General features: G+C 46.2%; 48 protein-coding genes (1 of these 48 running past the window's edge). 26 read left to right on the top strand and 22 right to left on the bottom strand.

Going from position 1 to position 57,671, the window contains the following annotated elements; all coding sequences use genetic code 11:
- From ABW391_RS04305 to ABW391_RS04295, 3 genes are all read right to left on the bottom strand, one after another.
- On the bottom strand, positions 1–276 hold the 5' end (the start) of the coding sequence (locus ABW391_RS04305) for a glycoside hydrolase family 20 protein (RefSeq protein WP_353480598.1). The gene continues 1,998 nt to the left of window position 1, outside the view; only the first 276 of its 2,274 coding nucleotides appear in the window; it begins with the start codon at positions 274–276; its stop codon lies beyond the left edge, outside the window.
- 99 nt (positions 277–375) lie between these two features.
- Complete coding sequence (gene nagB / locus ABW391_RS04300) at positions 376–2,295, bottom strand: glucosamine-6-phosphate deaminase (protein WP_353480597.1); 1,920 nt, start codon at positions 2,293–2,295, stop codon at positions 376–378.
- Positions 2,296–2,343: 48 nt separating this feature from the next.
- Complete coding sequence (locus ABW391_RS04295; RefSeq protein WP_353480596.1) at positions 2,344–3,297, bottom strand: ROK family protein; 954 nt, start codon at positions 3,295–3,297, stop codon at positions 2,344–2,346.
- 205 nt (positions 3,298–3,502) lie between these two features.
- On the opposite strand from ABW391_RS04295, the gene ABW391_RS04290 reads away from it, so the two are divergent.
- From ABW391_RS04290 to ABW391_RS04270, 5 genes are all read left to right on the top strand, one after another.
- Positions 3,503–4,573 (top strand): substrate-binding domain-containing protein, encoded by a 1,071-nt coding sequence (locus tag ABW391_RS04290; protein ID WP_353480595.1) that lies wholly within the window; start codon positions 3,503–3,505, stop codon positions 4,571–4,573.
- 358 nt (positions 4,574–4,931) lie between these two features.
- Positions 4,932–6,398, top strand: a complete 1,467-nt coding sequence (dnaA, locus tag ABW391_RS04285) for a chromosomal replication initiator protein DnaA (protein WP_353480594.1) — start codon at positions 4,932–4,934, stop codon at positions 6,396–6,398.
- A 135-nt stretch (positions 6,399–6,533) separates the two neighbouring features.
- Complete coding sequence (locus ABW391_RS04280) at positions 6,534–8,387, top strand: glycoside hydrolase family 13 protein (RefSeq protein WP_353480593.1); 1,854 nt, start codon at positions 6,534–6,536, stop codon at positions 8,385–8,387.
- Between the two features lie 138 nt (positions 8,388–8,525).
- On the top strand, positions 8,526–9,098 hold the full coding sequence (locus ABW391_RS04275; RefSeq protein WP_353480592.1) for an RNA polymerase sigma factor: 573 nt from the start codon (positions 8,526–8,528) through the stop codon (positions 9,096–9,098).
- A gap of 78 nt (positions 9,099–9,176) precedes the next feature.
- On the top strand, positions 9,177–10,874 hold the full coding sequence (locus ABW391_RS04270) for a hypothetical protein (RefSeq protein WP_353480591.1): 1,698 nt from the start codon (positions 9,177–9,179) through the stop codon (positions 10,872–10,874).
- 41 nt (positions 10,875–10,915) lie between these two features.
- On the opposite strand, the gene ABW391_RS04265 is transcribed toward ABW391_RS04270, so the two are convergent.
- Together ABW391_RS04265 and ABW391_RS04260 are read right to left on the bottom strand one after the other, a co-directional pair.
- Complete coding sequence (locus ABW391_RS04265; protein WP_353480590.1) at positions 10,916–11,962, bottom strand: sensor histidine kinase; 1,047 nt, start codon at positions 11,960–11,962, stop codon at positions 10,916–10,918.
- Positions 11,959–12,594 carry a hypothetical protein gene (locus tag ABW391_RS04260; protein WP_353480589.1) on the bottom strand — a complete coding sequence of 212 codons (636 nt, stop codon included), beginning with the start codon at positions 12,592–12,594 and terminating at the stop codon, positions 11,959–11,961. The genes ABW391_RS04265 and ABW391_RS04260 overlap by 4 nt, the downstream gene beginning before the upstream one ends.
- Positions 12,595–12,726: 132 nt before the next feature.
- Here ABW391_RS04260 and ABW391_RS04255 point away from each other — a divergent pair, with 132 nt between their 5' ends.
- Entirely contained in the window at positions 12,727–13,584 is an 858-nt protein-coding gene (locus ABW391_RS04255) for a hypothetical protein (RefSeq protein WP_353480588.1), read from the top strand.
- 242 nt (positions 13,585–13,826) lie between these two features.
- On the top strand, positions 13,827–19,514 hold the full coding sequence (locus tag ABW391_RS04250; RefSeq protein WP_353480587.1) for a BACON domain-containing protein: 5,688 nt from the start codon (positions 13,827–13,829) through the stop codon (positions 19,512–19,514).
- 99 nt (positions 19,515–19,613) lie between these two features.
- On the opposite strand, the gene pfkA is transcribed toward ABW391_RS04250, so the two are convergent.
- A complete protein-coding gene (gene pfkA, locus ABW391_RS04245) occupies positions 19,614–20,600 on the bottom strand; it encodes a 6-phosphofructokinase (RefSeq protein WP_353480586.1) in 987 nt (328 codons plus the stop codon).
- A 70-nt stretch (positions 20,601–20,670) separates the two neighbouring features.
- A complete protein-coding gene (locus ABW391_RS04240; protein ID WP_353480585.1) occupies positions 20,671–21,531 on the bottom strand; it encodes a hypothetical protein in 861 nt (286 codons plus the stop codon).
- A gap of 175 nt (positions 21,532–21,706) precedes the next feature.
- Between ABW391_RS04240 and ABW391_RS04235 the strand changes: the two genes are divergently transcribed.
- The gene (locus tag ABW391_RS04235; RefSeq protein WP_353480584.1) at positions 21,707–22,579 is read left to right on the top strand and encodes a glycoside hydrolase family 73 protein; all 873 of its coding nucleotides are present in this window, start codon (positions 21,707–21,709) and stop codon (positions 22,577–22,579) included.
- Positions 22,580–22,654: 75 nt separating this feature from the next.
- On the opposite strand, the gene ABW391_RS04230 is transcribed toward ABW391_RS04235, so the two are convergent.
- Both ABW391_RS04230 and ribD read right to left on the bottom strand, forming a co-directional pair.
- Positions 22,655–23,287 (bottom strand): thioredoxin family protein, encoded by a 633-nt coding sequence (locus ABW391_RS04230; protein WP_353480583.1) that lies wholly within the window; start codon positions 23,285–23,287, stop codon positions 22,655–22,657.
- A gap of 155 nt (positions 23,288–23,442) precedes the next feature.
- Positions 23,443–24,492, bottom strand: coding sequence for a bifunctional diaminohydroxyphosphoribosylaminopyrimidine deaminase/5-amino-6-(5-phosphoribosylamino)uracil reductase RibD (gene ribD, locus ABW391_RS04225; protein WP_353480582.1), 1,050 nt, complete (start codon positions 24,490–24,492; stop codon positions 23,443–23,445).
- A 304-nt stretch (positions 24,493–24,796) separates the two neighbouring features.
- Here ribD and ABW391_RS04220 point away from each other — a divergent pair, with 304 nt between their 5' ends.
- Positions 24,797–25,438 carry an AP2/ERF family transcription factor gene (locus tag ABW391_RS04220; protein WP_353480581.1) on the top strand — a complete coding sequence of 214 codons (642 nt, stop codon included), beginning with the start codon at positions 24,797–24,799 and terminating at the stop codon, positions 25,436–25,438.
- A gap of 81 nt (positions 25,439–25,519) precedes the next feature.
- Here the strand turns inward: ABW391_RS04220 and mnmC2 are convergent, their stop codons facing one another.
- Positions 25,520–26,209 carry a tRNA (5-methylaminomethyl-2-thiouridine)(34)-methyltransferase MnmC2 gene (mnmC2, locus tag ABW391_RS04215; protein ID WP_353480580.1) on the bottom strand — a complete coding sequence of 230 codons (690 nt, stop codon included), beginning with the start codon at positions 26,207–26,209 and terminating at the stop codon, positions 25,520–25,522.
- 23 nt (positions 26,210–26,232) lie between these two features.
- Positions 26,233–26,391, bottom strand: coding sequence for a hypothetical protein (locus ABW391_RS04210; protein ID WP_353480579.1), 159 nt, complete (start codon positions 26,389–26,391; stop codon positions 26,233–26,235).
- Between the two features lie 158 nt (positions 26,392–26,549).
- Here ABW391_RS04210 and ABW391_RS04205 point away from each other — a divergent pair, with 158 nt between their 5' ends.
- Positions 26,550–27,536: a pyruvate dehydrogenase complex E1 component subunit beta gene (locus ABW391_RS04205; protein WP_353480578.1), complete on the top strand. Its 987-nt coding sequence runs from the start codon at positions 26,550–26,552 to the stop codon at positions 27,534–27,536.
- A 131-nt stretch (positions 27,537–27,667) separates the two neighbouring features.
- Here the strand turns inward: ABW391_RS04205 and ABW391_RS04200 are convergent, their stop codons facing one another.
- Positions 27,668–28,774 (bottom strand): site-2 protease family protein, encoded by a 1,107-nt coding sequence (locus ABW391_RS04200; RefSeq protein ID WP_353480577.1) that lies wholly within the window; start codon positions 28,772–28,774, stop codon positions 27,668–27,670.
- A 62-nt stretch (positions 28,775–28,836) separates the two neighbouring features.
- Positions 28,837–30,108 (bottom strand): hypothetical protein, encoded by a 1,272-nt coding sequence (locus tag ABW391_RS04195; RefSeq protein WP_353480576.1) that lies wholly within the window; start codon positions 30,106–30,108, stop codon positions 28,837–28,839.
- A gap of 220 nt (positions 30,109–30,328) precedes the next feature.
- Between ABW391_RS04195 and ABW391_RS04190 the strand changes: the two genes are divergently transcribed.
- Positions 30,329–32,755, top strand: coding sequence for a bifunctional YncE family protein/alkaline phosphatase family protein (locus tag ABW391_RS04190; RefSeq protein WP_353480575.1), 2,427 nt, complete (start codon positions 30,329–30,331; stop codon positions 32,753–32,755).
- A 177-nt stretch (positions 32,756–32,932) separates the two neighbouring features.
- A complete protein-coding gene (locus tag ABW391_RS04185; protein ID WP_353480574.1) occupies positions 32,933–34,402 on the top strand; it encodes a M48 family metalloprotease in 1,470 nt (489 codons plus the stop codon).
- 124 nt (positions 34,403–34,526) lie between these two features.
- Here the strand turns inward: ABW391_RS04185 and ABW391_RS04180 are convergent, their stop codons facing one another.
- A complete protein-coding gene (locus ABW391_RS04180; RefSeq protein WP_353480573.1) occupies positions 34,527–34,868 on the bottom strand; it encodes a hypothetical protein in 342 nt (113 codons plus the stop codon).
- Positions 34,869–34,990: 122 nt separating this feature from the next.
- On the opposite strand from ABW391_RS04180, the gene ABW391_RS04175 reads away from it, so the two are divergent.
- Positions 34,991–36,499 (top strand): NAD(P)H-hydrate dehydratase, encoded by a 1,509-nt coding sequence (locus ABW391_RS04175; protein ID WP_353480572.1) that lies wholly within the window; start codon positions 34,991–34,993, stop codon positions 36,497–36,499.
- A gap of 10 nt (positions 36,500–36,509) precedes the next feature.
- On the opposite strand, the gene ABW391_RS04170 is transcribed toward ABW391_RS04175, so the two are convergent.
- Positions 36,510–37,742 (bottom strand): S-adenosylmethionine:tRNA ribosyltransferase-isomerase, encoded by a 1,233-nt coding sequence (locus tag ABW391_RS04170; RefSeq protein WP_353480571.1) that lies wholly within the window; start codon positions 37,740–37,742, stop codon positions 36,510–36,512.
- Positions 37,743–37,862: 120 nt separating this feature from the next.
- Positions 37,863–38,453 (bottom strand): hypothetical protein, encoded by a 591-nt coding sequence (locus ABW391_RS04165; RefSeq protein ID WP_353480570.1) that lies wholly within the window; start codon positions 38,451–38,453, stop codon positions 37,863–37,865.
- Between the two features lie 138 nt (positions 38,454–38,591).
- Here ABW391_RS04165 and ABW391_RS04160 point away from each other — a divergent pair, with 138 nt between their 5' ends.
- The 7 genes from ABW391_RS04160 to ABW391_RS04130 all read left to right on the top strand — a co-directional run bounded on the left by ABW391_RS04160 (position 38,592) and on the right by ABW391_RS04130 (position 45,673).
- On the top strand, positions 38,592–40,037 hold the full coding sequence (locus ABW391_RS04160) for a nicotinate phosphoribosyltransferase (protein WP_353480569.1): 1,446 nt from the start codon (positions 38,592–38,594) through the stop codon (positions 40,035–40,037).
- 65 nt (positions 40,038–40,102) lie between these two features.
- The gene (locus ABW391_RS04155; RefSeq protein WP_353480568.1) at positions 40,103–40,828 is read left to right on the top strand and encodes an NUDIX hydrolase; all 726 of its coding nucleotides are present in this window, start codon (positions 40,103–40,105) and stop codon (positions 40,826–40,828) included.
- A gap of 94 nt (positions 40,829–40,922) precedes the next feature.
- A complete protein-coding gene (locus ABW391_RS04150) occupies positions 40,923–41,420 on the top strand; it encodes a SixA phosphatase family protein (RefSeq protein WP_353480567.1) in 498 nt (165 codons plus the stop codon).
- Positions 41,420–41,731 (top strand): DUF4296 domain-containing protein, encoded by a 312-nt coding sequence (locus ABW391_RS04145; RefSeq protein WP_353480566.1) that lies wholly within the window; start codon positions 41,420–41,422, stop codon positions 41,729–41,731. The genes ABW391_RS04150 and ABW391_RS04145 overlap by 1 nt, the downstream gene beginning before the upstream one ends.
- Before the next feature lie 124 nt (positions 41,732–41,855).
- Positions 41,856–42,539, top strand: a complete 684-nt coding sequence (locus ABW391_RS04140; protein ID WP_353480565.1) for a response regulator transcription factor — start codon at positions 41,856–41,858, stop codon at positions 42,537–42,539.
- Positions 42,539–43,588: a sensor histidine kinase gene (locus ABW391_RS04135; protein ID WP_353480564.1), complete on the top strand. Its 1,050-nt coding sequence runs from the start codon at positions 42,539–42,541 to the stop codon at positions 43,586–43,588. Before ABW391_RS04140 ends, ABW391_RS04135 begins: the two co-directional genes overlap by 1 nt.
- A 138-nt stretch (positions 43,589–43,726) precedes the next feature.
- Positions 43,727–45,673, top strand: coding sequence for an ABC-F family ATP-binding cassette domain-containing protein (locus tag ABW391_RS04130; protein WP_353480563.1), 1,947 nt, complete (start codon positions 43,727–43,729; stop codon positions 45,671–45,673).
- 217 nt (positions 45,674–45,890) lie between these two features.
- Here the strand turns inward: ABW391_RS04130 and ABW391_RS04125 are convergent, their stop codons facing one another.
- The 5 genes from ABW391_RS04125 to ABW391_RS04105 all read right to left on the bottom strand — a co-directional run bounded on the left by ABW391_RS04125 (position 45,891) and on the right by ABW391_RS04105 (position 51,730).
- On the bottom strand, positions 45,891–47,087 hold the full coding sequence (locus ABW391_RS04125) for an acyl-CoA dehydrogenase family protein (protein ID WP_353480562.1): 1,197 nt from the start codon (positions 47,085–47,087) through the stop codon (positions 45,891–45,893).
- A 214-nt stretch (positions 47,088–47,301) separates the two neighbouring features.
- Entirely contained in the window at positions 47,302–48,369 is a 1,068-nt protein-coding gene (locus ABW391_RS04120; RefSeq protein ID WP_353480561.1) for a phosphotransferase family protein, read from the bottom strand.
- Positions 48,370–48,421: 52 nt separating this feature from the next.
- The gene (locus ABW391_RS04115) at positions 48,422–48,976 is read right to left on the bottom strand and encodes a Uma2 family endonuclease (protein ID WP_353480560.1); all 555 of its coding nucleotides are present in this window, start codon (positions 48,974–48,976) and stop codon (positions 48,422–48,424) included.
- A gap of 31 nt (positions 48,977–49,007) precedes the next feature.
- The gene (locus ABW391_RS04110; protein ID WP_353480559.1) at positions 49,008–49,739 is read right to left on the bottom strand and encodes an RluA family pseudouridine synthase; all 732 of its coding nucleotides are present in this window, start codon (positions 49,737–49,739) and stop codon (positions 49,008–49,010) included.
- A complete protein-coding gene (locus ABW391_RS04105; protein ID WP_353480558.1) occupies positions 49,736–51,730 on the bottom strand; it encodes a bifunctional riboflavin kinase/FAD synthetase in 1,995 nt (664 codons plus the stop codon). The genes ABW391_RS04110 and ABW391_RS04105 overlap by 4 nt, the downstream gene beginning before the upstream one ends.
- Positions 51,731–51,832: 102 nt before the next feature.
- Between ABW391_RS04105 and ABW391_RS04100 the strand changes: the two genes are divergently transcribed.
- The 6 genes from ABW391_RS04100 (at position 51,833) to galK (ending at position 56,641) form a co-directional block, all read left to right on the top strand.
- Positions 51,833–52,927: an Mrp/NBP35 family ATP-binding protein gene (locus ABW391_RS04100; RefSeq protein ID WP_353480650.1), complete on the top strand. Its 1,095-nt coding sequence runs from the start codon at positions 51,833–51,835 to the stop codon at positions 52,925–52,927.
- 138 nt (positions 52,928–53,065) lie between these two features.
- Positions 53,066–53,317, top strand: coding sequence for a NifU family protein (locus ABW391_RS04095; RefSeq protein WP_353480557.1), 252 nt, complete (start codon positions 53,066–53,068; stop codon positions 53,315–53,317).
- An 11-nt stretch (positions 53,318–53,328) separates the two neighbouring features.
- Positions 53,329–54,135, top strand: a complete 807-nt coding sequence (gene pyrF / locus ABW391_RS04090; protein WP_353480556.1) for an orotidine-5'-phosphate decarboxylase — start codon at positions 53,329–53,331, stop codon at positions 54,133–54,135.
- Between the two features lie 192 nt (positions 54,136–54,327).
- Positions 54,328–54,738, top strand: coding sequence for a QcrA and Rieske domain-containing protein (locus ABW391_RS04085; RefSeq protein ID WP_353480555.1), 411 nt, complete (start codon positions 54,328–54,330; stop codon positions 54,736–54,738).
- 186 nt (positions 54,739–54,924) lie between these two features.
- Positions 54,925–55,368: a QcrA and Rieske domain-containing protein gene (locus tag ABW391_RS04080; RefSeq protein ID WP_353480554.1), complete on the top strand. Its 444-nt coding sequence runs from the start codon at positions 54,925–54,927 to the stop codon at positions 55,366–55,368.
- Positions 55,369–55,468: 100 nt separating this feature from the next.
- Positions 55,469–56,641: a galactokinase gene (gene galK / locus ABW391_RS04075; protein ID WP_353480553.1), complete on the top strand. Its 1,173-nt coding sequence runs from the start codon at positions 55,469–55,471 to the stop codon at positions 56,639–56,641.
- Between the two features lie 76 nt (positions 56,642–56,717).
- Here the strand turns inward: galK and gluP are convergent.
- On the bottom strand, positions 56,718–57,671 hold a 954-nt coding region (gluP, locus tag ABW391_RS04070; protein WP_353480552.1), incomplete at its 5' end, for a glucose/galactose MFS transporter.

Genomic DNA, 57,671 nt, shown 5'->3' with positions numbered 1-57,671 from the left:
CACGTTGGGGCTAAGTTCCAGAATAATGGTATTCTTCTCTGCTTTTCCAAATGCAAGGCTGTATCCCGCGTAACTGTTGAGCCATTGATTGAAATAGCTTGCGGCAAGGCCTACGTTCTCGTTTCCCAAGTCAAAACGAATATTGGTTTGACTACTCACAACAAATTGCCCTGACTTGGCAGTAATTTGTTGTGGGAGGGGGATAATGGGAAGAGATTGGGCAAGAATGTAGCCCCAACTGAACAATATCAGCAACAAGCCAATTAAATATTTCATGCAATCTGGTTTAAAAAAATCGCTCGGGCGTAGTCTAAAATAGGTTAAGTAGAGACGCGATTTATCACGTCCCTACTTATAATGAGATCTATACAGACATTAAAACTTCCAGCGGCGGAATGCTTCAATTGCTTCGTACTCTGCCAAACCCAGTTGGCGGTAAATATGAGCCGTATCCCGGTTGCGGTCTTCGGCGCGTTGCCAAAACTCCCGTTCATCATTGCCAGGGAATGGTGGACGGTCTTTTTGCGACTGGTGCATAAAGATGGCCCGGCGCTTTTTGAGCAACTGCTCTGGACTGATCGGCACCGCCATTTCAATTTCGTGGGTAGACCATTCGTGCCAAGCACCCCGGTACAACCACAACCAGCAATCTTTCATCCATGCTTCTTCTTTCAGCGCTTCGAAAGACATGAAGATCGCATCCAAACAAACCCGGTGGGTACCGTGTGGATCGGCCAGGTCGCCTGCTGCGAACACCTGATGCGGTTTGATTTTGGCCATTAGTTCGTTGATGATCTTTACATCATCTTCGCCAACCGGATTTTTTCTGGTGCGACCTGTTTCATAAAATGGCAAATCGAGGAAATGGATGTGTTCGTCGTCTAGACCACAAGAGCGAGCTCCGGCACGGGCTTCACCTCTACGGATGAGTCCTTTTACAGAGCGCAACTCGGCAATGTCCATTTCGTCCGACTTCTTATTGTGCAAAAACTTCAGGATCTTCTTGTAGTTTTTGGCCAAATCTTCCTTGTGGCCATTGTTGGCCCCAGATTCATTGTATTCCTGCAAAAACTCCACAAAACGCAAGGCATCGTAATCGTGTACCGCAATGTTGCCCGAAGTTTGATAAGCTACGTGTACGTCGTGTCCTTGCTCAACGAGGCGCAAAAAAGTTCCGCCCATCGAAATGACGTCGTCATCTGGGTGTGGACTAAAGATGATCACCCGCTTCTTGGCCGGTTTGGCACGTTCTGGACGGGTAGAGTCATCGGCATTGGGCTTGCCACCTGGCCACCCGGTGATGGTATGCTGCAAACGGTTGAAAATCTTGATATTGATCTCGTATGCTGCGGCATATTCCAGCGTCAAATCACTCAAGCCGTGTTCGTTGTAGTCCTCACTGGTGAGTTTAAGGATCGGCTTGCCTACTTTTTGCGACAGCCAAATGACCGCTTTGCAAATCAGGTCATCGTCCCAGTTGCAAATGCCAATCAACCAGGGGGATTGGTACTTGGTCAATTCTTCCGCTGCACCAGAATCTACATGAAAACGGGTGTTGGGGTGTTTTTGCAAAAAAGAGGAAGGTACCGAAGGGGTAATCTCATCTTCAACTGCTTTTCTAACCACCTCGGCTTTGTGCTGCCCCCAGGCCAACAAGTGAATGGACTTGGCCTTGAGAATAGACCGAATTCCCATGGTCATGGCGCGGTAAGGCACATCTTCCTCATTGGGGAAGTCTTTGAGGGCGTCCCGGCGGGTCAGGGCATCTAGCCGCACCATGCGGGTATCGGAAGTGTCCCACGATCCCGGTTCGTTGAAACCAATGTGTCCGGTGCGGCCAATACCCAGCAATTGAATATCGATGCCTCCCAGCAATTCTATTTGCTTGTCGTACTGGCGGCAATATTCTTCCACCTGATCAATGGGCAGCGTACCGTCAGGGATATGTATGTTCTCTTTCTTGATGTCGATGTGGTCAAAAAGGTATTCGCGCATAAAACGCACATAACTTTGTTGTGCATCCGGCTTCATTGGGTAATACTCATCGAGGTTGAAGGTAATTACGTTCTTGAAACTCAAGCCTTCCTCTTTGTGCAGTCGTACCAATTCCTGGTACACCTGGATAGGGGAGGAGCCAGTAGCGAGGCCCAATACAATGTTTTCACCTTCCTGTTGCCTTTGACGAATGGCCAAAGCAATGGTTTGGGCTACGTGCTTTGAGCCTTCGCGGGCATCTGCCCAAACTTTTGTCGGGATTTTTTCTACCGACTTGAGTTGGTATTTAAGAAAGTCCATATGGAACGGTTTTTCAGGTTTTTTAACGGTTGAATATTGTAAGTACTTTCAGCGTCGATAAATCAAGGATGCTGCTCCCAACAAGGCAGCGTCTTCACTGCCGAGTTCAGAAAGCTTCAGTTCCGATTTGCCTTTAAACATCGCGATGGTATGCTTTTCGAGGCTTTTCTTGGCGGGGTCCAAAATCAGGGATCCGGCCAAGGCTAGGCCACCCGCTAAAAAAACAGCCTGTGGGTCAAACAGTACAATGAGGTCGGCGATTTTGTAGCCCAACATTTCTCCAGTGAGCCGAAAAGCTTCCTGCGCCAAAAAGTCGCCATCCTGAGCGGCCTGAGTGATGTCTCGTGCACTCAACTGATGGAAGCTGTAATTGCGCAAAGGGCTATCGTAGGTCGTTTGGCAAATCAGTTCAAAAACCGTGCGCTTGATTCCGGTGGCGGAGACATAGGTTTCGAGGCAGCCGTTTTGACCACAGCCACATTTGCGACCATCCCGTACCACAAACGTATGCCCAAATTCACTGGCCAGTCCATGGTTGCCAATCACTACTTTGCCATCCACGATCACCCCTGAACCCAAGCCCGTTCCCAAGGTCACCAATGCATAATTGTTCATGCCTTTGGCTCCGCCAAATTGGCCTTCGCCGATGGCTGCAACATTGGCATCGTTGGCCAGCCGAGTGGGCAGTCCACATTGCTCTTCGACCAATTGTCGAACCGGAAGGGTTTCCGTAAAAGGCAGATTTGCCGCACCTGTAATTGTTCCGGAAAGCTCGTCGCAGGCAGGGGCGCCAATGCCAATACCAATGATCGTATGCGTATCGCTCATCCGCTGCTGCAATTCCAAAACTGAATTGGTAATGGCCGCAATAAACTTTTCGCCACCTCTTTGAGCCTGGGTGTTAAAACTGCTGCGCTCCAATATTTGACCAGCCGAATCTATTATGGCCAACTTGGTACCTGTTCCGCCAATATCAATCCCAATTACTGCATTGTTTTTCACTTGAACGTTCAATTTCGTGGTTGTTGAGGCAAAATAGTACGCTTCAGCGCTATTTTCTCATCTTGAGGCAAAGGTAGGTTATTTTTTGATTGTGTGTGCGCACACGCAGTGAAAAATTTTTAAAGTTTGCGCGAACAGACTTTTTTCTATCTTTGCGTGTGCGCACACCCTAAAATTATATTCTGAATTTTTTTCAAATTAGTTGATGAACAAAAGGACAACCATAAAAGACATTGCGGCGCAAGCGGGGGTTTCAACGGGAACGGTTGATCGAGTCATCCATGATCGTGGGCGAGTTTCTGTGGAGGTCAAGGAAAAAGTATTGCAGGTGATGCAAGACCTTAATTTTGAACCCAATTTAATTGCAAGTACCCTGGCATTCAATCGCATCTTGACCATGGGCGTGTTGATGCCAGCATTGCACAGCGATCCATACTGGGATCAGCCGCTGTTGGGAATGCGCAGGGCGCAACGCGCGGTGAAGCATTATGGTGTTGTACTGGGCGAGCAAATGTTCGACTTGTTTAATCCCCAGGATTTCCAGAACAAAGCACTAGAATTAATCGCGCAGAAACCCGATGCCCTGGTTTTCCCCCCCATTTTCCTGAAGGAATCCCTGCTGATTTTGGATCATTGCGCCGAAGCACAAATCCCGACCATCCTCATCAATACCGACGTCGAGCATCCACAAGTCATGTCGTACATTGGACAAGATTCCTACCAAAGTGGCGTTCTTGCAGGTAAATTGTTGCAATTTGCCATGGATGGCCCTGGGGCAATTTTACTGCTGAATTTGGACAAAGAAACCGCCAACGCCAAGCACTTGATGGATAAGGAACGAGGGCTGCGCCACTATTTTAGCCAAAATAAACTCATCAATTTTCCAATTCATCGACAGGATGTAGAAGAATTTGATGCTCCAGAATTCTTGAAAGCGCAGTTGTATAATCTTTTCCAACAGTATAAAAACATCAAAGCAGTTTTTGTGAGCAACTCAAGGGCTTATAAACTGGTAGAGGCGCTGGAAGGCCACCCGTTTGATCAACTGCGGATTCTGGGCTTCGATCTAATACCCAACAATCTGAAGTTTTTACAAATGGGTAAAGTTGATTTTTTGATCAATCAAAACGCTAACTATCAGGGGTATTCGGCCATAAAAAATCTGACCGATTATTTCATTTTTAAGAAACAATTGCCTAGAGTACAACACCTGCCATTGGACATTGTAGTAGCCGAGAATGCTGCCTATTACACGAAAAGAGAATTGGGAAACTAATCCAACAAATACCAAATGAAGCTACGGTCAGCAACAAAAAATTTTGAACAAAAAAATAGCGGGAAGAAAAGAGCGAGATGTGTATAAGCCCAAAAAAAATATTTGCGCCCAGACCCAAAGGTTTACAGGCAGTTCCACTTTTTTGGCCCTCCTAAAAAGAAAAAAGTCGACGAACGGATTTTCCTAAACCGATTCTTTTTTCCATCTTTGTATTCCTCCGATGAAGGGAACGGTTTGAACTAGATGTAATGCTAACGCATTTACTCAAACTATACATTTTTACTAACTTACTGATACGCTCTCTATTACAAATTGAGACTATTTATTGTATAACGCTATTGGCGAAAGATTCTGGAGAATGGTTAAAGATCATGCTACAGTGTGGGAGAGCTGTCTGCAAAACATTCGCAACAATGTTAACATGCAGGCATTCAGGACTTGGTTTGAGCCCATCAAAGCCATTAGGCTTGATGGAAACGCGCTGACCATTCAAGTACCCAACAAGTACTTCTATGAATGGTTGGAAGAGCACTATGTGTCGCTACTCAAAACAAGTATCCGCAGTCAACTGGGTGATAAGGGTCGCCTGGAATACCAAATTTTGGTGAACGACTCGCGTGAAGAGGAGAAACGTAAACACATTGCTATTTCGAATGGAAGCTTTGAAAAAGCCCAAACGAACAGTAGTACATTTTCTATTTCTGAGCAACTTCCTTACTACAATAATGTGGACACCGATTCCATCAAAAATCCCTTTGTAATACCAGGGATTAAAAAGATGCGGGTAGATCCACAACTGAACCCCAACTATCGCTTCGACAATTACATCGAAGGCGATTGCAACCGTCTGGCGCGTTCGGCTGGCTATGCTATTTCGCGCAAACCTGGACAAACGTCCTTCAACCCGCTGGTCATTTTTGGCAACGTTGGCTTGGGCAAAACCCACCTTGCGCAGGCAATCGGCAATGAGATTCTGGAAAAGTTTCCTACCAAAACCGTGCTTTACGTTTCTGCAGAAAAATTTACCAACCAGATCATCGCGGGCATCAAAAACAATGCCATCAATGATGTGGTTACTTTTTACCAGCTCATCGATGTGTTGATTGTGGATGACATCCAGTTTTTGGAAGGAAAGAAAAAGACCCAAGACATCTTTTTCCACATTTTCAACCAGCTGCACCAAAACGGCAAACAAATTATCCTGACAGCCGACCGCCCTCCGAAAGATTTACAGGATATGGAAGAACGCCTGATTTCTCGTTTCAAATGGGGCCTTTCTGCTGATGTTCAAGCTCCCGACCTTGAAACAAGAATCGCCATCCTTGAACACAAGATGATGAAAGAGGGCGTAGAAATCGCGCAGGACGTAACCGAGTTCATTTGCTACAACATCAAAAACAACATCCGCGAACTGGAAGGCGTATTGATCAGCTTGATCGCCCAGTCTTCACTTAATCGCCGCGAGATCGACATCGATTTGGCTAAAGAAGTGGTGCGGAATTTTGTGACCGAAATCAATAAAGAAATCACCGTCGAGTTCATCCAAAAACTCGTAGCGGATCACTTCAAAGTTCCCGTAGAAACCCTTAACGGCAAAACCCGCAAACGATCCATCGTTATTGCGCGCCAACTCAGCATGTACCTGGCCAAAAACATGACCGACCGTTCCTTAAAGGCACTCGGCGAAGTTTTCGGTGGTCGGGACCACAGCACCGTGATTTATTCTTGCCGCACCGTCCAGGATTTGATGGAGACCGATCCGTTTTTCAAAGAGACCGTGAGCGATCTGGAAAAGAAAATCCGCATGAGCTTGAGTGAGAAATAATCTCGTCAGCTTTATTTTTTATGTTAAAAAGCATCAAGGACAAATCGTTCTTGATGCTTTTTCTGTATTTATACTATTTTGCTGCCTGAAACTTACTCCCATGACTCATCCTCATGGGATCTAAACAGATTAGCAATGTCACGATTGAAATGGATGTGCAGTGGGGTATTGTCCCTGTGGGCACTGTGCCTTTTTGCCCAAATTGACCGAATCGAACCCATGAACTGGTGGGTAGGAATGAAAAATCAGGAACTGCAACTGATGATCAGCGGCAAAAACATCGGAGAAACCACCCCAAGCCTCGCTTATCCCGGCGTAAGCATCAAAGCCGTGCACAGTGGGGACAGCAAAAATTACCTCTTTGTAGACCTGGTGATTGCTGCCAGCACCCAGGCGGGTAGTTTCAAGATCAACTTCAAAAAAGCAGGACAGGCTACTCAAACCTATACTTACAACCTGCTGCCGCGCAATAAAGCCGCCCAAAACCAAATGGGCTTTTCCTCCAAAGATGTCATTTATTTGATTACGCCTGATCGCTTTGTCAATGGCGACCCCCTTAACGATTTCAGCGATACACTAAGGGAAAAAACCATCGATCGCAAGTCGGATTATGCCCGCCACGGTGGTGACATTCGAGGCATCATCAATAGCCTGGATTACCTGGCTGATTTGGGCATTACCGCCATTTGGCCAACTCCACTGTTGGAAAACAACATGCCCAAATGGTCGTACCACGGCTACGCGATCACCGATTACTATAAAGTAGATCCCCGCTTTGGCAACCTGGCTGAGTATAAAGAATTGGCGGACAAAGCCCGTCAAAAAGGCATCAAGCTCATCAAAGACGATGTGGTTAACCACTCAGGAGTGCAGTACTGGTGGATGAAGGATTTGCCCTTCAAAAACTGGGTCAATTATGCAGATTCCATTCAGATGACCAATCACCGCCGTACCACCAACGAAGACTTGTATGCCGCAGAAGTTGACAAAAAATTGATGGTCAAAGGCTGGTTTGTACCCGATATGCCCGACCTGAACCAGGACAATCCCTATCTGGCCAAATTCCTGATCCAAAACAGCATCTGGTGGATCGAAACGCTCGGTTTGGGGGGGATCAGACAGGATACTTATCCGTATTCTGCGAAATCTTTTTTGAAAGACTGGTCTTGCTCCATCATGCGCGAGTATCCCAATTTCAGCATCGTCGGGGAGGAGTGGAGTACCAACCCACTGATTGCTTCATACTGGCAACAAGGCAAAAAGAACAGTGATGGCAACGTCTCCTGCCTCGAAAGCCCCATGGATTTTCCGCTTCAACAAGCCTTGATCCAGTCCCTTGTCGAACCGGAATCATGGGACAAAGGCTTGGTGAAACTCTACGAAGCGTTGGCCAATGATTTTGTGTACGCCAATCCGCAAGCCCTGATGGTTTTTGGGGAAAACCACGACATGGATCGCCTTTTCACACAAGTGAAAGAAGACGTCGATTTGCTGCAAATGGCACTGACCTACCTATTGACCATCCGCGGCATTCCTCAGCTCTACTATGGCACCGAAGTTTTACTTCAAAACACCGCCAAACCCGGCGATCACGGCTTGATCCGCAGCGATTTCCCCGGCGGTTGGGCTGGTGATCCCGCCAGCGGATTTACTGGCGAAGGCTTGAATCCCAACCAAGTACGCATCCAGTCTTTTTTGAAAAAAATGCTGAACTGGCGCAAACAAAAAAGTGTGATCCACGATGGCAAAACCTTACATTTTGCCCCTAGCAATGGCATTTACACCTATTGTCGCTACAACGACTCCGAGACGGTTTTGGTGATCCTGAACAAAAACACCGAAGCCAAAACGATTGATCTGAACCACTATGCTGAAGCAATCAAGGGAAGAACCAACGCACTGAATGTGCTAACCGGGGAGACACTGACCCTCGGAAAAAGTTTGCAGGTGAATGGGAGGATGGCGATGGTGCTGGAGTTGAAGAAATGACGAATTTTTCAAAATATTTGTAAATTAAGTGTAACCTTTTTCCTAATCTGCATTATATAGGAAAAAAATAACTCTGAAAAAAAAGTCCAGATGTTCTCAAATTTGCAAATTAGTCGTACCCTTGCAAAAAACGAATGGATGGATCGGTCTACTAAGACTGTTTCGGAGTCTGCAATGCAACAAGAGTGGGAGGAAATTCGCGCAGCCCAGGGCAACCCGGCACTGTTCCGTCCGTTATATGAACGTTACTATGAGTCCGTTTTTCGACAGATTTATCGACGTACTACCGATATGGAACTCTCTGGCGACCTGTCTTCGCAAGTTTTTCTCAAAGCACTCCAAAAGATCAACACCTATACTTTTCAGGGCGTGCCCTTTTCGGCATGGCTGTTTCGCATTGCCGCAAATGAGGTAAGTCAACATTTTCGGCAACAACAGAGCAACCGGGTGGTCAGTGTCAACGACCTGCAACTGCACGATCTGATTGATGAAATTGGATCAGATCCCGAAGAAATGGAAGCGCTGCGCCGCAAAATGTTGGGTGCACTAGACAACCTGAAAGAAGACGACATGCAACTGATTGAAATGCGCTTTTTTGAGCAACGATCGTTCAAGGAAATTGCCGAGATTCAAGGCATCACCGAGAACAATGCGAAGGTTAAAGTACATCGAATTTTGGAACGCCTTAAACGCAAATTATCAGGAGGGTAGCATTCAGTAAGGAAATCATTTTTTTTGCTACAATGACAGCTCTCTGAGTAACTGTGATCCAAAACCAGGTTACTAACTATGGGGAACAATTACAACATCAAACGCAACGTTCCGGAGCCGGACACAGCAGACATCAACAAGTTCAAGGACTTTGATGCCCTACTAGCCGGCTACCAGAACACCGAATCAACTCAGGAGGGTGGGCAGATTCGAGCATTCATTTCGCCACGCGAAGGACAATCCAACAGCCGCATGCGCCGCTGGATTGTCATGGGTTCATCCCTTGCGGCAGCAGCAGCGGTGGCGTTGCTCCTGATTGTACGTTCCCTCGATGACCTGCCTACTCCAGCGCAATCACTCGCTGTAGCCGATGCCTATTTTGCCCAAAAGCCTTTTGTCAACCCTCCTCTGGCAAAAGTCAAGCCTCAAGGCAAGAAAATTTCCATTGATGTTGCCCTGGGCGCCAGTGTTGATCTCAATGAAGGTACCCGCCTGGTGATTCCTCGTACTGCTTTCCAAAACGACCGGGGTCAACTGATCCAGGCAGGAGAAGTAGACGTTTTTTACCGGGAAATGCACGACGCCGTCGATTTCTTTATGGCAGGCGTTCCGATGACCTACGATTCAGCAGGCATGCGGCATTACCTGCAATCGGCAGGTATGATCGAAATCATCGCTACTCAAAATGGTCAACCCGTGGGCATGGCTCCGGGCAAGAAGATCCGCATTGAATTGCAATCCAATGTAGTGCCCCAAGCCGATGGCTCTTGGCCTACCTTTAAAGTATACCACCTCGATACCCTCGCGCGCAATTGGGAGTTTCGGGGCAGCAGCAGCATGGTGTTTGATGAAGCAATGCAGCTTGATCCAATCTCGAATACTGAACAACAATTTGAAGCTAAAAAATCCGCGATTTTGGCAGCCGACCCTGCACCTCTGCCTCCGGCCAAGCCCATTAAGCCAGATGGCAAAGCCATTTCATTCAACATGGATTTGCGGAGTGGCGAGATTCCGGTTGAACCCGGTTCGGAGGAAGCCGTTGCCAGTTTGCAAAAAGGATCGATTTGGCAGGTTTTGCCCAATTGCCCCAGCTTTGATCCGGCTTTGTTAAATCTGGAATGGAAATCAGCGGGACTGAAACGACTGAGCGAAGTAGAATACGAGTTGACCCTGATTGACGATAGCCAGCAATTGCGCTTGTTGGTACAACCTGTCATCATTGGCAAGGAATTTGAAAATGCACTAAAGAGATACGACGAAGCACTGGCCAGGTATCAATTGGAATTTGCCGAGTGGGAAAAGCGCAGCAACCAAAATATCAAAGCCCTCGAAGAACGCTATAAAATTGAAACAGACAGTCAGGCTGGAAAGAGTAACCTCTCCATTGCCCGCAAAGTGCACCATATTTTTGACATCAACGCATTTGGCATCTGGAACTGTGACCGCCCAGCTCCGTTGGCTTCCAACAGTTTCCGCATCCGAACCATCGAGGACCAAAATGGCAACAAATACCCCAATCAAACGGCTTATTTGACCGATAAATCTGGTGGATCGGTGTACCAATTGCATACAGGCCGCGGCAGTACCGTCTATTTTGATTCTAAAAAAGAGTACTTGCTCTGGCTAATGACCCCTGAAGGAAAGTTGGCCATTGTGAAAACCCAAGCCGAATGGGCGGATTCTAATCCCAAAAAAGGCGTTAAATTGAACGTGAAAATCTTTGACCGTGAAATCCGCAACGAAGCTGATCTTCGAAGGGCGCTAAAATCGAATTAGCCATTGAAGCTCTTGATCGATGGGAATGTATTTCTTGTCGATCAAAGTTTCAAGCGCAACTCCAGTTTGGCTATGAATTCATCGCTGGTACTCAGGGTATTGAAGTAGTAGCGCTCTGGGTACAAAATCTCCAACCTTTTTTGCAAATTTACCAAGCCAATACCGCTGTTCGTATGAGGTTTTACAACTTCAACAGGCTGGTTGATGGTATTTTGGAGGGAAAAACTCAATTTCTCTTCCTGCAAGCGAATTTTTCCTTTGATAGCGTATTGTCCACTTCGATTGCGGCCAACGTGCTTGAAACTGTTTTCCACCAAAGTCAAGAGTAGGAGAGGGGCAATTTGACAAGAATTCTCGCCAACCTGAATGTCCAGATCCAATTGCATTTCTTCTCCAAAGCGCCATTTTTGCAACTGAAAATAATTGAGCAAGTGCTGAAGGTCTTGTTTTAGTTCAACCTCTGGTGCACCGCCTTCGTACAGCACATAGCGGAGGTTTTCGGAAAGCTTGAGGATGGCTTCGGGTGTTTTGGGGTCTTTTTCCAATGCTAAACTGTACAAACTATTCAGGTTGTTGAACAAAAAATGGGGATCGAGCTGGGCTTTTAAAGCATCCAGTTCGGCTTGGGTTTTTTGTTTCTCCAGGAGTTGAATTTGTTGTTTCTGCTCTTGCTCCCGAAACCAGCCTTTGGACAAATTCAATAATGTACTCAATAACCAAAAACCACTAAGGAAAACCAAGATTGTACCCGGTTGATAATAGGAAATGAAGTAATAACCAGGGAAAATAGAGTCCACCAGGTAGTTCATAATCAGGTAGTACCAACCAACTCCCGTCACTAAAACTAGCAGAATGGTCAGCAAAAGTTTCCAGTACTGATGTTTGGGCAACAGCCGCTCAATCAAGGCAATGTTCCAATAAACGACCCAGGAAGCGGGAATCAAAAAAAGCAGGGTATAATAAAAATCGGTGAGTGTAAGCTCGGCATTATAGGCAGTAATGCGGAAAATGATGAACCCTGCCAAAGTCCAGAACAACAAGTGTTGAAATACCTGATTTTGGACTATGGCAGAGATCATTTTTTTCATTTTTTGACTACTTTACTCAAAATTTTGGGTTCATTGCTATCAAATAGTTTGGCATCGTTGCCGTATTTCTGAAAGAATTCTTGCAGTTCTTTGGTAGAAGCAGTCAGTACGGTAGTTGAAGAATCCGTGTTTTCATGCTTAATCCGAATCTTGCGCTGCTCGAACAATTCTTTCAGGTAATCTTCATTGAAAGGATAAACATAAATTTTTTCTCCTTTGAAACCAAGTTTGTAAAAACTGTGACCAGGAATGTTGTAAGCCAAAAAGCCAACATCGGAATTTTCAGCACCTTTTTTTCCGTTCTTTTGGGCCTCTTCTTCCTTCTTGATTCTTGCCGCTTCCTCGTCACTAATCGGTTGTTCTTGCATGACGATGTCCAGGAAGTAATTGCCTTCAATTTTGACCATACCCACTTCGTACTCCGCATAGTAATTATTGGCACGACAACGCAGGTGGTACTTTTTGGATTTGTCGGTTTGGTAAAATTTCCAATACATGCCTTCTTTGTCCTTCCAGGTGGCAACCAGTTCTTTTTTGGTCACCAAGGTGTTTTCGGTATACAGTGGGTACAAAGAGGTGATGCAGGATTGCATGACCAGAAACAACAGGGCTACAAACAAAATCTTTTTCATGATTGGTGTTGGTTTATGCTTTGATGATTATTGTGTTACAACATTAGGCTTAATGCAGATGCACTATGGAAAAAATCGGTGAAAAGCATTGGAAAGTAGGTGAAATGGTATCTTTCCCCAAAATTGTAAGTCATGCTGTCGTTTTTGAACAGAATTGCCCGTTTTAACCCCTCTTCCTTTCAGTTTTTGCAAACTGCAGCTGCGGGTTTGTTATTGGGTCGGGCATGGCAGCACCTCTTTTGGGACGCGCCTTATCGGGAATTGTTGTGGGATGAATATTGGATGCGGGATATTGTGGCCAACATTTTTGGGCTCAGCTGGTCGGATTACGTAAGCAACCCCATTTACGATGAACGGATTCAGCTTTTTATTCGCGGAATGGGGTGTTTTTTTGGATTGAGTGCCGCCGCAGCCGTAGGGATTAAATGGGTTCCGAGATTGGCGAGGGTGATGCTGTGTATTTCAGGAGCCGTACTTTTTCTTTTGGCTATTTTGAACTGGAAGGAATACAGTTGGCAGCTTGGGCAATTGTTGGAGTACACCTTGCAATGGATTACGCCCTTGCTACTGGCTGCCATCAGCAGCAGATCGATTCCTGATTTCTGGATTCGCTATGCATCCAGGTTTGCCATTTCCGCTACTTTTTTGGGGCACGGGTTGTACGCGCTGGGGTATTACGCTGTACCTGGTACTTTTGTAGAAATGACCATGCGGTCACTAAACATCGGAGAAGCTGCCGCCCGGAATTTCCTCTTTGTAATCGGTAGTTTGGATGTATTGGCCGCATTGGGGGTAGTCTGGCCAGTTCGATTCAAGAACACTATTTTTGCCTATTTGGTCTGCTGGGGTCTGCTCACTTCCTTCGCCAGAGTATGGAGTTATTTCAGTTTTGATTTCTGGGAAAACTGGCTCCAAATGTGGGTATATGAGTTACTTATGCGCTTTCCCCATTTTTTGGTGCCTTTGTTTTTATGGAAAAATGAAAAATAACAGCACGATAACTTGATCTTTGAATAAGATTTTGTTTACATTTGTTGATATAAACAGCGAAGCACTAGTTCCTCTAATTCGCAAACTTTCATTTCACTTACTCCTCATTATGTATGCTATCAAAACCAGGTGTTTTGAAGCATCAAGTCATGCATTATTCAGTAGAATACTTGCAATTAATTTGTTTTTAGTCTGTGGATCATACTCACCGAATTACCGCAACTACTAACAAACTTTGCAAAATGAAACCATTCAATGCACCCCTTTCTCTCCTTCGAACTACGGTTCAAATTCTATTTCTTTTTTCGCCAATATTTCTCAGGGCGCAACCCTGGGGAAACGATTTTTTAAATCCTAAAGGCAATTTAGGTACGATCAAGAAAAATGCCGAGACTTATTTTCAAAAAGCAGGAACGGCAAAAGGATCAGGATTCAAACAATACAAAAGATGGGAATACTATTGGAAAAACCGGGTCAATAAAGACGGTTCATTTCCTGCAGCAAATGTGCGTCAAATAGAAATGGGCAAATACAACTCCGGCTTAAAGGGCGTTCAGCAATCAGGTGGCTCCAGTTGGACCAGCTTAGGCCCCAATTCATCTTCTGGTGGATACGGAGGGGTAGGCCGCATCAATCGGGTTGCTTTTCATCCAAGTAATGCCAATACTTTTTTTGCCTGCACTGCAGGTGGAGGCTTATGGAAAACCAGCAATGGTGGTACTTCCTGGGCTACCCTGACTGGAAACTTGAGTCGAATTGGTACCAGCGATTTGGTTATCCACCCCACCAATCCAGATACCATGTATCTTGCTACTGGCGATTGTGATGGATTTGACACCCCTTCTTTGGGCGTTTTCAAAACCACCGATGGTGGAACCACCTGGAATGCAACAGGTTTAAGTTTTACCGATGGTCAAAGTGTCGTCATCTTCAAGCTGATTATGCATGCCTCAAATACCAGTATTATTATGGCCGCTACCAACGCTGGTATTTACCGCACCATAGATGCCGGGGCAACCTGGACAAGAGTATTCAGCAGTGCGATAATTTATGACCTGGAAAAAAAGCCGGGAGATGCCAATACCTTTTATGCCTGCTCCGGTACTCAGATATATACTTCTGCTGATGCAGGGGCTACCTGGACTTCAAGAACAACCATAGCAGGAGCCAGAAGAATCGCTTTGGCAGTAAGTGCCGCAAATTCAAGTTTTGTAGGCGCATTGGTTGCGAAAAGCTCCGACAATGGTTTTTTGGGATTTTACGCCTCTACTGATTCAGGAGTCAATTGGTCATCAAGATCCATTTCTCCCAACTTGTTGGGTTGGAATGTAACAGGCAATGATTCAGGTGGGCAAGGCTGGTACGACTTGTGCCTGGCCATAGATCCCGCTAATGCCAACAACATCTACATTGGTGGCGTAAATACCTGGAAATCTACCAATGGCGGTACATCCTGGGTCATCAATACAATGTGGTATGCTACAGGGTCGATACCTGAAGTGCATGCCGATAAGCACGATATTGCTTTTCAAAACAATTCTACCCTTTTCCAATGCAATGATGGGGGCATCTATAAATCTACTAATGGTGGTTCTTCCTGGACAGATTTGACCAATGGAATGTCTATTAGTCAGATGTACAAAATTGGCGTTTCTCAAACTGATACCAAAGTTATTGCAGGATTGCAAGACAATGGTACCAAACTCAAAAGCACCGCCAATACCTGGGCAGACAAAATTGGTGGGGATGGGATGGATTGTGCCATCGACCCCAGTAATGGCAACATCATGTATGGCGAATTGTATTATGGCGATATATACCGCTCCATCAATGGAGGATCAGGCTGGTCAGCAATTGCTCCCAACATCGGCTTTGAAGGGGCCGGCTGGGTAACTCCGTTCGCCCTGGCACCTAGCGCTCCTGCTACGATCTACATCGGCTATGAAAACCTGTACAAGTCATCCAACAATGGAACAAGTTGGACCAAAATGACCAATGGCCAGACTGGCGGCTATATCATCAACAATATTGCGATTGCTCCCAGCAATGCCAATGTGGTTTACTTTAGCTCTGACCAATATTTGAACTCCGGTGGTAATTTGTACAAAACCACCGATGGTGGATCAACCACAACAACCTTGACCAAACCCAATTCTTCGGGTTACATCAATGGCATTGCCATCGACAATACCAATCCCAACAACGTGTGGGTCTGTATGGCAGGCTATTCGGCGGGTTTAAAAGTATACAAGTCTACCAATGGTGGATCTACCTGGACGAATGTCAGCGGCACTTTGCCCAACCTCCCGGCCAACTGTTTGGCGTATGCCAATGGCAGCAATGGTGCGCTCTATCTGGGGATGGATGTGGGTGTTTACTACATCGACAATACCCTTTCAGATTGGGTGCTTTTCAATACGGGGTTACCCAACGCAGAAATCTTCGATCTGGAAATTCAGTATGCAACCAGTACCATCAAAGCGGGTACTTATGGAAGAGGGCTTTGGGAATCGCCATTGTTTACTGGTGCAGATTCGACGTTGACGGTATCTACGACTTCCCAAACCTCTAGTTCCTCTGCGGGCAGTTTTACCATTACAGTTACAGCAAATGTAGATTGGTCGGTGAGTTCTGACGCCGGATGGTTGACGGTTTCGCCCACTTCCGGCAATAACAATGGAACGGTGACTGCTACCTTTACGGCCAATACGGGTGCTGTGCGTACCGGAACCATCACATTCACAGCCGGAACTTTGATTCAAACCGTAACGGTTACGCAGGCTATTCTTGTAGAAATATCGGTAAGCCCAACTACTAAGTCAATCAGCCCTCCTGCGGGCAGTTTTGCCATTTCCCTCAGTTCGAATTCAGCCTGGACGGTCAGTTCAAATGCCGCCTGGTTAACAGCTTCACCTACTTCGAGTGCCAGTAATGCTAGCGTTACTGCCAATTTTACGGCCAATACAGGTGCAGCACGTACAGGTATCCTTACTTTTAGTGCAGGTGGAGTAACGCGTACTGTTACCGTAACCCAAGCTACCTCTGCTCTAACGGTTTCTCCAACGACCCAAGCTGCATCTGCAGCAGCAGGAAATTTTGCGATTACCTTGACTTCCAATGTAAACTGGACGGTTTCTTCCAACGCAGTGTGGCTAACCGCTTCACCTACTTCAGGAAGCAACGACGGATCAATCACCGCAAGTTATACCGCCAATACTGGTGCTGCCCGCTCCGGGACGCTCACTTTTAGTGGTGGAGGACTTACCCGTACTGTAACGGTTACCCAGGCCACGCCCAATTTGACCGTGACCCCAACTACGCAAAGCGTATCTGCATTGGAAGGTACTTTTGCCATCACCCTGACCTCCAATGTAGCCTGGACGGTCAATTCCAATGCAGTATGGCTCAGTACCTCCCCAACCTCCGGCAGCAACAATGCTACTGTAAACGCGATTTATACTGCAAATACAGGAGCCAGTTCCCGCAGTGGAATATTGACTTTCACTGGAGGAGGGATCACGAGAACGGTGACCGTTACTCAGGTTGCACCAATACTTACGGTATCGCCAACGACACTGGCTCCAAGCGCAGCAGCGGGTAGCTTTGCCATCACACTGACTTCCAATGTACCCTGGACGGTCAATTCCAGTGAAGCCTGGCTAACGGTAAACCCAACTTCAGGCAGCAACAATGGCACTTTAACGGCAAGTTATACCGCCAACACAGATGCTTTCCGAACCGGCATACTCACCTTCACTGGTGGCGGGCTGACGCGTACAGTGACAGTCACCCAAGCTGCCCCAACCTTATCGGTAACTCCGACAACTCAAGCGCGTACTTCTGCAGCAGGAAGCTTTACCACCACTCTTACTTCAAATGTGGCCTGGACGGTCATTTCTGATGCGGTATGGTTGACAACAACCGTCAGCTCTGGAAGCAATAATGCCACGGTTACGGCCAATTATACCGCCAATACTGGTGATGCACGTACCGGAGTACTGACTTTTATGGGAGGAGGCATTACTAGAACAGTAACGGTCACCCAGGCAACACCGCCAGTCTTGACCTTATCACCCACCACCCAAGCAGTTTCCGCAGCAGCAGGCAATTTTGTGATTACTCTCAACGCCAATATTGCCTGGACGGTAACTTCCAATACTGCCTGGCTAACAGCTACGCCTACTTCCGGTAGCAACAATGGAACGGTGAATGCCATTTTTACGGCAAATACCGGAACTGCAAGAACGGGCGTACTTACCTTTGCAGGAGGAGGACTTACGCGTACTGTGACAGTAACTCAGGCTGCTCCAAACCTGACAATTACGCCAACTACCCAATCCGTAACTCCATTAGCCGGAAGTTTTGCCATTACTCTTACATCCAATGTAAACTGGACAGTTTCATCCAATGCAGTATGGTTGACGTTTTCTCCAGTATCTGGAAAAGACAATGGTAGCATTACTGCCAATTATACAGCCAACACGGGAGCATTACGCACTGGTACGCTTACTTTCTCAGGTGGGGGCATCAGCCGTACTTTGACTGTCACTCAAGCGGCGCCAGCTTTGACGTTAAGTCCAACAACTGCTGCTCCTGGCGCTGCGGAAGGAAGTTTTGCGATTACTGTGACGGCCAATATAAACTGGACGGTTGCCTCCAATGCAGCATGGTTGACCACTGCAGTCACTTCTGGTACAGGCAATGCGGTAGTAACCGCAAATTATGCCGCCAATACTGGAGCTGTACGCACTGGCGTCCTTACCTTTACAGGAGGAGGACTAACCCGTACAGTCACGGTTACTCAAGCAACGCCAACCCTGACAGTTACCCCAACAACACAGTCAAGAACGATTGCTGCGGGGAGTTTTACGACCACCCTTACTTCCAATGTAGCTTGGACGGTTAGCTCTAATGTACCTTGGATGGCTTCAACTCCTGTTTCGGGTACAAATAATGCAACCATCACTACAAACTATACTGCCAATGACAAAGCGGCACGCGTTGGAATTCTAACGTTTACTGGTGGAGGCATCACCCGCACCGTGACTGTAAATCAGGCTGGATTACCTGCATATTTGATTGTATCTCCGCTTTCTAAATCCGTAATATCCACGCCAGATACTTTCCAGTTTTCTGTTTCAGCTAATATTCCCTGGACAGTGTCCAATTCTGGTTCTTGGTTAATGCCAGGTATAGTGAATGGAGTCAATGATGGCCGTGGATTTGTATATTTCCAACAAAACAACGGTAGTTTGTTGCGTAGAGATACGGTATATGTCTCAGGTTCAGGAATAACCCGCAAAATTGTAGTTACTCAGGATGAAGGCAGTGCTGCTGGAGTTACCCTGGAGGTAGAAACGAATGCAATCAGTGCTGCTGCTTCGGCGGCGATGGTGCTAGATTCGATTACATCGAATGGATGCTGGACTATCCGAGAAAGCGCTTCCTGGATCATGTCTGGTGTATCTGAAGGATTTGGGAATGCCAAAATCACTTTGTTTCTGCAACCCAATACTTCTGGCACATCTCGTTCTGCGGTAGTTACGGTTTCTGCCAACGGCATTTCCCGTTCGATTACCATAACTCAAGGAGCAGCCGGTACAAACTTTACCACCGCAACCACTCTGGATGAGTTTGTACATCAAATTGCTTATACTACAAAAACAGAGGGCAGAATACCGAGAATCGAGCTATATCCAAATCCAGCCCAGAATACGGTCAATATTGTTTTTGATGCACTTGACACCAAAGATCAAAGTCCACGTTTGGTGGTTTTTGATGGTATGGGAAGAATTGTAGTGCAAAAAGACAAGACCAGCAATTTGCAGCAATTGGATGTGAGCGACTTTGCTACAGGAATGTACATTTTCAATTTCTACTTGTCGGATAACAAAATCATCAACAAGAAATTGATTATCAATAGGAATTAGTGAAAGAGAAAAGCCTGTACTTAACTGGCACCAAACCGGCACTTCGGCTTCGCTCAGTGACCGGTTTGGTGCCAGTTAAGTACAGGCTTTTCTCTTTCACTACATAGCCAAAATTCCAGCCATTTTCAGCAACTGATTGTTGATGGGTTTTTCGCTAAAAATAGCCTCTTTAAATGGCGTATAAACGATCTCATCGTTGACAATACCCGCCATAACGTCGGAACGGCCTTCAACCAAGCCCTCTATAGCCGCGTGACCCATGCGACTGGCCAGCATGCGATCTTGGTGGCTAGGAGAACCGCCACGTTGCAAGTGACCGATTACGGCTACCCGAATATCAAAAGCCCCAGGAAGCAATTCGTTTACTTTAGCTGCAATTTCGTTGGCGTTGCCCAATTTGCTGCCCTCGGCCACGATGACCAGGCTAAACAATTTTTTGCGCTTGGCGCTGCGTTGAAGTACATTGACTACATCATCAATGGTCGTATCAATTTCAGGCGTGACTACACTCTCCGCACCACTCGCGATCCCTGTGTGTAAGGCAATGTACCCTGCGTGCCGCCCCATGACTTCGATAAAAAATACCCGATCATGTGAATCGGCAGTATCCCGAATTTTGTCTACTGCATCGATGGCAGTATTCACGGCAGTATCAAAGCCAATGGTATAGTCGGTGCCATATAGGTCATTGTCGATGGTACCTGGTAAGCCAATGATGGGCACATTGTGTTCCTGCGCAAAAATATTTGCACCTGTAAACGTACCGTTGCCACCAATGGCAACACAAGCATCAATGTCGAAGGCTTTTAAGGATTCATAGGCTGTTTTACGGCCTTCAGGCGTCATGAACCGTTTGCTCCTTGCCGTTTTGAGGATGGTACCCCCACGGTGGATGATGTTGGCCACATCTTTGCGTTCCAAACGTTTTAAATCGCCATCAATCATACCTTCATACCCACGTGAAATACCATATACATGCAAGTCGTGGTAAGAAGCGGTACGAACCACTGCACGAATAGCCGCGTTCATGCCCGGAGCATCACCTCCGGAAGTGAAAACGGCAATGCGTTTAATGTTTGATTTCATCTCTTGTAGCTACTTGTTGGGTTATCCAAAGGATTCATGAGTAGTTCAACCTACACACAAATCCGTAGGGTTATTTTTCACGATTCAACTCATGATTCCGGTGGAATTGCACCAAATTGTCAATGGGCTTCAAGATAAATACTCCCGGCTTCATTCCGCGTTCTTCCAGAATAATTTTTACGATATCTTGGAAGTAGTAGGCTACCGATCCAATAAAATGGATGGGCATCGAAAGGTGACCAGGGTATTTGCGCACGTTGCGATCTATGAATTCAGTAAAAGATTGGTAAATCAACTTTTGGATGAAAAAGTGGTTTCGATACTCGCCTAAAAACTTGGTAAAGGAAGCGAGGTATACATTTGGTTGTGGCTTGCTGTATACGTTGTCCAATATTTCGTCTTTCCCTCCTGGGACTTGCTCTTCAAACGCTTTCAACAAGTCGGGTGGAAGTTCGCGATAGAAATATGCCCGAACCAGGGCTTTGCCCAAATGGGCACCACTGCCTTCATCTCCAACGAAATAGCCCAAATTGGTTACGTTGTCGGTTACTTCTTTGCCATCAAATAGACAAGTATTGGAGCCTGTGCCAATTATGCAGGCAATACCGGGTTCATTGCCGCAAGTGGCGCGTGCTGCTGACAACAAATCGTGCTCTACTTCCACATGTGCATTGGTAAACAATCGACGCAAGGCACGTGCAATCGTTTCTGCTTTGGCATGATCCCATACTGCCGTACCATAATAATACATGGCAGTTACCAATGACAAGTCTACCTGGTGTTTGTCCAGTTCTTCTTTGCTTTTCTCGTAAATGAGGTCTTCACTATGGTAAAGTGGATTGAAACCCATGGTATGAAGCAAAAGTGCTCCTTCATCGGTTAAAAGCATCCAATCCGTTTTGGTGGATCCACTATCGGCTACAATGATCATAGGTGTCAGAGCGGTTTAAAGGCTGTTTTTTGAATGAATACGGAGGTAAAGGTAGTGTAAAACCTACACTAAGGTAAAATTGACGGCGACTTTTTTGGAAAAACAAAAAGTTTCTTAAAGTTTTGTTTATTTAATTTTTTGTTTTACTTTTGTTGAAACAAAAAATGTTGTTGCCATGAAACAAACGCACACTTATCCAAATTACTCCAATGCTTCTTTTTTTTCGCCTGTAAACCAAGCGATTGGCTGGGCTTCACGCAACTGGTTTAATGCCATTTTACTTTATTTGGCTGGCCATCTTTTGTTTCAAAGAGACCTAAGTCTTCAAATCAATATGGATAGAGAAGATTCGAATAAGTATGCATCTGTACCTTATTCCAACCCTACCAGCCTGGAGAATGCTCCTTCTGCTCAACAAGCTACTTTTGTACCCGCGATCAACATCAGTCAAATGGTACAAAAGAAAATTCCTGCCCCTACAACACCTACTGTCACAACAACGCCCACAAAAGGCAAAGAGCCTACCTTTAGTGTCTCCAATCTGACACCGGCTTTAAGCCCTGATTATGCAAAACGAAAGGGAATTGATCCTGCCGTGTTTGCGGATAAGGAACAAGTGCTGCAAGACTACGTTCAAAAATATGCTCCTGCGGCTATTCGTGCCATGCAAAATTATGGTATCCCTGCCAGTATTACCTTGGCCCAAGGTCTTCTGGAGTCCAATGCCGGGGGAAGCAAGCTGGCCAGAGAATCAAACAACCATTTTGGGATCAAATGTCGGCGCAAATGCCGGGGTTGCACCTGTCGCAATTATACGGATGACGATGTTTTTGACATGTTCCGGGTATTTGAATCGGTTTGGGAAAGCTATGAAGAACACTCCGTTTTATTGAGCAGTCCAAGGTACAAGCACCTGCAAAAATTTGGTACAGATTATAAAAGCTGGGCTTACGGACTCAAAAGAGCGGGATACGCAACGGACAAAACTTATGCGCAAAAATTGATCCGCATCATTCGGAACATGAATTTGGATCAGTACGACCTTTGATGAATAAGAAAAAAAAAGGGTTGTTTCGGAATTTTTTTTCGAGACAACCCTTTCTTTTTTGCTAAACCAAATTCCCTATCTTTTGAAGCCTTCTGGCATCTTAAAATCTTTCTGAAATACCGACCAGGGTGTTTCTTTGTACTTTCCTGATCCAAAATAAGATGAAATCATCAACAATTCTTCTGCGTTTCGAAAACCTGGAATAGGCTGGATCATGTCCATGCTTTCATCCAGAAACACCATCGAAGGAAAGCTCAGGTGACCCCGCAAAAACTCTTCTGCCAACTCGTGGTGACCACTTTTGGTGCTGCGTACGTAGCGAAACTCTTTGCCTTTGTATTCGAGTGGTTCTTTTGATTCGGCATCAAATTTCACCAGGTAAAAATTCTCGTTGAGGTATTTTGCCAGGAAAGGGTTGGTAAAGGTTTCCGCGTCCATTTTTTTACACCATCCGCACCAATAGGTGAAAACATCTACCAAGATTTTCTTTTTCTCCTTTTTGGAAAGCTCCATGGCTTCCTCCCAGGTAATCCAGTTCACCGTTACAACCTGGGTTCGGGTAGGCGTTCGGGGGGCAATTCCCTTTGCGGTCACCCCAGGTTTTGGGGTGGTTCCTTTCTTGTTCAGGATAGTTTCCTGTGAAAACGACGCTGTTATATTTAAGCCAATCAACATAGCTATGGCCAAACACGCTCCCAATCTGCTCATTTCAGACAGTATTTGATTTTGTACTACAAAAATAGTAAATGTTGGCGACCCATACACCTACTCTAGTAAAAGACTCCCTTAGAACACTCGCGTCACCAAAAATATGCATCCACTTTTCGATTTTAAAACATCTTTAACTTCTCTGGGGGGCGATACTACTTGTCATTCTTGTAAACGTTTAGCCTATCCACCCCAAAACGGATGGATTGCTGAACTGGGGATGGAAGGGTAGGAGCAGGGATGCCCCCAGGAAGATTCGTTTTACCAATGAATACCCGCGCTTCATCCCACAAATTTTGGGCAATTAAGCCCTCTAAAACTTTTGCACCACCTTCTACCAAAACAACACCCAACTTATACTCTTTCCACAGCTTTGCCATCAATATTGGCCAGAAGCTGGAATCAAAATTCAGTTGCAGGTATTGTACTGCGGAGTTTCCACCTTCAGGACTAAATTGCTCGGTAACCACTAAAGTAGGATGTCCATCGGACAATACTTTAAGGTGAGGGGGCAACTTCAAATCGCGATCCAATACAATGCGCAGGGGAGACTTTCCAAAATAATGGCGATTGTCCAATTGGGGATCATCGATCAAGGCCGTAGCAGTACCCACCAAAATGGCATCGGCTTCCATCCGCCAACGGTGAACCAGGCGCTTGCTGATGGCCTGAGTAATCCAGAATTGCTTTCCATCCAATGGAGCAAAGAAGCCGTTGGAGGTTACTGCCATTTTGAGTACAATATAAGGTCTCTCTTGAGTGACGGCAATATTCCGGGTTGCGGCCAAGGCTTGACCTTCGGCCTCCAAAATACCGCTAACAACTTCTACTCCTTGTGCCCGCAATATGTCAACACCTCGACCCCGTACCTCGGGACTGAGGTCTAAACAAGAAATGACAACTTTGGGTATTTTTTCCTGAAGAATCAAATTGGTACAAGGTGGAGTTTTGCCAAAAATACAGCAGGGTTCTAAAGAGACATAAAGGGTAGAGTAGGGGAGAAGGGCCCGATCGATTGGCAAAACGGAGGCTACCGCATTCACTTCTGCATGTGCCCCACCGTATCTTTGGTGAAATCCTTCTCCAATGATTCGACCATCGTGAACGAGCACTGCTCCAACCATTGGATTGGGAGATACCGAGCCAGCTCCCAATTTTGCGAGATCAAAGCATCTTTTAATAAAGCTTTTTTGCTCTTTTTCCATATTTTTTTGTGCTTTAGCTGCTTAACGACAAAGAAAAATATAGCTTTTACCTAAATATTGTTGAATAAATGTTAATCTTTTTTTGAAAATATTTATCTTTAGTGCTGTAAAATCCAGCCCATTGAACTAAGAGAGTCCATCGCCTGCTGCAAAAGGTCAAAAACTTCAATTAAATTACTATCCCAAGCTTGTTGATTTCCCCAAACCTGACACTAAGGACATCCGACTGTTTTGACTATAATCTCTTGAAGGAAATTGTTTTACCATTCTTTGCCTTTATTTGAATAACTAAAATTTTGAGAGCGTGCTTTACAAAGTTAAACTGAAAAACGCAGAGGAGTCTGTCCTTTTGGACGACAAAATCTACGAGTTTCTTACCACCGACCCGTATCTTGTTAAGGTAGATTTTATCAACAATCTCCGAAGGCACTCCAGCGGATGTGCAGTTTTCCAAAAAACCTGGAAAAAAGCAGATGGAGGATACAAAACCGAAACCATTTATCTGCACAAATTGGTTGCAGAAAAGTTTTTGGTAGACACTAAAGGAGGTGACAAGAACCTGGTAGGCGCCAAAAATGGCAATAAATTGGATTGTCGCCTTGAAAATCTTATTTATCGGTCTCGTTCTGTGGCTAGTCGAAAACGAAAAACCAGTAGTAAAGTCGGATACACTGGTGTTTACAAAGAAAACAACCGATACCGCGCTGTGATTTCGGTCAACCGAAAATCGGTGCACATTGGTATGTTTGCTACAGCTGAAGAAGCGGCCATGGCTTACAACAAAATGTCTCGTAAATTATACGGAGACGATGGCAAGCTAAATGCCATTAAATCAACTAGAAAAGGAGATGAAGAAACTCCAATTGATCTCTCTGAAATCATCGAGGTACCAAACACAGGAATCAAATCCAAGCGTGGCCGAAAGCCAAAAAATCACATCCAGTAAGCGGATTAACGCGCCTGAAAAATTTAGATTTATTTCAGGCGCGTTCCTTTAGTAGTGGGGCAAAAATGAACACTTATTTTTTTATCGCCCCTTTATTGCTTTGGTCATTTCTCGTTTTCCAGGTGGCCCAGGTAAAGGTTCTACTTTGAAACCTACCGCTTTTAACGAACGTTTGAACTCTCCTTTTGCACAATAAGTTACCAGTATGCCTCCAGGTCGCAGTGCACCGTATATCTTTTTCATTATTGCTTCTGTCCACAATTCGGGTTGGACAGTAGGTGCAAATGCATCAAAATAGATCAGGTCGAAAATAGAATCAAAGGGCAGTGCTTCCAAATCTCCCAAACGTTTCTGTAGAGAAAAATTTGGCGATAGTTGAATCTTCTCATCCCAGGCACAGTTGTGCATGTACAAGAAGATTTCTCTAAAGTGCTCACCATCAATTAATTCGGGATAATTGAGGTTTTGTGCTTCCGTTAAGGTAATTGGAAAACGCTCAACAGACTCGTAGTATACCTGGATCGGGCGTTTGGCCAATTCCTGGTAGGTCAACAAAGCATTGAGCCCTGTACCAAAACCTACTTCCAAAATGGAAAGTTGCGCTGGTACAGTAAACAATAACGGCATCAAGCCAGCCTGAATAAAAACATGGCGAGATTCTGTAATTGCCCCATACTTAGAGTGATAGCTCACGCCATATTGGGCTGCTGTAATGGAGTGTGAACCATCTTGTGTTACAAAGACTTCATTGTTTCTTTCGGCCTCATCCATCGGTTTCGAATCCTGTACAATGCCTAGAAAAACAATGAAAGAACCATTTTAATGGCATCGGCAATCAAATCCGTGAAGGAAAAGTTGGAAGGACAACCATATCCACGGTTGCAAGAGAATGTTAGCGCGATCACAACACAGGCCAACACCAGGTTTTGAGACTTCTTGATTTGGATTTTCATATCTTCAAAGGATTTACAATTTTTCCAAACAAACGCAGAGCAATATGGTTTTATTTTAGAGCTTTGCTTTTCGATACAAAAGTAGAGAATTTTTCTATTTTTGCTGCGCCCAAATCACTTCCAATTTGGGGAAATGATAAAATTGACAAAACCTGCGTATGAGTAGAGAACTTGCGCTTCGCGATGCACTGCGAGAAGCATTAATAGAAGAAATGCGTCGGGATGAAACTGTCTTCTTAATGGGAGAAGAGGTGGCCCAATACGATGGAGCTTATAAGGTGAGCAAAGGATTATTGGATGAATTTGGCGCCAAACGCGTCATTGACACCCCCATTGCAGAACTTGGATTTACAGGCATTGGCGTCGGGGCAGCCATGAACGGATTGCGTCCGGTCATTGAATTCATGACCTGGAATTTTGCCATTCTTGCCTTTGACCAAATTGTGAACAACGCGGCCAAAACCTTGTCTCAATCGGCGGGTCAATTCAATTGCCCAATTGTTTTCCGTGGCCCTTCCGGCTCGGCAGGTCAATTGGCGCAACAGCACTCCCAAACTTTCGAGAGTTGGATGGCCAACGTTCCTGGTTTGAAAGTCATTTCTTGCATAGATCCTGCTGACGCAAAAGGGTTGCTCAAATCTGCCATCAGAGACAATAACCCGGTGTGCATCATGGAATCTGAAATCCTGTATGGACACAAGGGGCCGGTACCTGAAGGGGAGTATTTGGTGCCGATCGGCAAAGCCGCCATTCGGAGGGAAGGAACGGACGTAACCCTGATTTCCTACAACAAAATGACTTTGGTGGCATTGGATGCTGCGGTAGAATTGGCGAAAGAGGGCATTTCTGCTGAAGTCATTGATTTGCGTACAATTCGCCCACTGGATGTTGAAACTATCATCAATTCAGTGAAAAAAACCAACCGTTGTATCATCGTGGATGAAGCATGGCCTTTTGCAAGTGTTTCTTCAGAGGTGGCTTATACGGTGCAGAAATTTGCTTTTGATTACCTTGATGCCCCGGTAATTCGGGTAAGTTCAGCGGATACTTCGCTGCCATACGCGGCTGCCTTTGTGGAAGAATATTTGCCCAATCCAAGTAAGGTTGTCAAAGCAGTGAAGGAAGTGATGTACGTTAAGGGTTGATATCCTGCTTCGCAGGTCTTTCATTTCCACCACCTTAGGCACTTAAGGCACCTGAGACTCACTTTAGATTTCAATATTTGAATAATTTCTAAGGTGAATCTTAGGTGTCTCAGGTGGTGGAAAAAAATAAATCAGAACCTCAACCCCAAATGAGGCTGAGAATTGTCGATGATCAAAAGTTCCATGATGTTATCGCGGTTCAGCACGCCGATCAATTGATTGTTTTCAAAAATTGGGGCAATTTCTACATTTTCATCGGTCATTTGGTCGTACACTTCGTCTAGCTGCATCTCTGGTTCTAGGCGCAATACTACTTTGTTCATCACCTCACTTAGCACGGCTTCTTTGCCAAAATGCCCAAGTCCTTCAATCATTTCATTGCGATTGAGTGTGCCCACTACAGCGTCATTTTCAATTACAATGAATTCTTTTTCCTGACCATCCAAAAGCATTTTCACTGCTGTACCGATCGTATCGCTACTTTGCAATGGAGAAAAATGGTGCATGATGGCATCCCGTACTTTGTATTTAACCAGTGCAGAACGGGTGGATTCGTAATTGCCTTCGGCTCCTGCTCCCAGGTAGATAAATACGCCAATGAATACCATCCAAATGTTGCCGGTGCTTGGAATAAGCCCGTACAAGACAAATCCGATGGCCAACAATTGACCAATGCGTACAGCCAGATTTGTGGCCCTGTACCGCCCGTATTTCATAGCCAACAACGCCCTGAGTACCCGACCACCGTCCATTGGGAAGGCTGGAATCAGGTTGAAAGAAAACAACATCACATTGGTTGTAAACAGACTGTACACCATATTGTCGTTGCTAACCGGACTCCACCAATCTGAAAATGCAGGGACATGGCCACTAATTCCCAAAAAGAGGAGAAAACCCAGAGCCAAAACAAAGTTGACCGCGGGCCCTGCTAGCGCAATCAGCATTTCTTGCCAGGGTTGTTCAGGAATATGTTCCATTGCGGCAACGCCGCCAATGGGAAGCAGGGTGATGTGATTGGTTTTGACCCCAAATCTTTTGCCCATCAGGGCATGGCCAAATTCGTGCAGGAGCACAAAAAGGAACAATAAAATGATGAACCAAAAGCCGTTCAGGTTGCCTCCTTCGTGATTGACACTGCGGAGACCTCCCACCAATACGCCGACCAAAAGCACGATAAAAGTCCAATGCAAGTATACTTCGATGCCAGCAACTTTGGCAATTTTGAGCGACCATTTCATAATTAACCTGGTTTAAATTAGGATAAATAAACCTCAATTTACAAAACCAAGTCCATGGAACTTCATTCTTTGGGCAAATTCTTCTGTGGTAGTCGCTGGTCAACAGGTTTTTGTTTGAATCTCGGACTTTTAAAAGTCCAGCCTTTTTTTTCCAAATCAAGATTTGCGGCCTCGATAAGGGCAGGATCAAGATTTTTTTTGTAGCGTTCCAGTGTATCGTTGGTTTTTTCAGCACCCACCAGGTCTTCAATCTTTACGTGGGCAATAAAGCTGTTGTTCAGCGCAACCGTATCGCGGTGGTTTTTGACCAGCAATTTGTCATAGTATGGAATGGATTTTTTGTACTGCTTGGCACTTACATGCGCATTGGCCAAGGTCATAGTGGCTATTGCTTCGGTGTTTTTAATTTTGGGGTTATTGGAAGCAATTATGGTTTTATCGTTAGCAACTTCACGGTAAGCGTTTTCTGATTCGGCAACTGCCCCGGGTGCGTTGTTCATCACCAAAACCCGAGAGGCGATGATCAGGGCTGCTCTCTTGATGTTGGTTTGGAAATTTCCCTGCTCTCTGAATTTTAGCAAACTGTCCAACTCAAAGCGTTCCTTTCGATCAATGTTGGGGGCATAAAAATTGATTTCTACCGCTGTATCGCTGAATACGCGGCCCCAAATCACCATTTTGGTAGTGCAGTTTTCAACCAGTGATTTTGAAAAAGAAGCGTCAATCAGCCCTTTATACCCTTCAACCAGTGTCGCATCCGCCTGAAACCCGTTTCGGTCAAAAATAACGTCCAGTTCACTGACCAAAAACTGATCTGTATTGTCTGGATTTCCCGTGCGGGTGGTAAAGTCAAATACGGCAATGGTGTATTTGGCCTCAGGCGCAAAAGAAGGACAATCAATGGGGAGTTGGCCGACTACCACCTGCGAGGTATCGACAGGTTTGAGCGGATCAACTGGTTCTTGTGCAAGAGTCTTTGCGGAGAATCCGCGCAACAGCAGCACAATCGCCAGCATCAGCCCTGCTCCACCTAAGCCATACAGCAACCATTTCTTGCGAACAGAAGATGGAGTAGGAGAGGCCCCTTTATCCAGGAATTCCAGAATTTCTAAAATTTTGTTGACCGTTTTGTTGCTGGCCAAACGAATTTGATCCTCCGTAAGCAAACCTTGCAGTTCTCTTTCTTTGGACTGGTTGTATTCACTCTGGGTAACTTTAGCCGCCCGATCCAATGCGGAAAACTGATCGTTCTGGCTTTCCAGAAACGCTACTAATTTTTCCAAAGCTTCATCCAGCTTACCCTCCGCGACCAATGCTTTGATTTCGGTTTTCATCACCAAGTATTTTGTAGGGTTAGTCATTGTTTGGAAATAGGAAATGGAAGACAGCAAAAAATGCAATTCCTTACATTTCGATGACATTTCTACCCTATAACACCATTTCTTCAAAAAGTAACGTAAAATAGAGCATGTTTCACAAACTCTTAACTCAAGAAGCTATAAACTCTCCAGAATAGTTAAGAATTTTATACAACTTTCAATAATCAACCAACTTATGAGATCAAAGCATCTGAATTTCTGTGTTTTAGCACTAATTGCAGCACTTTTTAGTACTTGCAGTAAAAACAATCAAACTTCCCTCAAGATGGGGCGTTTTGGCCAGGTTCAAAAAGTTGAATTGCCAAATGGTTGGTCGCTCACTCCGGTAGGCGAACAAGTTCAACTCGGCGATTTGCCCATGAACATGGTTGTCTCTACCGATCAAACCCGTGCCGTTGTCAGCAACAACGGGCAATCTGGCCACAGCATCATGCTCATTGATGTGGTCAACCACAAAGTATTGCACCAAATGACCCTGCCCAAAGCTTGGTACGGCCTGGCGCTGAACAAGGCTGCCAATACCGTATATGCCTCTGGTGGTTATGACAACATGATCCGCGTTTACAGCATCGAAAACGATAAATTCAAGGTCAAAGACAGTTTAGCACTGGGTAGCCGCTGGCCCAAAGGCGGGGCTTCCCCAGCTGGCTTGGCATTATCTGCAGACGAGGGTCACCTTTATTGTGTAACCAAGGGCGACAGCTCTCTGTACGATTTCAACCTGGGTACACGCTCGCTCGCTCAAAAGACCAAACTGAAAGCTTCTGCTCTTGCTTGTACCTTGGGCCCTGACGGCAAAAAACTGTTCATCTCAATTTGGGGCGGATCTGCCATCAGCGTTTATGACATCGCTACCGGTAAAATCACTTCAGAAATTAACGTAGGCTCACACCCAACCGAGATGACCTTCAGCAAAAATGGCCAATACCTCTTTGCTGCCTGCTCTGAAGAGAACTCCGTGTCGGTGATCGACCTGACCCAAAACAAGGTAGTAGAAACCATTGTTGCTTCCTTGTATCCCAACGCGCCTGTTGGTTCTACTTCCAATTCAGTAGCTGTTTCTGAAGATGGCAATACCCTGGCCATCGCCAATGCCGACAACAACTGTTTGGCGATGTTTGACATCAGCACCATTGGTTCCAGTAAATCCCTGGGTTTTGTGCCAACTGGCTGGTATCCTACCTCCGTGCGTTTTGCCAAGGGTCAAATCCTGGTGGCCAACGGAAAAGGGTTGACTTCCCTGGCCAACCCTGACGGCCCGAATCCATACAAAGCCCGCGAAGATGGCACCCAGTACATCGGCGGCTTGTTCAAAGGTACTTTGTCTTTCATCCCGATGCCCACCCGTGACGAATTACCTGCATTTACGCGCTTGGTGTATCAAAACACACCCTACACCAAAGACAAAGAGCTGAATGCAGCAGGTGAAGCGGGCAACCCCATTCCACGCAAAGTTGGTGATGCTTCACCCATCAAGTACGTGTTTTACATCATCAAGGAAAACCGCACTTACGATCAGGTTTTTGGTGATATGAAAGAAGGCAATGGCGATCCATCGATTTGCATTTTTCCGGATACGGTTACGCCCAATATGCACGCATTATCCCGTCAATTCGTATTGCTCGACAACTTTTACGTTGACTCTGAAGTGAGCGCAGACGGCCACAACTGGTCAACTTCGGCTTACGCAAACGATTACGTAGAAAAAACCTGGCCAACCAGCTACGGTGGCCGCGGAGGGACTTATGATTATGAGGGTTCCAAAAAAATTGCCTGGTCAAAAGGTGGATTCTTGTGGGACAAATGCAAAGCCAAAGGTTTGAAGTACCGGAGCTATGGCATTTTTGCCGATTATGGTGAAACGTATATGCCAAATCTGGAAGGCCACCTTTGTGCCAAATATCCAGGTTACAACCTGGCCATCCAGGATGTTTTCCGGGTTGAAAAATGGAGAGCAGATTTCGACTCGTTGGTAAACATCAACCAATTGCCCAGCATGAACTTTGTGCGATTTGGCAATGACCATACCGCCGGCGCTAGGGTAGGGGTGCCATCTCCTTCTGCTATGGTGGCAGACAATGACCTGGCGGTAGGCCGCTTTGTGGAGCACATTTCCAAAAGCAAAATCTGGAAAGAATGCGCCATTTTTGTATTGGAAGACGATGCACAGAATGGTTCTGATCACGTAGATGCGCACCGCTCACCTTGTTTGGTGATCAGCCCATACACGAAGCAAAAGCATGTAGAGCATACCTTATACACTACATCCAGTGTATTGCGCACCATCGAGTTGATCTTGGGGCTTTCTCCAATGAGCCAGTACGATGCTGCAGCTACACCAATGTTTGCTTGTTTCAGCAAAACGCCTGATCTGAAGCCCTACCAAGCCAAAGCCAACCAGATCAGCTTGACCGCACGGAATACCATCGACGACAAGTGGTCAAAATTGTCTTACCAGTTTGACCTCAGTAAGGAAGACCGTGCTCCTGATTTGGCCTTCAATGAAGTGATCTGGAAAGCAGTACGTGGTCGCAACAGCAAAATGCCTGCACCTCGCAGAAGTGCTTTTGTGCGCCCAATTGAAAACAAAGACGAAGAATAAACAATTGACCGTTTTTAAAAAAATGCCATGCTTGCGCTTTGCAGGTGTGGCATTTTTTTGTGTACATTAACAAATTGTTTGTATCAGTAAAAAAAATCGCTGCGTTTTTTTCCTAAATCTTAAACTTGCCTTGAATTGTTACTTTCTATATGTTCATTACCCAAAAAATCTAAAAACATGCAAAAGATAGCTTTTAAGCTTGCATTCCAAATGGCCGTTTTGGCTGTTTTATTGCTTTCTAATTCTTGTGCCGTTAACCCGGTTACGGGCAAGAATCAGATCATGCTGATGTCCGAAAAACAGGAATTGGCCTTAGGTGCTGCCTCCAATCCGCAAGTGATCGCCGAATTTGGGGCATACGATGACCCAAAGCTGCAGGCATTCATCAACGAAAAAGGCCAGGAGATGGCCAAGATTTCTCACCGTTCCAACCTGGAGTACCATTTTAAAGTCGTGGATTCCGACGTGGTCAATGCCTTTGCTTTGCCAGGAGGATACGTTTATTTTACCCGGGGCATTATGGCGCATTTCAACAACGAGGCGGAATTTGCTGGCGTTTTGGGCCACGAAATTGGTCACATCACTGCCCGGCATGGCGCCCAACAGCAAACCACTCAATATCTGGCCATGGGTGGCTTGATCCTAGGATTGGTATTGGTGCCTGGTGCAGCAGATTTTGCCGAGCCATTGTCGCAAGGGGTACAGTTGGCAATGCTCAAGTTTGGTCGAGATCACGAAAGCCAATCCGATGAGCTGGGGGTTGAATATTCCACAAAAATTGGATATGATGCCAAACAAATGGCGCAGTTTTTCAATACCATTGACCGAATCAGTGGTGGCCCGGAAGGTAGGGTACCCAACTTTTTGTCGACGCACCCAAATCCCCAGGATCGTTTCAAAAGGGTAGGGGAGTTGGCTGAAGCGGAACAAACCAAGATAAAAAACTTCAACCTTGCGGTAAACCGCGACGCTTACCTGCGCAGAATTGATGGCATTACTTATGGCCCAGATCCCAAGCAAGGCTATACTTTGAACAACGTGTTTTACCATCCGGTGTTAAAGTTCCAATTTCCAATTCCTACCGACTGGACTTTGCAAAACTCGCCACAGCAGGTGGTTATGGCACCCAAAGACGGCAAGGCAGCAATTATTTTCAACGTGGCTGAGGAAAAAAGCCTCCGCGAAGCAGCCAACAATACCATCGGCAAAGACTCGCTGAGATTGATCGATTCGCAAAACCTGACTTTGAACGGTTTTCCAGCAATTGCCTTGTCGGCAGAGCAAGTAACCAAAACCCAACAAGGCACGCAAACCCTGCGCTTGCTGATTTACCTCATTCAGTACGACAACATGATCTACCGTTTCTACGGCCTGTCTGCCGCTGCAGATTTTAACACCTACAATCTGAGCTTCCAGAATACGTTCAAAAACTTCCGGGAACTGACCGATCCAGCCAGAATCAATGTATACCCAGATCGCATCAGCATCAAGACGATCAACCGGACAACTACGCTGGCCGAGGCGCTGCGCAACTATGGCGTGCCAGAGAAACGCCTAGAGGAAAATGCCATCGTGAATGGCATGCAGCAGAAAGAAACGGTGACGCCCGGGATGTTGATTAAGGTGATTGAGAAAGGGAGTAAGTAGTTTTTTTAGATTCTCCCGTAGCAATTGTTGATTCACGCTGCGGGAGAATCAATTGAATTGTCAAAAAAACAGGATTATTTTGTCCCATAATTTATATTATGTTAAACAGAAGAAGCTAAAAAGCTCAAACACCTCTTGATCGGTATAAAATCATTCCCATGAAGAATAATAAAACGCCGTACAATTTGATGGTGGTAAATTGTAGAATCTTATCCCACTTCAATAACTTGTATTCATGTTCCAATTCGTTCATTTCTATGCGCAGATCCCTTCGATCATTTTTGGTGATGTCTGGAGATGAAACTGCTACTTCATACTTTGAACGACTGTCATAAAACTTAGCTTTGGCGATGGTTTTTTGGTGACCAAGTTCAACGAAAAGTATGATTTTTTTAGTTAGCAGAAACAGTAGCACCAAAGTTGGCAGCAAAAAGATATAACCGAGGGTTTTTAACTTTTTATTCATTTTAAAACATTTTAAGGTTTTTTTCGTTGTTGAAACTTATTGAAATGTATTTGATTTTAGCATATGCTCCTACTCTATTTATGCAATGTAATTATCTTGTGTAAAATAAGAAAATAAAAAGAATGAAAATTTTCAGCGCCACCCAAATCCGTGAACTCGACGCATGCACCATTGCACACGAACCCATTGCTTCCATAGATTTAATGGAGCGAGCCGCCTCTGCATTTGTGCATTGGTTTTTGGAAAAATTCGATGACCGCGACATTCCCGTTGTCATCTTTTGTGGTCCGGGCAACAACGGTGGAGATGGCCTTGCGGTAGCCCGCATGCTGCTTTATGAATTTTACAACGTACAAGTGTTTTGTTGCGAGATCAGTAAAAATCAAAGTGCTGATTACCTCGAAAATTTGTCGAAGATTCCTGATTACAGCAATTTATCCGTCCTACCCTTGGCCGAAGGTGCCGAGGTACCCCCTCTCCCACCCCAGGCCATCTTGATTGATGCACTGCTGGGAACGGGAATATCCAGGCCAATTGAAGGTTTTTGGGCAGATTTTATCCAAAAATTGAATCAATTTTCAGGTACAAAAATATCCATTGATCTTCCATCAGGCTTGATTGCAGATGCAACGACTACTGGAACAACATTTTGTGCCGATTACACTTTCAGTTTTGAAATGCCGAAACTGGCTTTTTTGTTGCCAGAAAATGCATCCCGGGTTGGCGAATGGAGCTATGCCTCGATTGGATTGGATTCCAATTTTATTGTACAAACGGCTTCCCCCTATCATTACCTCACTCTTGCCGATGTAAAACCTTTTTTGCAAAGCCGGACGAAATTTGCGCACAAAGGCCAATTTGGTCATGCCTTGCTCATTGCAGGCAGTCAGGGCATGATGGGCGCAGCCTTGCTGAGTGGCCGTGCGGTGCTGCGCAGTGGCGCTGGGTTGTTGACCATACATGCGCCAGCTTGTGGCTACGTCATTCTGCAAACGGGATTGCCCGAAGCGATGGTCAGTTCAGATCGGCATCATTTTAATTTCTCCGAGTTGCCAGATTTGGAAAAATACACTGCAATTGGGGTTGGCTGCGGATTGGGACAAAAAGATTTCACGGTACGGGGCATGGATGAATTGTTAACCAATATCGGCTCAAAACCACTGGTGTTGGATGCCGATGCGCTGAACATTATCGCCGCCCAAAGTTGGCAATCGCGCATACCCGCAGGCAGCATTCTAACGCCACATCCCAAAGAATTTTCGCGCTTATTCGGAGATGCCCCTGACGATTTCGCAAGACTGGATTTGTTGCAAAAATCTGCTCAACAATACAAGATTTACATCATCCGCAAAGGAGCCAATACTGCCATTGCCCTCCCGGGTGGCCAGGTTTGGTTCAATTCTACGGGCAATCCAGGCATGGCAACGGGTGGCAGTGGCGACGTACTTACCGGGATTTTGACCAGCCTATTGGCGCAGGGATACCCTGCCGAGCACGCTTGCAAATTGGGCGTTTTTCTGCACGGAATGGCCGGAGATTTGGCCGCAGAAAGCCTTGGACATGAAGCACTTTTGGCCAGCGACATCGTAGATCAACTGGGGAAAGCATTTCAAGGCTTGAAAAAGGCCTAATTCAACGCTCTCATTTTAGCTTTATCAAACACCCATCACCATAACTCAAGAATCGATAATCGTGATCCAGGGCATACTGGTACATTTCTTTCCATTTGTTGCCCATTAATGCTGCTACCAACAACAACAAGGTACTACTCGGCTGGTGAAAATTGGTACACAATCCATTGATCATCCTAACGGTATAACCCGGTGCGATCAGCAATTGCGTTTTGGCTACCAGCCGATCCAGACCTTGTTGATCCATCCAATTTATTAAAGCATCGAGGGCTTTTTCAACCGAGATATTTTCAGCATCCACCTCGTACGCATCCCATTGCTTGATTTCCAATTCAGCATGGTTCAAATCAGGTTTTTGCAAAAGCTTGCATCCCATCAAAAATAAACTTTCCAGGGTGCGCAGCGTAGTCGTACCCACCGCATAAACGGGGCGTTGAATTTGAGCTGCTGCAATCAGCGTTTCCAGCAATGGCCTCGAAACGTCGAAATATTCTGCATGCATATCGTGGTGGCCAATGGTAGCGGCACTTACAGGCTTGAAGGTGCCTGCGCCTACGTGTAGGGTGACGTAATCCAAATCAACCCCATTGGCTTTTAATTTTGCAAAAACCGCTTCGGTAAAATGCAATCCTGCGGTAGGCGCCGCTACCGAACCTTCCAGATGGGCATAAATGGTTTGGTAACGTTCCTTGTCCAATTCTTCGGCCTCCCGATCCAAATACGGAGGGAGTGGAATTTGGCCAATGGCGCTCAACACTTCGGCAAAAGTAAATGCCGCAGGCTGCCAACTAAACTTGATGTGAAAATAAGTACTGCTTCGGTCAATTATTTCAGCTGAAAGACGGTATTCATGGGCATCTTCCGTACCCCAAACCGCACTTACAGCACCTTCTTTCCATTTTTTTGCGCCACCCACCAAGCATTTCCAAGCAGATTCTCCATGCCTGGTCATTTCCGAACTCAGTTCGCCAATGGGTTCCAAACAAAAAATTTCTACTGCTCCTCCGGTAGGCTTTACCATGTGCAAGCGGGCTGGAATAACTTTGGTGTTGTTGAACAGCATCAAAGCACCTACTGGAATATGCTCTCGGATATTTGCGTAGGTATCTTCCTGGAATTCCTGTTGCTGGATAGAAGCAATCAGGAGCTTAGAGGCATCTCGTTCAGCCAAAGGATACCTTGCAATGCGGTGATCTGGCAAATCATATTGGTAATCTTCAATCCGAATATCCTGAACGCGCATAATCAAAACGATTTAAAACCACAAAACAGGCCGTGAAGATACGCGACCTGTCCTTATGATGTCTAGGTTTGTTTGATTTTTACAACAGAGGCCGCCGAGACCATATTGATTTATAACTTTTTACAAAAAAATGAAAGAATCAAAAAAACGATCACTTGCCATATTGATTGCCATATCTTTAACGGTAACCGTTTGAATAGTGTAGAACCTATTTTTAACCATAAATGCCCGGGTTTTGATGAGGGCTTGTTCCCGTAGGTAATTGATGCGCCACAGTTTTCCCGGATAACCCTGAAGTGAAATGTCGCTTTGATAAGCCAATTCCCCTTTTACACTTTTTAAGGCCTGATCGATACTTGCATCAAAAAATTCTTTCAAGAGATCGGTTGAATCGGAGTGAATGGTGCCTTCTGGATAATCACAAAAAGTAATCATGTAAAAGAGATTCTCCGCGTTCTTTTGAGTATTGTTGTAGATCAAAATATGGTACGCCATTTTCCCAATTGGCGTTTGCACGGAATCCACCGCTTTATCAAAATCACCTGGCGTGAGTACCTTAAATTTCCCTTCCAATGATTGGTACTCCTTCCAGGGGTGAACACGCCAGTCTTCAGCAGAGGCGCGGGGAAATGAATCCCGCATCACTTGAGCAGAAAGTAGTAAAGGCAAAAATGCACTAAGTATGCAAAGCATCAATCGAGTCATCGTCATTTTATCAAATCATTGTGTCCATAACCTGAGCGTTTTTCTACCCCAAAAGTTGTATCTCACGAAATAATTTCATAAAAATCTCGCTATTTATTGCACAATTCAAAAAATGCCCATACCTTAGTTTTAAAATCAAACTAAGTGAACAATTCATCCCATTTATCTACCGTCTATCGCGAAAAATTCGCACTTGTTGCCGACTTGTATCACCTGACCATGGCCTATGGATTCTGGAAAAATGACATGCAGGATCGGCCATCCGTATTTCAATTGTACTTCCGGAGAAACCCTTTTGGCAATCCCTATGCCATCGCAACTGGCTTAGGGTTGGTGGTGGATTACCTCCAGCAGCTCCGTTTTTCCGTAGAGGACATACATTACCTGGGTTCGCTCAACGGGGCAGATGGATTACCCCTCTTTGAGATAGGATTTTTGAATTACCTCCAGAGACTTGAATTCAAATGTGATGTATATGCGGTTCCTGAGGGAACGGCAGTATTTCCGAATCAACCACTGATTCGGGTAGAAGGCCCTTTGTTGCAAGCCCAAATCATTGAATCTGCGCTATTGAACCTCGTCAACTTTTCAACGCTGATTGCTACCAAAGCAGCAAGGGTAGTGCAAGCCGCGCAGGGCGATCAAATTTTAGAATTTGGCCTCCGCCGGGCACAAGGTCTGGATGGCGCCATTACTGCTTCACGGGCAGCCTACATTGGCGGATGCGACGCCACCAGCAACCTGATCGCAGGAAAATACTACCACATTCCGGTAAAAGGGACGCACGCTCACAGCTGGGTCATGAGTTATGGCAATGAAGCAGCTGCTTATCGGGGATTTGCCAAGGCCATGCCCAACAATTGCATCTTCCTGGTGGATACTTACGATACCATCAATGGAATAAAAAATGCCATTGAAATCGGCAAGGAATTGCGTGAAAATGGCCACTCCCTCCTGGGTATTCGACTGGACAGCGGCGACCTGTCGGCCTTGAGTAAAACTGCCCGCAAAATGCTGGACGAAGCAGGGATGACCGAAACGGCAATTGTAGCCAGCGATTGTCTGGACGAAAACTCGATCAGCAAGTTGAAAAAAGACAACGCGCCGATCAACATCTGGGGCGTAGGCACCGAGTTGATCACCGGAGGCACCCAAGCAGCCCTGGGCGGAGTCTACAAACTTGCCGCCATTCAGGATTCAAAAGGCACATGGGAATACCGCATTAAAAAATCGGAAGACTTGTACAAAATGTCCAATCCCGGCATACACCAGGTACGCAGGTATTTTGACAGTGCTGGTGTTCCTCAAGCGGATGTCTTATTTGAGGTAAGCCACCTCGAGCCGGCAAAAGAGCTTATCGAAATGGCCAGTGGAACCGTGTACCCCCTACCCTCTTCCATGAATTTTGAAGACTTGTTGATTCCTGTTTTCAAGCATGGAAAATTGATTTACGCCCAACCCGATGTGCACCAGGTACGCGAACGTTCCCTTCAACAACAAGCCATGATGCAACACGCAAAAGCACACTTTGTACATGGGCTTGACCGTTATTTGTATGATTTGAAGCAGGATTTCGCCCAAAAGAGTTAAATTGCTGCATTATCAATCCCTGATTTACCAGAACTATTCCTTTTTAATACACCAGGAACTGCACGATGAAATATTGCTATGAATACCCAAGGCCATCTGTTACCGTAGATTGTATCATTTTTGGCCTCGACGAATCTCAACTACTGAAGGTACTCCTCATTCAAAGGGGGCATGATCCCTATCAAGGACATTGGGCGCTCCCGGGAGGTTTTGTAGATCTGCAAGAAGACCTGGAATTTGCCGCTTTACGAGAACTGGAAGAAGAAACGGGCGTGCGCGATGTATTCATCGAGCAGTTGTTCACATTTGGTGCCCCCAGTCGAGATCCTCGTGGCCGGGTGATCAGTGTGGCCTATTACGCGTTGGTCAATTTGACAGATCACCCGGTGAGTCCTTCTACAGACGCTCAATCGGCAGAATGGTTTCCGATTACGGCTTTGCCCCAACTGGCTTTCGATCACGAACACATTTTGGATACAGCGCTCAATCGACTCCGAGCCAAGGTTCGTTACCAACCCATCGGCTTTGAGCTGTTGCCGGATAAATTTACGCTGACCCAATTGCAAAACCTGTATGAAACAATATTGGGCTTGCCCAAAGACAATAAGTTGAACAAGCGCAACTTCCGTACCCGCATCCAAAAAATGGACGTACTCAAGGAAATGGGCATCCAGGAAGGAGTATCACATCGACCAGCCAAACTGTACAGTTTTGACAAGGTTCGCTACGAAGAATTGCAAAAAATGAAATACATGGACTTGGTGAGGCGAGGTCTTGATTTTGAGATATGATGATCATTTATTTTGCGTGAGGGATAAATATGATTAAATTTGCCATAAATTTCCACCTCGGGCAGCCTTTGAGGTGGAAGAAAAAAACGGCATTATGAAAACCGTGTATTTTGTTCGCCATGCTAAATCCAGCTGGGACAACATGTCCATTCAAGACATTGACCGTCCTTTAAACGATAGAGGCATGCGCGACGCGCCATTTATGGGCCTCAAGCTTAAAGAGATTGACGCCAGAATTGAAAAAATCATCAGTAGCCCGGCTAAACGGGCCATCACTACGGCTACCTATTTTGCCGCTGCGTTGAGCATTGCTCCTGATAAAATCATCGTAGAATCCCGCTTGTATGAGGCCATGCCCGAAGAAGTCATCAAAGTGATCAGCGAACTTTCTGACAATTGCCAAATCGTGGCAGTTTTTGGTCACAATCCAACTTTTACCTTTATTGCCAACTTGTTTACGGAAGATTACATCGACAATATTCCCACTTGTGGGATCTTCCGGGTAGACGCCAATGTTAATTCCTGGTCACAATTTGGGGAAACCACTGGGCGTTTGACTGAATTTCACTTTCCAAAACAATTCTTTCATTGATGAAATTGTTCCGTGTTTGCTTGATCTTGATACTGAGTATGTGTTTTGCCTGTAATGTTGGACAAAAACGACTGCCTGTCCCCGAAAAAAAGCTTATCGAAATTCTAACCGATGCCCATTATGCCGAAGCTGCCTTGCAGGAAGTATATGGTAATCAAAAAGATAGCTTGAAAAAAATATATTACCAGGAAATATTTCAATTGCACCAGGTTTCAGAAGAAGAAATGACCAAATCCATGGATATTTTGCGCAAAGATCCAGTCCGTTTGGATAAAATTTACCAGGCAATTCTTGAAAACTTGAAGGGTTAACAATTATTTAATCTACTTAGCTTTCTGGTCATCTTGGATTAATCATAGCTTTGCACTGAAATAGGGAGAATGCTGAATCGGTAAAATTGCCTCAAATTCAGAAACTTCAGAACCGATTTTGTGTATGGACAACATCAAAATTCTCATCGTTGATGATGAGCCAGACATCCTGGAGATCCTCCAATACAATCTTGAAAAGGAAGGTTATCAAGTAGTGACGGCTTCTGACGGCGAAGAGGCGGTAGCAGTGGCGGAAAAAGAATTGCCCAACCTCATTGTCTTGGACATTATGATGCCAAAAATTGATGGCGTCGAAGTTTGTCGAATTCTCAGAAGCAAGCCTGAATTTGATCGCACCGCCATCACCTTTCTTACGGCAAGAGAAGAGGATTACTCTCAAATTGCTGCACTGGATGTAGGTGGCGACGATTACATTACCAAACCCATCCGCCCCCGGGTATTCATCAGCCGGATCAAAGCCCTTCTGCGTCGATCAGACCGATTGCCCCAGGAAGAGGGTCTGGACGTGATCAAAATAGGAGATTTGGCCATCGACCGGGATCGAGTCAGTGTTCAGCGGGGCGAAGAACTGATTGAACTGGCTAAAAAGGAATTTGAATTGCTCTTTCTTTTGGTATCCAAACCAGGTAAAGTATTTTCTCGGGAAGAAATTTTCAATAAAGTATGGGGTACCGATGTCATCGTTGGCAACCGTACCATTGACGTACACATCCGCAAATTGCGCGAAAAAATTGGAGAGGATTACATCAAAACAATCAAAGGCATTGGGTATAAATTTGAATTTTAATGCTTAAGAATCCCACTCCCCGGCAAATTGCAATTTCTTCAGCAGCACTGATTACGGCGGTTGGTATTCTGATTTTTTTGATGGTGCGGTTCTTGCGCTGGGAAGCCTATCCTTGGGTGGAGTACCTGATTTGGGTTTTGATTTTCTTTGTGTTGACTTATCGAGTGGTGCTTTATTTTTTGCAAAATTACATCTACCGCAAGATCAAACTCATTTACAAGACCATCCACCAGGAAAAAATCAATCCAGCGGAAAAGAACAAGACAATCAATGCTGATGCTAAAATTTTTGATGAAGTAGGTGAACAGGTAGCCGCCTGGGCCGCCAATCAGCAAAAAGAAATTGACCAGTTGCGCTCTTGGAGCGAATATCGCCGGAATTTTCTGGGCGATATTTCTCATGAACTCAAAACGCCCATCTTCAACATCCAGGGGTACATCGAATCGGTAATCGACAATGGAATTGAAGATCCAGCCTTCAGCATGTCGTTTTTGAAGAAAGCCTCCAAAAACGTCGATCGCCTCCAAACCATCATCCAGGATCTGGAGACCATCTCCAAACTGGAAACGGGCAACATGTTGCTTGAAATCACCGGTTTCGACATAAAGGAACTGGGCAAAGAGGTATTTGAAGACCTTGAAATCAAAGCCGCAGAGCGCAATATTTCGCTGGAATTCAAAGAGGGTGCCAATTTCAATTTCAGAGTCAAAGCCGACCGGGAAAAGGTCAGACAAGTACTCATCAACCTGGTACACAATTCCATCAAATACGGCATCCCCAATGGGCGCATCAAGATCGCGTTTTATGACATGGACAAACGCGTTTTGATCGAAGTTGCCGACAATGGCATTGGTATCCCCAAAGAGCACCTGGCACACGTATTTGACCGCTTTTATCGTGTCGACAAAAGCAGATCGCGTACGCAAGGAGGCTCTGGCCTGGGCTTGTCCATCGTCAAACACATCATCGAAGCACACGCCCAAACCATCAATGTGCGCTCAACTCCCAATTTGGGATCAACTTTTGGATTTACCCTGGATAAAGCGTAAGTAAGTTGAAAAGTTGAAGTGTTTGAAGTTGAAAAGTACCTACAATCTACATGCAGCAGACATCTTTTCAACCCTTCAATCTTAAACTCTTCAACTATTTTTATTACTTTTGCGCTCCGAAAATAAGCTCGAATCATTATGCTCAACATATCCAACCTTTACGTACAGTACGGAGACCGCATTTTGCTCAACCACATTAACCTTACCATTGGTGAAAAAGACAAGGTAGGATTGGTAGGTCGCAATGGTGCCGGCAAATCCACCCTGCTCAAAATAATCGCTGGGGAAATGAGCGCTCACGAAGGCAAAATCAGCCGTCCGAGTGGTGCGTCACTGGGCTTCCTGCACCAGGAAATGGACATTCCCAAAGGCCGTAGCGTGCTGGAAGAAGCCATGACTGCCTTTGCAGAAGCCAAAGACCTGGAAATTCGCATCGACGAATTGCACAAGGAAATGGAAACCCGCACTGACTACGAAACCGATGAATACATGGAGTTGCTGGAGGAGTTTGCCCACGTCAACGATCGGTTTCATTACCTCGGTGGCGAATCTGCTCAAGGCGACGCTGAACGGGTACTCAAAGGGCTGGGTTTCAAGCAAACCGACCTGGATCGCCTCACCGACGAGTTCAGCGGAGGCTGGCAAATGCGGGTGGAATTGGCCAAAATGCTGCTGCGCCGTCCTGATTACCTGCTCCTCGACGAACCTACCAACCACCTTGACATTGAATCCATCATCTGGCTGGAAGGCTTCCTAAAGGACTACACGGGATCGATCATCCTGATCTCGCACGATAAAGAATTCCTCGACAACGTAACCCTGCGCACCATCGAAGTGGAGTTGGGCAACGTTTTTGATTACAAGGCGCCCTATACCAAGTTTGTGGAAATGCGCAAGGATCGTCGCGAAAAGCAACGCGCTTCTTACGAAAACCAACAAAAAGTCATTGCCGAAAAAGAGCGTACCATCAGTCGCTTTATGGCCAAAGCCACCAAGACCAAGATGGCGCAGTCCATGCAAAAGCAACTGGACAAAATTGAACGCATCGAAATCGACGATGAAGACATCGCATCGATGAACATCCGCTTTCCTACTGCGCCCCGCGCTGGGCAGGTGGTCGTAGATGCTAACCACCTCGAAAAACGCTACGGCGATTCGGTGATTCTGGACAAGGTGGAATTCAGAATGGATCGTGGTGACCGGGTAGCTTTTGTAGGCCAAAACGGCCAGGGCAAGACCACTTTGGCCAAAATCATTGTGGATGAAATTGCGCTGTCTGGCGGCAAACTGACCCTGGGTCACAACGTCAAAATCGGCTATTACGCCCAAAACCAGAGTGATACCCTGAAATCGAGCGAAACCTTGCTCGAAACCATGGAAAATGCCGCGCCACCCGAAATGCGCAGCAAGGTTCGACACATCCTGGGCGCCTTTATGTTCAGTGGTGAAGATGCCGACAAAAAAGTATCCGTACTCTCCGGGGGCGAACGCGCCCGTTTGGCACTGGCTTGTTTGTTGCTCAACCCCTTCAACTTGCTGGTACTCGATGAGCCTACCAACCACTTGGACATCATCTCCAAAGACGTACTCAAAGCGGCCTTGATGGAATACGATGGCTCCCTGATTGTGGTTTCCCACGACCGGGACTTTCTGGGTAGCCTCACCAACCGCACCGTGGAATTCCGCGATCGCCACCTCTACAACCACATCGGCGATGTCAACGCTTTCCTCGAAAAGCGCCAATTGGACAACATGCGTCAGGTGGAATTGAGCACCAAAACATTTGCAGCGACTCCTCCCGTTGCCATCGCCGCGCCAAGCAACGGGGCAGCATTGCCCGCCGCTCCTGCCCGCGAACTGAGCTTCGACGAACGCAAACGCCTCCAACGCAACGTAAGCAACGCCGAAAAAAAGATCGAACGCCTGGAAGAAGACCTGACCAAGTTCCAAAAACAAATGTCTGAACCTGATTTTTATACCAAATCAGATTCCAACAAAACCATGCAAGCCTACGAAGCAAAGAAAAAAGAGCTTGCTGCTGCGATGGAAGAATGGGAAATGGCCACCATAGAACTTGAAGGCTAGTTTTATTCAATGTCCAATATCCAATAATCAATATCCAATGTCCAGCGCGGGTTTGGTATTCTGGGGATAATAAAATGCTCTCCCGCGTAGGAAGGTGTTACCGACAATCATGTCTTTCTAAAGCTTTCCTCCGCGGGCGAGCATCTTGACTTTAGATTTTCTTGACCACGCGCTGGAAATTGGAAATTGGTTATTGATTATTGGACATTGAAAGAAACTATTTGTATTTTTTGAGAATCTTTCTCGCCAACGACGCCTTATGCGTCTCATCCGTTCCATCGTAAATCCTTGCTGCACGCTCCTCGCGGTAGTACAACGCCAAAATCGTATCGTCGGTGATGCCAAGCCCGCCGTGCACCTGAATGGCCCGATCCAGCACATCGCCCAGCACCTTGGCTGTGAAAAACTTGATGGCTGAAATTTTCTCTGCCGCAGCCCTTTGCCCGGCTTTTTCAATCAGGAGTGCCGTGCTCAGTACCATCAATTTCGCAGCATCAATTTCTGCACGGCTTTCGGCGATCATTTGTTGCACCATCTGTTTTTCACCTAAAAACACGCCATCTTCGATCTCGCGGGTGGCAGCGTAGCGGCACATCAGCTCGAATGCCCGTTCGCAAATGCCCATCCAGCGCATGCAATGGTGGATACGGCCTGGGCCCAGGCGTACTTGTGCCAGCATAAAGCCAGCACCTTCAGCACCCAACAAGTTTTCAGCAGGTACCCGTACATTGTCGAAACGAATTTCAGAATGGCTAGGCCAGCCCGATCCGGCATGTCCCATGATGGAGAGGTTGCGGATCAATTGTAGTCCGGGCGCAGCGGTTGGTACGATGATCATGCTAGCGCGTTGATAAGGCGCAGCTGCGGGGTCGGTCACCGCCATCACGATGGTCAGTTCCGAGCCGTCGAAACCCGTGGTAAACCACTTGTGGCCGTTGATCACGTATTCATCGCCTTCACGAGTAGCGGTGGTGCCCAGGCGAACGGGGTTTGATCCTGCGTATTCCGGTTCAGTCATGGCGAAGCAACTGCGGAATTGCCCAACGGCCAGGGGCTGTAGGTATTTTTCTTTTTGGGCATCCGTCCCAGCCAGGTGCAGCAGTTCCATGTTGCCAATATCCGGTGCCTGGCAATTGAAAAGATAATAGCCAAATGGCGAGCCACCAATGGCTTCGGAGACGAAAGCGTGTTCCATCAAGCTTAGCCCCATCCCGCCGTAATGGGGATCAAAGCAAGGCAGCCACCAGCCATTGGCTTTTACTTTTTGACGCAGGCCTTCGAGGGTGGGCAGTACTTCTCCGAAAGGGAGTTTGCTCCAGGCCAGGTCATTGGGGAATACTTCCTCGGCCATGAAAGCTTGGATGGCGGGGAGAAGGGCTTTTACGCGATCGGATTTGATGAGTTCGGTTAGCATGTTTTTAAGGGCAGCTTCGCTGCTGATTTGCGCAATGGGAACGCGGATGAGGCGGATCTAGCGGATTTACGCGGATTTTTACTGCCTGCGGCAGGACGACACTCAACAGAATCAGTAAGTAATTGAGTTACAAATTCCGCCAACGGCGGAAAAGAAATCCGTGTAAATCCGCCAAATCCGTGTCATCCGCGTTCCCATTATGTCGCTTTGGTTTTTAAATTTTTCCATCTTCCAAAGATTGTACCGCCTTTTTCGCCAGTTCCTGTACCCCCCAAATGAGCAGCGCGAAGCGCTCATCTTTGGTATACCCCTTCTTGTATCGGCTGTAAATCTGCTGCATGATCGCGGCGTTTTTGAATAAGCCAAACACATAGAAATACAGGATATTGGAAGTATCACGGCCACTTTTTTCGGTGTAATACGCTGCCACCTCGCGGCGCGTCAAATTGCCAGGCAACCAGGAAACGTTGAAGTTTTTTTCAAAATCGCCGTCCCCTGCCTCGCACCAGTACGACAAACAAGTCCCCAAATCCATCAGCGGGTCGCCCACCGTGCTCATTTCCCAATCCAGGAGCGCAAGAATCTCCAGACTTTGGGGAGCCAGGATCGCGTTGTCGTATTTGAAATCGTTGTGAATCAGGCTTGCTTGGCCTTCTAAGGGGAGGTTGGCCTGCAACCACTTGGCGAGCTCGTGCATTTGAGGAATCTCGTCGGTTTGGGCAGCGGCGTAGCGTTTGCTCCAACCTTCCACCTGGCGTTGGATGTAGCCTTCTGGTTTGCCCAATTGGATCAGTCCCGTTGCTTCGATGTCAATGCGATGCAAATCCACCAGAGCATCAATCAATGACCGGGAGAGCTGGCCCATTTCCGCTTCTGGAATATTGATTTTGTTGGCCATTTTTCCCCGCAAGATCACCCCTTCGATTTTTTCCATCAGGTAAAACGGACTGCCCAGGATCGTTTCGTCCTCGCAATACAAAATGGCTTGTGGCACTCTGGAGTATCCCGCGTTGCGCAAGGTACTCAAGATGCGGTATTCACGACCCATGTCGTGGCCTTTCTGGATGTCCTTGGCACCAAAGGGAGGTCGGCGCAGCACGTATGCTTTGCTGGAAGTCTGGATTTGGTAGGTCAGGTTGGAATAGCCCCCACCAAACTGCCCTACTTTGGTGATGCCCCCAAAATCGGGAAGCTGTGCTTGCAGGTAAGCATTCAGTGTCTCAAGGGGCAGCTCCTCTCCTACCCTCAGGTCCTGAGCTGCATCCAATCTGATGTCGGTCATTGATTAGCGGATTTTCGCTAACAAAATAGAAAAAATAATTAGGCTGGCGGATTTATTTGAAAACTTCGGTAAGTGCAAGTTCTAGTTTGATGCTTTTGGAGGCAATGACACCATCAAGCAGAACGAGTTCCTGGCAATTGTAGGTGTTGCCTTCTGGTTGCCAAAAAGCCTTGATTTGCTTTTTTTGTAAATCAAGCAACCAACATTCAGGAATGCCGCTGGTGGCGTACAAGGGGAGTTTAATATCCCGGTCGTAAGCCAGAGTAGTATCAGATACTTCAATGAGCAAAAGTACATCTGTTCCGTGTGGCAATTCATTTTCATAAAAATCGGAACGGAATTTCAGCACAGCGACATCTGGTTCTGGCTCCGATAAATCATTGGCAATGATGGGGTCTTGAATACTGATGATTGCTTCATCTCCCAAAAGAACCCCCAATATTTTATTTAATTTCTTTACGATCTTAGCATGTTTGCTGCCAATAGGACTCATTTCTACAATTTCACCATTGATTAATTCTACACCTTTCTCTGGCAAAATACCTGCTTCTCCCATTTTGTGGTATTCTGTTACGGAAAACAGCCTTCTTTGAACATCAGTAGCCATGAATCGATGCTTTGTTTTGAACAAAAATAAGCTATCTTCCCCACTTATCCAACTGATTCAACAGCGCGCGAAAATCCTTGGGCAATTCGCATACGAATTCCATGCGCTCTTGGGTAGCCGGATGATCCAGGGTGAGCTTATAGGCATGCAACGTCAATCTGTTGACCAAGGGAAGCTCTTCATCCACCGATTTTTTGAGGTTGAAATTGCGCATTTTGATTTCAGAAAGGAAAAACGCATCTCGCTTTCCATACATCGGATCTACCGCCAATGGATAACCGATGCTGGCAAAATGCACGCGTATTTGGTGGGTACGCCCGGTTTTAATGTCGGCTTCTACCAATGCGTATGCTTTGTAGGTATCCACCACTTTGTACAGTGTCAGAGCAGATTTGCCCTTGCCACTCGCAATCATTTTTCCCAAAATGCTAGGGTGTGGTGCAATGGCTTTATTGATTTCCCCGCTCGGCGGCGTAGGGCGACCTTCCACCAGCGCGAGGTAAATTTTTTCAACGGTACGATCCAAAAACTGCTGGTTCAGGATGCGATGCGCCTCTTCGTTGCGAGCAAAAACCAAAATACCACTTGTTTCGCGGTCAATGCGGTGTACTATCCAGACCTGGCCGAATTCGGCTTCCAATAAATGGTACACGTTGGGCTTCGTCTGATCAAAGCGATCGGGAATACTCAACAAGCCCGAGGGTTTTTCGCATACAATGATGTGCTCATCAAGGTAAATAATCTTCAGTGGATTTGCTTTCATAAGTCTTTAAAGTGGCGTTTGCCCCGGCCATAATAATCCATGGCAATCGAACGGGGATAGCGCCCCTGGTGGTTTTCGGAAAGGATACGACAGGCTTCTACCCTTTTAGCGGCTTCCTTTCGCTTTTGTTTCAAAACCCGCCATTGCGGAAAAAAGCTCCAATGGGCTCGCACGATGGCGCTAATGTGGTCAAAACGACCTTGCGACAAAAACAACCCTGCGGCCAGTCCATCCAATACCAAACGCGTGGGCAGGAGCCAAAGCAGTTTTTTAGGTGCTTCGTTTTTGTAAATGGTATACAAGGTATTCCTGAAATTCAGGTAAGTTTTACGCGGAGTGTTGTACGACAGCGTTCCTCCACCCACATGGTAGATCACCGATTGAGGACGCACGATCACCTTGTATCCTGCCCGTTTCAGGCGCCAGCACAGGTCAATCTCTTCGGCGTGGGCAAAATAATCGGCATCAAAACCGCCGATGCGGTGAAACAGCTCCGCCCGAATGAACAGGGAAGCTCCGGTGGCCCAAAAAACTTCCTGGGTACTGTTGTATTGTCCGAGGTCCATTTCCGTATGGCCAAAAACCCGGCCACGGCAAAAAGGATAACCCAAGGTATCGAGCCAGCCCCCGGCCGCACCTGCGTATTCAAAAGCATCTTTTTTGTCGAAGGATAAAATTTTGGGTTGTGCCGCCGCGATGGTCTGATCGCTCTCCATAACCTGGATAATTGGCTCTATCCAGCCTGGCGTAACCTCAATGTCTGAATTCAGCAAAACGTAGTAGTCTACGCCTTGCACTTGCCGCAATGCCTCATTGTATCCGCCAGCATAGCCATAATTTTCAGGCAATTCGATCAATCGCAACTGGGGATAGTGCTCTTCCAAAAACTCAATGGAGTCATCTGTAGAAGCATTGTCGGCCACGATGATGTCCAGATTTGGGTAGGTACTTTCCAGCAAAAATGGCAAAAAACGCTCCAGGTAAGCCTTGCCGTTGTAATTCAGGATAACGACAGCTACTTTTGGAAAGTGCGAAAGTGGCAATGGATCTTCATCAAAAGATTCCAGCAATACTTTTTCTACATGCAGCCTGTCTTGCGCCAATTGGGCCGTCAGATCACTCAATTGTGGAAATTTGCGGTCTTCCCGGATGTAGTCCACCAATTCCAGGGTAATGGTCTGGTCGTAGATGTCTTGATTAAACTCGAAAATATTGACTTCAATCGTCCGGTTGTTGAATTGCGGCAAAGTAGGTCGGCTGCCGATGTAAAGCATTCCGCGATGGGCAAGGCCCCGTACCCAAACCCGAACCGCATAAATGCCATCTGGAGGTATCAATTTCAGGCGTTCGGTGATTTCCAGATTAGCTGTTGGATAACCAATAGTGCGGCCAAGTTGTTGGCCCTTTACTACTGTACCCGACAGAGGGAAATAATGCCCCATCAAGTGCGCTGCGGCCTTGACTTCCTGGTTTTCGAGGGCTTTCCGAATTTTGGTGGAGCTCACTGTCATGTCATCTACCTGGCGCGGTTCAATCTCAAATACCTCGTACCCGAAGCGCTCGGAGTGCCAACGCAGGTAATGCAGGTCGCCTTGGCGGCTCAACCCAAAACGGTGGTCGTAACCGATGACGATGCATTTGGGGTGAAATTTGCCCACCAGAAATTTTTCGATGTACTCATCGGCACTCAGGTGCGAAAACTCTATGGTGAAAGGCACAATCACCAAATGGTCGACTTGGTAGCGCTCAAACAGCGCAATTTTTTCTTCGGTACTGGTGATCAGGCGCAGGGAGGTATCCTTGGGGAAAACAATCGAACGGGGGTGCGGATGAAAAGTGATGACTACACTTTCTCCTTCGTAACGCAATGCCATTTGCCTTACTTGCTCAATTATGCTTTGATGCCCTTGGTGAACGCCGTCGAAAGAACCAATGGTAATGACAGCGTTTTTGAAATCCGGCAGATCGTTAAGGTCGCGGTGAACTCTCATGGTGGTGCAAAGGTAATAAAGCGGAAATGGGAAAGAGTATTTGAAAAACTCTTTTTTGCCGTGAATTGTTTTACTTTTGTACTTGTTAACGTGTTTCAAGAAATGTCGATAGATACTTCAACTGTTGTTAGGGCTTTGGCCAAAGTGAGTGATCCTGTAACTGGTCAGGACTTGATTACAGCCAATATGGTTCGCGATTTGGCCATTCAGGGCGATACCATCAGCTTTACACTGGAATTGGCTTCCCTCAATGCGCAGCACAAGTCTGAGCTCAATTTTGCATGCCAAAATGCGATTGCCGAGGTTTATCCGGGAGTCAATGTGCATGTACACATGATGTCGAGGGCCGCTGATCCGCAGCAACCCACCAGTTCTTTGCCGCAGGTAAAGAACGTGATTGCCGTGGCTTCTGGCAAAGGGGGCGTGGGTAAATCAACCATTGCCGCCAATCTCGCCTTGGGCTTAAAAATGTTGGGCGCAAGAGTAGGCTTGGTAGATGCAGATATATATGGCCCATCGGTGCCGACCATGTTTGGGCTACAAGGGCAGCGTCCCAAGGTTCGCGATGTCTATGGTCAACCCAAGATGGTCCCCCTGGATGCCTACGGAATTGCCTTGATGTCGATCGGTTTCATCATTGAACCCGACCAAGCGGTGGTGCTGCGTGGCCCACGTCTGGCAGGCATCATCAAGCAGTTTTTCAACGATTGTTTGTGGCCAGAACTCGATTACCTGGTGGTGGATTTACCTCCTGGCACTGGCGATGTGCAGTTGACCTTGGTACAAACTGTACCGGTTACTGGCGCCATTATTGTTACCACGCCGCAAGAAGTGGCCGTGATTGACGCAGTAAAAGCAGCCAACATGTTTCAATTGCCTGGCGTAGCAGTGCCTTTGATCGGTGTTGTTGAAAACATGTCCTGGTTTACCCCCAAAGAATTACCCGACAACAAATACCTGATCTTTGGTCAAGGCGGTGGAAAAAAGCTCGCATTGGTCAATAATACCGTACTTTTAGGACAAGTACCCCTGGTGCAAGGCATTCGCGAAGCAGGAGACGGCGGTCGACCAATCATTTTGGATGATGAAGACCCCATTTCACGCGAAGCGCTTCTGAACATCGCCAAAAATGTGGCCCGGCAAGTGGCAATCCGCAACGAAACCATCGCCCCAACCCAGGTCGTCAAAATGAGTTAGCCCCACCCACGACTTCAGTCGTGGGAGGCACCAAAGAACTAACCCCACGAATTTATTCGTGGGATAGACCCAAAAAAACGCGAATTTATTCGTGAGACAGACCAAATGACATCATCCAGCATCCCAAAAAAAGAAACCATGGAAAAAGCAGAATTAATATCCAGAATTGACTCCGCCCTCGACGACGTTCGCCCCCACCTCGCAGTAGACGGCGGCAACGTAGAAGTAGTGGATGTAACCGACGATAAAGTCGTCAAAATCAAATGGCTGGGCAATTGCAAAAACTGCAACATGTCCATCATGACCATGCGGGCAGGCATTGAGCAAGCCATTCGGGTCAAAGTGCCAGAAATCACGGGTGTAGAAGCCATCAATGGATTGGTATTGTAATTTTTTTGGAGATGAACAGACAAGAACTCGTCGCCCAAATCCGGCTAAAAAAATCCTTTTTGTGCGTTGGACTGGATACCGAATGGGCCAAGATTCCTGCTCATTTGCTGGATACTGAAGACCCCGTTTTTGAATTCAACAAGGCCATCATTGATGCCACCCGGGATTTGTGCGTGGCTTATAAGCCCAATCTGGCCTTTTACGAAGCCCGTGGCCCACAAGGCTGGATTTCCCTCCAAAAGACCATTGCCTACATCGGTACCTCTCACTTCACCATTGCCGATGCCAAACGGGGAGACATTGGCAATACTTCGCGGTTGTACGCTCAAACTTTTTTTGAGACCTATGCTTTTGATTCAGTAACCGTAGCGCCTTATATGGGTGCTGATTCCGTACAACCTTTCCTGGATTTCTCCAATAAATGGGTCATTTTACTAGCCTTGACTTCCAATGCTGGCAGTGCAGATTTTCAATTTGGCGTCCAGGATGATTCAGTACCTTTGTTTGAAAAAGTCATGCGCAAAGCCATGACCTGGGGCACTCCAGAAAGCCTGATGTTTGTGGTAGGCGCTACCCACCCTGAGAAGTTTGCTGACATCCGCAAGATTGCTCCTGATCATTTCCTGCTTGTTCCGGGCGTTGGCGCGCAAGGTGGCGATTTGGAAGCGCTGTGTCATTATGGCCTCAATAGCGAAGTAGGCTTATTGGTTAATGCTTCCCGGGGGATCATTTATGCGGGCAATGGACTCGATTTTGCAGCAGATGCCCGAGAAGCTGCCGCCGACATGCAGAGACAAATGATTAAATTAATGTCATGATTTATACAAACAAATAAAAGATAAGAATTGATCCTGTAAATAATTCTCCTTTACTTTGATTACAGGAGTTTTATCTAGGTCTTTCCATCAAGAAGAGCTTTGAACCAAAAATCCAATCTGCATCAGAAAAGCAATTTTCGTTCGTTTCCTGCTTGTAATTATTTCATCAACATACTCTAATTCAAAACGATTATGGATCGTAAAGAATTTTTAGGACTATTGGGGATCTCCGTTGGAGGTGCCGTTGCAATGACCTGCCTAGGTGGATGCGCCAAAGAATCAGGAGTTTCTGCTTCTAATGTAGATTTCACCCTTGATTTGACTGACGCGGCTAATGCTAAGTTGACCCAAAACGGAGGGTCTCTGGTGAAAAATGGGGTGATCATCGGAAAAACTACCGCAGGTGCTTACATTGCCGTAGCTGCGGCCTGTACCCACCAGCAAACTATCGTGCAGTATCAATCTGGCAGCAAGCGTTTTTTTTGCCCCAACCACGGTGCCACTTTCTCCGAAACGGGAAGTGTGACGGGTGGCCCGGCAACCAGTGCACTGACGCAGTACAACACCCAACTTGTAGGCAATAGCCTGCGGATTTTTTCCTGATCCCGCAAATTTGTTGAGCTCCATATTTTCATTACTGGAGCTCAACAAAAAAAATCTTCCTTCCTGGCAACCCATCCATCTTTTTTCAGGTAATGATTAGTAACTGATGATGTGCACAGCCAATCATGGATTCTTCATTCGGCATCTGCTGCACAAAATTGTTTTTTCACTCATTAATTCAATAAAATGGATCGTAAAGAATTCCTGAGCCTGTTAGGGCTATCAGTAGGCGGAACCATAGTCGTTTCTTGCTTGCACAGTTGCGCCAAAGATTCGAGTGTTACCCCGGTAGGAAGTGGAGGTAACACTGGTGGAAGTACAAAATTAGATTTCACACTTGATTTGGCTGATCAGACCAACGCTGCACTGAATACCAATGGAGGTTTTTTGGTTAAGAGTGGCGTAATTGTTGCCAAAACAACTGGTGGGCTCTTTATTGCAGTCTCCGCAGCCTGCCCCCATGAAGGTACAACTATCGCCTACCAGGGCAACAACCAGCAATTCAGGTGTCCAAATCATGGATCCACTTTTTCTGAAACGGGAAGTGTGACCATGGGGCCTGCTTCCTCTGCTCTAAAACAATACAAGACAGAGTTGTCTGGCAACAATTTGAGGGTATTTGCTGAATAAATAACTCATTCCTATCTCCGAAAGCCCAATCAAAATTCTTTTGATTGGGCTTTTTCCATTTAAATTTGTCGCTTTCAAATAAAAACGCGGAAAACAAAACATGAGGCAAAGCCATACACCACTTGCAAACTGGGTAGCTCAGGTTTTTCAACAAGAATTTTCTGTTGACCCTTTACTGGTTGCCTCACCGGGTCGGGTCAATCTCATTGGTGAACATACCGATTACAACCATGGATTTGTGTTGCCTGCTGCCGTAGACAAGGCTGCTTATGTAGCACTGGCTCCCAGTAATTTACCCTTAGGGAAGTGGATTTCATTGGATATGGAAGCATCCATTGAAGTCAATTTTGAAGCCATTGCTCCGGTTTCTGAAAGTTGGGCCAATTACCTGCTGGGAATTATTGATCAGGTTCAAAAATCAGGCAAAAGTGTAAAACCTTTCAACTGTGTTTTTGCTGGCGATGTGCCAATAGGTTCTGGCATGTCTTCTTCGGCAGCCCTGGAATCGGCAGTAATTTTTGCCCTCAATCAGATGAATGACTTGGGCCTGAGCCGTTGGGAAATGGCGCAGTTGGCCCAACGGTCTGAAAACGAATTTATTGGGGTAAAGTGCGGCATCATGGATATGTTTGCCAGCCTCCATGGCAAGGCCAATCAAGTAATCCGACTGGATTGCCGCGATTTAAGTTTTGAATATTTTCCGTTGGAATTGGGCGATTACCGCATCGTGCTTTTTGATACGGGTGTAAAACATTCTCTTGCGGATTCTGCCTACAACACCCGCCGCCAGCAATGTGAAACAGGAGTACATTTTTTTCAACAACATTTTGGCCCACACTTGCAATCCTTGCGTGATGTGTCGGTGACGATGGTGCAGGCGTGCCGAAGTCTCTTGCCAGCAGAAGTATACAATCGCTGTTTGTACGTTACCGAAGAAATCCAGCGCACCCTTTCCGCCTGCGATGAACTGCAAAAAGGCGATCTGGCTGCTTTTGGCCTCAAAATGTACGCTACGCATGAGGGCTTGCGTCATTTGTACGAGGTGAGTTGTGCCGAGTTGGACTCTTTGGTGGATGCCACCCAAAATGAATCCCAGGTATTGGGTGCCAGAATGATGGGCGGTGGTTTTGGTGGATGTACCATCAACATCGTACACAATGATGCGGTTGAAGACTTGTTCGAAAAACTGCGTCTTGCCTACCTAAAAGAGATGAACCAGCATCTGACCATGTACAAGGTAGTTACTGGTGAAGGAGCTAGAGTATTGGCTTGAACATAGCCATCTAAAATCCCCGGATCATTTCATGGCAAGTTGTTGACACTCTCATGAAATGATCCAGAGGGCACGTTTATGCCAATACTTGTGTTTTTGCTTTGTGTCCCCAGATTGAAAAATACAGGACATACAAGTAACAGGGCAACATGGTCACCATAAAGGCGGCCTGGAAGCCGATGCTTTTGGAGAGGGTTCCATAAATAAGGGGGACAACCGCACCTCCAGCAATGCCCATCACCATTATTGCGGAGCCAATTTTGGTTAAATTACCCAAACCTTTGATTCCCAATGGAAAAATAGCAGGCCACATCGGTGCATTGGCCAAGCCCAGCAAAGCTATGAAGACTACCGAATTTTGTCCTTTGGTCAAAAATGCGGCAATTGTGAATACCACACCCAATAAAGCGGCATATTTCAAACTGGTTTCTTGCGAAATGTACCTTGGGATGGCGATGATGGCAATGATATACCCCCCCAACATTGAAAACAAGGTAAATGAGGTAAAGTACTTGGTTTGATCCAGCGAAAAACCAAGGCTTTTGCCATAAGTCCCGATTACATCTCCTGCCATTACCTCTGCACCTACGTACAAAAAAATACAAATAGCTCCAAGGATTAAATGCGGAAACTGGAAAGGACTGTTTTTTTGCATTGACTGGATATTTTCTTCTTTCAACTCCGCTTCCTTTTCAATCTCAGGTAAACTGGACAAGCGGATCAAAAAGGCTGAAATCACCAAAATTATTGCCATTACGGTATAAGGCATGATGACCCGTTGGGCGAGTTCATCGAGCAGTACCGCTTTTTCTACTGCGTCTTTGGCAGCTAGTACCTGAGCTTCCAGTTTGGAGGCGTTTTTAAGTACAATTGCCCCTAAAATCAGGGGACTGAGCGCTCCGGCTATTTTATTGCAAATCCCCATGATACTGATGCGTTGCGCTGCACTTTCAATAAGGCCAATGATGCTGATGTAAGGATTCGAAGCGGTTTGCAAGAGGGACAAACCCGCGCCTTGAACAAACAAACC

This window comes from Haliscomenobacter sp. (assembly GCF_040403615.1).
Taxonomy (GTDB): domain Bacteria; phylum Bacteroidota; class Bacteroidia; order Chitinophagales; family Saprospiraceae; genus Haliscomenobacter.
The sequence above is the reverse complement of the archived record's forward strand: the minus strand, read 5'-3'. Positions and strand labels throughout refer to the sequence as shown.

What these genes read in the sequence shown, in the direction of transcription:
- nagB (WP_353480597.1), bottom strand. Translation starts at nt 2,295, where the DNA reads ATGGACTTTCTTAAATACCAACTCAAGTCGGTAGAAAAAATCCCGACA.
- ABW391_RS04290 (WP_353480595.1), top strand. Translation starts at nt 3,503, where the DNA reads ATGAACAAAAGGACAACCATAAAAGACATTGCGGCGCAAGCGGGGGTT.
- dnaA (WP_353480594.1), top strand. Translation starts at nt 4,932, where the DNA reads ATGGTTAAAGATCATGCTACAGTGTGGGAGAGCTGTCTGCAAAACATT.
- ABW391_RS04280 (WP_353480593.1), top strand. Translation starts at nt 6,534, where the DNA reads ATGTCACGATTGAAATGGATGTGCAGTGGGGTATTGTCCCTGTGGGCA.
- ABW391_RS04275 (WP_353480592.1), top strand. Translation starts at nt 8,526, where the DNA reads ATGGATCGGTCTACTAAGACTGTTTCGGAGTCTGCAATGCAACAAGAG.
- ABW391_RS04270 (WP_353480591.1), top strand. Translation starts at nt 9,177, where the DNA reads ATGGGGAACAATTACAACATCAAACGCAACGTTCCGGAGCCGGACACA.
- ABW391_RS04265 (WP_353480590.1), bottom strand. Translation starts at nt 11,962, where the DNA reads ATGAAAAAAATGATCTCTGCCATAGTCCAAAATCAGGTATTTCAACAC.
- ABW391_RS04260 (WP_353480589.1), bottom strand. Translation starts at nt 12,594, where the DNA reads ATGAAAAAGATTTTGTTTGTAGCCCTGTTGTTTCTGGTCATGCAATCC.
- ABW391_RS04255 (WP_353480588.1), top strand. Translation starts at nt 12,727, where the DNA reads ATGCTGTCGTTTTTGAACAGAATTGCCCGTTTTAACCCCTCTTCCTTT.
- ABW391_RS04250 (WP_353480587.1), top strand. Translation starts at nt 13,827, where the DNA reads ATGAAACCATTCAATGCACCCCTTTCTCTCCTTCGAACTACGGTTCAA.
- pfkA (WP_353480586.1), bottom strand. Translation starts at nt 20,600, where the DNA reads ATGAAATCAAACATTAAACGCATTGCCGTTTTCACTTCCGGAGGTGAT.
- ABW391_RS04240 (WP_353480585.1), bottom strand. Translation starts at nt 21,531, where the DNA reads ATGATCATTGTAGCCGATAGTGGATCCACCAAAACGGATTGGATGCTT.
- ABW391_RS04235 (WP_353480584.1), top strand. Translation starts at nt 21,707, where the DNA reads ATGAAACAAACGCACACTTATCCAAATTACTCCAATGCTTCTTTTTTT.
- ABW391_RS04230 (WP_353480583.1), bottom strand. Translation starts at nt 23,287, where the DNA reads ATGAGCAGATTGGGAGCGTGTTTGGCCATAGCTATGTTGATTGGCTTA.
- ribD (WP_353480582.1), bottom strand. Translation starts at nt 24,492, where the DNA reads ATGGAAAAAGAGCAAAAAAGCTTTATTAAAAGATGCTTTGATCTCGCA.
- mnmC2 (WP_353480580.1), bottom strand. Translation starts at nt 26,209, where the DNA reads ATGGATGAGGCCGAAAGAAACAATGAAGTCTTTGTAACACAAGATGGT.
- ABW391_RS04210 (WP_353480579.1), bottom strand. Translation starts at nt 26,391, where the DNA reads ATGAAAATCCAAATCAAGAAGTCTCAAAACCTGGTGTTGGCCTGTGTT.
- ABW391_RS04205 (WP_353480578.1), top strand. Translation starts at nt 26,550, where the DNA reads ATGAGTAGAGAACTTGCGCTTCGCGATGCACTGCGAGAAGCATTAATA.
- ABW391_RS04200 (WP_353480577.1), bottom strand. Translation starts at nt 28,774, where the DNA reads ATGAAATGGTCGCTCAAAATTGCCAAAGTTGCTGGCATCGAAGTATAC.
- ABW391_RS04195 (WP_353480576.1), bottom strand. Translation starts at nt 30,108, where the DNA reads ATGAAAACCGAAATCAAAGCATTGGTCGCGGAGGGTAAGCTGGATGAA.
- ABW391_RS04190 (WP_353480575.1), top strand. Translation starts at nt 30,329, where the DNA reads ATGAGATCAAAGCATCTGAATTTCTGTGTTTTAGCACTAATTGCAGCA.
- ABW391_RS04185 (WP_353480574.1), top strand. Translation starts at nt 32,933, where the DNA reads ATGCAAAAGATAGCTTTTAAGCTTGCATTCCAAATGGCCGTTTTGGCT.
- ABW391_RS04180 (WP_353480573.1), bottom strand. Translation starts at nt 34,868, where the DNA reads ATGAATAAAAAGTTAAAAACCCTCGGTTATATCTTTTTGCTGCCAACT.
- ABW391_RS04175 (WP_353480572.1), top strand. Translation starts at nt 34,991, where the DNA reads ATGAAAATTTTCAGCGCCACCCAAATCCGTGAACTCGACGCATGCACC.
- ABW391_RS04170 (WP_353480571.1), bottom strand. Translation starts at nt 37,742, where the DNA reads ATGCGCGTTCAGGATATTCGGATTGAAGATTACCAATATGATTTGCCA.
- ABW391_RS04165 (WP_353480570.1), bottom strand. Translation starts at nt 38,453, where the DNA reads ATGACGATGACTCGATTGATGCTTTGCATACTTAGTGCATTTTTGCCT.
- ABW391_RS04155 (WP_353480568.1), top strand. Translation starts at nt 40,103, where the DNA reads ATGAAATATTGCTATGAATACCCAAGGCCATCTGTTACCGTAGATTGT.
- ABW391_RS04150 (WP_353480567.1), top strand. Translation starts at nt 40,923, where the DNA reads ATGAAAACCGTGTATTTTGTTCGCCATGCTAAATCCAGCTGGGACAAC.
- ABW391_RS04145 (WP_353480566.1), top strand. Translation starts at nt 41,420, where the DNA reads ATGAAATTGTTCCGTGTTTGCTTGATCTTGATACTGAGTATGTGTTTT.
- ABW391_RS04140 (WP_353480565.1), top strand. Translation starts at nt 41,856, where the DNA reads ATGGACAACATCAAAATTCTCATCGTTGATGATGAGCCAGACATCCTG.
- ABW391_RS04135 (WP_353480564.1), top strand. Translation starts at nt 42,539, where the DNA reads ATGCTTAAGAATCCCACTCCCCGGCAAATTGCAATTTCTTCAGCAGCA.
- ABW391_RS04130 (WP_353480563.1), top strand. Translation starts at nt 43,727, where the DNA reads ATGCTCAACATATCCAACCTTTACGTACAGTACGGAGACCGCATTTTG.
- ABW391_RS04125 (WP_353480562.1), bottom strand. Translation starts at nt 47,087, where the DNA reads ATGCTAACCGAACTCATCAAATCCGATCGCGTAAAAGCCCTTCTCCCC.
- ABW391_RS04120 (WP_353480561.1), bottom strand. Translation starts at nt 48,369, where the DNA reads ATGACCGACATCAGATTGGATGCAGCTCAGGACCTGAGGGTAGGAGAG.
- ABW391_RS04115 (WP_353480560.1), bottom strand. Translation starts at nt 48,976, where the DNA reads ATGGCTACTGATGTTCAAAGAAGGCTGTTTTCCGTAACAGAATACCAC.
- ABW391_RS04110 (WP_353480559.1), bottom strand. Translation starts at nt 49,739, where the DNA reads ATGAAAGCAAATCCACTGAAGATTATTTACCTTGATGAGCACATCATT.
- ABW391_RS04105 (WP_353480558.1), bottom strand. Translation starts at nt 51,730, where the DNA reads ATGAGAGTTCACCGCGACCTTAACGATCTGCCGGATTTCAAAAACGCT.
- ABW391_RS04100 (WP_353480650.1), top strand. Translation starts at nt 51,833, where the DNA reads ATGTCGATAGATACTTCAACTGTTGTTAGGGCTTTGGCCAAAGTGAGT.
- ABW391_RS04095 (WP_353480557.1), top strand. Translation starts at nt 53,066, where the DNA reads ATGGAAAAAGCAGAATTAATATCCAGAATTGACTCCGCCCTCGACGAC.
- pyrF (WP_353480556.1), top strand. Translation starts at nt 53,329, where the DNA reads ATGAACAGACAAGAACTCGTCGCCCAAATCCGGCTAAAAAAATCCTTT.
- ABW391_RS04085 (WP_353480555.1), top strand. Translation starts at nt 54,328, where the DNA reads ATGGATCGTAAAGAATTTTTAGGACTATTGGGGATCTCCGTTGGAGGT.
- ABW391_RS04080 (WP_353480554.1), top strand. Translation starts at nt 54,925, where the DNA reads ATGGATCGTAAAGAATTCCTGAGCCTGTTAGGGCTATCAGTAGGCGGA.
- galK (WP_353480553.1), top strand. Translation starts at nt 55,469, where the DNA reads ATGAGGCAAAGCCATACACCACTTGCAAACTGGGTAGCTCAGGTTTTT.